Annotated in this window: 51 protein-coding genes and 1 pseudogene (1 of these 52 running past the window's edge); 32 read left to right on the top strand and 20 right to left on the bottom strand. The window is 76.1% G+C overall.

What is annotated here, in order from left to right; translation table 11 throughout:
- Window positions 1–1,020, top strand: a 1,020-nt coding sequence (locus IEY94_RS21515; protein WP_189172067.1) for a sulfate adenylyltransferase subunit 1, incomplete at its 5' end; no start/stop codon positions are given.
- 7 nt (window positions 1,021–1,027) lie between these two features.
- On the opposite strand, the gene IEY94_RS21520 is transcribed toward IEY94_RS21515, so the two are convergent.
- From IEY94_RS21520 to IEY94_RS21555, 8 genes are all read right to left on the bottom strand, one after another.
- On the bottom strand, window positions 1,028–4,639 hold the full coding sequence (locus tag IEY94_RS21520; RefSeq protein WP_189172068.1) for an nSTAND1 domain-containing NTPase: 3,612 nt from the start codon (window positions 4,637–4,639) through the stop codon (window positions 1,028–1,030).
- 36 nt (window positions 4,640–4,675) lie between these two features.
- Window positions 4,676–8,311 carry an nSTAND1 domain-containing NTPase gene (locus IEY94_RS21525; RefSeq protein WP_189172069.1) on the bottom strand — a complete coding sequence of 1,212 codons (3,636 nt, stop codon included), beginning with the start codon at window positions 8,309–8,311 and terminating at the stop codon, window positions 4,676–4,678.
- Window positions 8,312–8,387: 76 nt separating this feature from the next.
- Window positions 8,388–8,543: a hypothetical protein gene (locus IEY94_RS21530; protein ID WP_189172070.1), complete on the bottom strand. Its 156-nt coding sequence runs from the start codon at window positions 8,541–8,543 to the stop codon at window positions 8,388–8,390.
- Between the two features lie 203 nt (window positions 8,544–8,746).
- Window positions 8,747–9,661 carry a glycosyltransferase family 2 protein gene (locus tag IEY94_RS21535; RefSeq protein ID WP_306341618.1) on the bottom strand — a complete coding sequence of 305 codons (915 nt, stop codon included), beginning with the start codon at window positions 9,659–9,661 and terminating at the stop codon, window positions 8,747–8,749.
- Entirely contained in the window at window positions 9,658–10,596 is a 939-nt protein-coding gene (locus IEY94_RS21540; RefSeq protein ID WP_229784333.1) for a sulfotransferase, read from the bottom strand. Before IEY94_RS21540 ends, IEY94_RS21535 begins: the two co-directional genes overlap by 4 nt.
- Window positions 10,593–11,171 (bottom strand): glycosyltransferase, encoded by a 579-nt coding sequence (locus IEY94_RS21545; RefSeq protein ID WP_229784334.1) that lies wholly within the window; start codon window positions 11,169–11,171, stop codon window positions 10,593–10,595. Before IEY94_RS21545 ends, IEY94_RS21540 begins: the two co-directional genes overlap by 4 nt.
- Window positions 11,168–11,641: a glycosyltransferase family protein gene (locus tag IEY94_RS21550; RefSeq protein WP_189172071.1), complete on the bottom strand. Its 474-nt coding sequence runs from the start codon at window positions 11,639–11,641 to the stop codon at window positions 11,168–11,170. The genes IEY94_RS21545 and IEY94_RS21550 overlap by 4 nt, the downstream gene beginning before the upstream one ends.
- Window positions 11,642–11,757: 116 nt before the next feature.
- Window positions 11,758–12,648 (bottom strand): hypothetical protein, encoded by an 891-nt coding sequence (locus IEY94_RS21555; protein WP_189172072.1) that lies wholly within the window; start codon window positions 12,646–12,648, stop codon window positions 11,758–11,760.
- Between the two features lie 98 nt (window positions 12,649–12,746).
- Between IEY94_RS21555 and IEY94_RS24070 the strand changes: the two genes are divergently transcribed.
- From IEY94_RS24070 to IEY94_RS21585, 6 genes are all read left to right on the top strand, one after another.
- Window positions 12,747–14,486 carry a Wzz/FepE/Etk N-terminal domain-containing protein gene (locus IEY94_RS24070; RefSeq protein ID WP_189172073.1) on the top strand — a complete coding sequence of 580 codons (1,740 nt, stop codon included), beginning with the start codon at window positions 12,747–12,749 and terminating at the stop codon, window positions 14,484–14,486.
- 43 nt (window positions 14,487–14,529) lie between these two features.
- Window positions 14,530–15,897 (top strand): O-antigen ligase family protein, encoded by a 1,368-nt coding sequence (locus IEY94_RS21565; protein ID WP_189172074.1) that lies wholly within the window; start codon window positions 14,530–14,532, stop codon window positions 15,895–15,897.
- On the top strand, window positions 15,894–17,093 hold the full coding sequence (locus IEY94_RS21570; RefSeq protein WP_189172075.1) for a hypothetical protein: 1,200 nt from the start codon (window positions 15,894–15,896) through the stop codon (window positions 17,091–17,093). The genes IEY94_RS21565 and IEY94_RS21570 overlap by 4 nt, the downstream gene beginning before the upstream one ends.
- A complete protein-coding gene (locus tag IEY94_RS21575; protein ID WP_189172076.1) occupies window positions 17,090–17,944 on the top strand; it encodes a sulfotransferase family protein in 855 nt (284 codons plus the stop codon). Before IEY94_RS21570 ends, IEY94_RS21575 begins: the two co-directional genes overlap by 4 nt.
- Window positions 17,932–19,521 carry a lipopolysaccharide biosynthesis protein gene (locus tag IEY94_RS21580; RefSeq protein ID WP_229784335.1) on the top strand — a complete coding sequence of 530 codons (1,590 nt, stop codon included), beginning with the start codon at window positions 17,932–17,934 and terminating at the stop codon, window positions 19,519–19,521. The genes IEY94_RS21575 and IEY94_RS21580 overlap by 13 nt, the downstream gene beginning before the upstream one ends.
- Window positions 19,522–19,582: 61 nt before the next feature.
- Window positions 19,583–21,565, top strand: a complete 1,983-nt coding sequence (locus IEY94_RS21585) for a hypothetical protein (RefSeq protein ID WP_189172077.1) — start codon at window positions 19,583–19,585, stop codon at window positions 21,563–21,565.
- A gap of 82 nt (window positions 21,566–21,647) precedes the next feature.
- On the opposite strand, the gene IEY94_RS21590 is transcribed toward IEY94_RS21585, so the two are convergent.
- Window positions 21,648–22,040: a CBS domain-containing protein gene (locus tag IEY94_RS21590; protein WP_189172078.1), complete on the bottom strand. Its 393-nt coding sequence runs from the start codon at window positions 22,038–22,040 to the stop codon at window positions 21,648–21,650.
- Between the two features lie 173 nt (window positions 22,041–22,213).
- Here IEY94_RS21590 and IEY94_RS21595 point away from each other — a divergent pair, with 173 nt between their 5' ends.
- From IEY94_RS21595 to IEY94_RS21615, 5 genes are all read left to right on the top strand, one after another.
- The gene (locus tag IEY94_RS21595) at window positions 22,214–22,945 is read left to right on the top strand and encodes a phosphocholine cytidylyltransferase family protein (RefSeq protein ID WP_189172171.1); all 732 of its coding nucleotides are present in this window, start codon (window positions 22,214–22,216) and stop codon (window positions 22,943–22,945) included.
- Window positions 22,933–24,000 carry an iron-containing alcohol dehydrogenase family protein gene (locus IEY94_RS21600; protein WP_189172079.1) on the top strand — a complete coding sequence of 356 codons (1,068 nt, stop codon included), beginning with the start codon at window positions 22,933–22,935 and terminating at the stop codon, window positions 23,998–24,000. Before IEY94_RS21595 ends, IEY94_RS21600 begins: the two co-directional genes overlap by 13 nt.
- The gene (locus IEY94_RS21605) at window positions 23,975–24,718 is read left to right on the top strand and encodes a CDP-alcohol phosphatidyltransferase family protein (protein WP_189172080.1); all 744 of its coding nucleotides are present in this window, start codon (window positions 23,975–23,977) and stop codon (window positions 24,716–24,718) included. The genes IEY94_RS21600 and IEY94_RS21605 overlap by 26 nt, the downstream gene beginning before the upstream one ends.
- Before the next feature lie 129 nt (window positions 24,719–24,847).
- Window positions 24,848–26,122, top strand: coding sequence for an outer membrane protein assembly factor BamB family protein (locus IEY94_RS21610; protein ID WP_189172081.1), 1,275 nt, complete (start codon window positions 24,848–24,850; stop codon window positions 26,120–26,122).
- On the top strand, window positions 26,119–27,183 hold the full coding sequence (locus IEY94_RS21615) for an outer membrane protein assembly factor BamB family protein (protein ID WP_189172082.1): 1,065 nt from the start codon (window positions 26,119–26,121) through the stop codon (window positions 27,181–27,183). The genes IEY94_RS21610 and IEY94_RS21615 overlap by 4 nt, the downstream gene beginning before the upstream one ends.
- 12 nt (window positions 27,184–27,195) lie before the next feature.
- On the opposite strand, the gene IEY94_RS21620 is transcribed toward IEY94_RS21615, so the two are convergent.
- Window positions 27,196–28,407: a glycosyltransferase family 4 protein gene (locus IEY94_RS21620; protein ID WP_189172083.1), complete on the bottom strand. Its 1,212-nt coding sequence runs from the start codon at window positions 28,405–28,407 to the stop codon at window positions 27,196–27,198.
- Window positions 28,408–28,611: 204 nt separating this feature from the next.
- On the opposite strand from IEY94_RS21620, the gene IEY94_RS21625 reads away from it, so the two are divergent.
- From IEY94_RS21625 to IEY94_RS21670, 10 genes and pseudogenes are all read left to right on the top strand, one after another.
- The gene (locus IEY94_RS21625; protein WP_189172084.1) at window positions 28,612–29,469 is read left to right on the top strand and encodes an Fpg/Nei family DNA glycosylase; all 858 of its coding nucleotides are present in this window, start codon (window positions 28,612–28,614) and stop codon (window positions 29,467–29,469) included.
- 242 nt (window positions 29,470–29,711) lie between these two features.
- Entirely contained in the window at window positions 29,712–31,202 is a 1,491-nt protein-coding gene (locus tag IEY94_RS21630; protein ID WP_189172085.1) for a sugar transferase, read from the top strand.
- The gene (locus IEY94_RS21635) at window positions 31,085–31,729 is read left to right on the top strand and encodes a flavin reductase family protein (protein ID WP_189172172.1); all 645 of its coding nucleotides are present in this window, start codon (window positions 31,085–31,087) and stop codon (window positions 31,727–31,729) included. Before IEY94_RS21630 ends, IEY94_RS21635 begins: the two co-directional genes overlap by 118 nt.
- 143 nt (window positions 31,730–31,872) lie before the next feature.
- A complete protein-coding gene (locus IEY94_RS21640) occupies window positions 31,873–33,072 on the top strand; it encodes an LCP family protein (protein ID WP_189172086.1) in 1,200 nt (399 codons plus the stop codon).
- Between the two features lie 418 nt (window positions 33,073–33,490).
- Entirely contained in the window at window positions 33,491–34,741 is a 1,251-nt protein-coding gene (locus tag IEY94_RS21645; RefSeq protein WP_189172087.1) for an LCP family protein, read from the top strand.
- A 29-nt stretch (window positions 34,742–34,770) separates the two neighbouring features.
- Window positions 34,771–35,103, top strand: coding sequence for a rhodanese-like domain-containing protein (locus IEY94_RS21650; protein WP_229784336.1), 333 nt, complete (start codon window positions 34,771–34,773; stop codon window positions 35,101–35,103).
- 5 nt (window positions 35,104–35,108) lie between these two features.
- On the top strand, window positions 35,109–35,861 hold the full coding sequence (locus tag IEY94_RS21655) for a glycerophosphodiester phosphodiesterase (protein WP_189172088.1): 753 nt from the start codon (window positions 35,109–35,111) through the stop codon (window positions 35,859–35,861).
- Window positions 35,862–35,901: 40 nt separating this feature from the next.
- A pseudogene (locus tag IEY94_RS21660) lies at window positions 35,902–36,681 on the top strand (sensor histidine kinase); the annotation flags it as partial.
- Between the two features lie 98 nt (window positions 36,682–36,779).
- A complete protein-coding gene (locus IEY94_RS21665; RefSeq protein ID WP_189172174.1) occupies window positions 36,780–37,226 on the top strand; it encodes an ATP-binding protein in 447 nt (148 codons plus the stop codon).
- A 25-nt stretch (window positions 37,227–37,251) separates the two neighbouring features.
- Window positions 37,252–38,127, top strand: a complete 876-nt coding sequence (locus IEY94_RS21670) for a DUF5926 family protein (RefSeq protein WP_189172090.1) — start codon at window positions 37,252–37,254, stop codon at window positions 38,125–38,127.
- An 81-nt stretch (window positions 38,128–38,208) separates the two neighbouring features.
- On the opposite strand, the gene IEY94_RS21675 is transcribed toward IEY94_RS21670, so the two are convergent.
- Complete coding sequence (locus tag IEY94_RS21675; RefSeq protein ID WP_189172091.1) at window positions 38,209–39,417, bottom strand: arginine deiminase; 1,209 nt, start codon at window positions 39,415–39,417, stop codon at window positions 38,209–38,211.
- 332 nt (window positions 39,418–39,749) lie between these two features.
- Between IEY94_RS21675 and IEY94_RS21680 the strand changes: the two genes are divergently transcribed.
- From IEY94_RS21680 to pheA, 3 genes are all read left to right on the top strand, one after another.
- Window positions 39,750–40,451, top strand: coding sequence for a hypothetical protein (locus tag IEY94_RS21680; RefSeq protein WP_373291348.1), 702 nt, complete (start codon window positions 39,750–39,752; stop codon window positions 40,449–40,451).
- 104 nt (window positions 40,452–40,555) lie between these two features.
- On the top strand, window positions 40,556–41,032 hold the full coding sequence (locus IEY94_RS21685; RefSeq protein ID WP_189172093.1) for a PAS domain-containing protein: 477 nt from the start codon (window positions 40,556–40,558) through the stop codon (window positions 41,030–41,032).
- Window positions 41,033–41,053: 21 nt separating this feature from the next.
- Complete coding sequence (pheA, locus tag IEY94_RS21690) at window positions 41,054–42,010, top strand: prephenate dehydratase (protein WP_189172094.1); 957 nt, start codon at window positions 41,054–41,056, stop codon at window positions 42,008–42,010.
- A gap of 46 nt (window positions 42,011–42,056) precedes the next feature.
- On the opposite strand, the gene IEY94_RS21695 is transcribed toward pheA, so the two are convergent.
- The 3 genes from IEY94_RS21695 to IEY94_RS21705 form a co-directional block, all read right to left on the bottom strand.
- Window positions 42,057–42,782, bottom strand: coding sequence for an AIM24 family protein (locus IEY94_RS21695; RefSeq protein ID WP_189172095.1), 726 nt, complete (start codon window positions 42,780–42,782; stop codon window positions 42,057–42,059).
- Window positions 42,783–42,904: 122 nt separating this feature from the next.
- Window positions 42,905–43,258: a metallopeptidase family protein gene (locus IEY94_RS21700; RefSeq protein ID WP_189172096.1), complete on the bottom strand. Its 354-nt coding sequence runs from the start codon at window positions 43,256–43,258 to the stop codon at window positions 42,905–42,907.
- Between the two features lie 93 nt (window positions 43,259–43,351).
- The gene (locus tag IEY94_RS21705; protein ID WP_189172097.1) at window positions 43,352–43,786 is read right to left on the bottom strand and encodes an OsmC family protein; all 435 of its coding nucleotides are present in this window, start codon (window positions 43,784–43,786) and stop codon (window positions 43,352–43,354) included.
- 111 nt (window positions 43,787–43,897) lie between these two features.
- Between IEY94_RS21705 and IEY94_RS21710 the strand changes: the two genes are divergently transcribed.
- A complete protein-coding gene (locus IEY94_RS21710) occupies window positions 43,898–45,490 on the top strand; it encodes a phytoene desaturase family protein (protein ID WP_189172098.1) in 1,593 nt (530 codons plus the stop codon).
- 221 nt (window positions 45,491–45,711) lie between these two features.
- Here the strand turns inward: IEY94_RS21710 and IEY94_RS21715 are convergent, their stop codons facing one another.
- A complete protein-coding gene (locus IEY94_RS21715; RefSeq protein WP_189172099.1) occupies window positions 45,712–46,266 on the bottom strand; it encodes a Clp protease N-terminal domain-containing protein in 555 nt (184 codons plus the stop codon).
- Between the two features lie 4 nt (window positions 46,267–46,270).
- Window positions 46,271–46,507 (bottom strand): helix-turn-helix domain-containing protein, encoded by a 237-nt coding sequence (locus IEY94_RS21720; protein WP_189172100.1) that lies wholly within the window; start codon window positions 46,505–46,507, stop codon window positions 46,271–46,273.
- Between the two features lie 93 nt (window positions 46,508–46,600).
- Here IEY94_RS21720 and serS point away from each other — a divergent pair, with 93 nt between their 5' ends.
- Window positions 46,601–47,878, top strand: coding sequence for a serine--tRNA ligase (gene serS / locus IEY94_RS21725; RefSeq protein WP_189172101.1), 1,278 nt, complete (start codon window positions 46,601–46,603; stop codon window positions 47,876–47,878).
- Between the two features lie 118 nt (window positions 47,879–47,996).
- Window positions 47,997–48,833: an HAD family hydrolase gene (locus tag IEY94_RS21730; RefSeq protein WP_189172102.1), complete on the top strand. Its 837-nt coding sequence runs from the start codon at window positions 47,997–47,999 to the stop codon at window positions 48,831–48,833.
- Window positions 48,834–48,837: 4 nt separating this feature from the next.
- Here the strand turns inward: IEY94_RS21730 and IEY94_RS21735 are convergent, their stop codons facing one another.
- The 3 genes from IEY94_RS21735 to IEY94_RS21745 all read right to left on the bottom strand — a co-directional run bounded on the left by IEY94_RS21735 (window position 48,838) and on the right by IEY94_RS21745 (window position 51,946).
- Window positions 48,838–49,335, bottom strand: a complete 498-nt coding sequence (locus tag IEY94_RS21735) for a hypothetical protein (RefSeq protein WP_189172103.1) — start codon at window positions 49,333–49,335, stop codon at window positions 48,838–48,840.
- Between the two features lie 144 nt (window positions 49,336–49,479).
- Window positions 49,480–51,213: an RICIN domain-containing protein gene (locus IEY94_RS21740; RefSeq protein WP_189172104.1), complete on the bottom strand. Its 1,734-nt coding sequence runs from the start codon at window positions 51,211–51,213 to the stop codon at window positions 49,480–49,482.
- 136 nt (window positions 51,214–51,349) lie between these two features.
- Window positions 51,350–51,946, bottom strand: coding sequence for a bacterial proteasome activator family protein (locus tag IEY94_RS21745; protein ID WP_373291349.1), 597 nt, complete (start codon window positions 51,944–51,946; stop codon window positions 51,350–51,352).
- 485 nt (window positions 51,947–52,431) lie between these two features.
- Here IEY94_RS21745 and IEY94_RS21750 point away from each other — a divergent pair, with 485 nt between their 5' ends.
- The gene (locus IEY94_RS21750; protein ID WP_229784337.1) at window positions 52,432–53,577 is read left to right on the top strand and encodes an ABC transporter substrate-binding protein; all 1,146 of its coding nucleotides are present in this window, start codon (window positions 52,432–52,434) and stop codon (window positions 53,575–53,577) included.
- A 39-nt stretch (window positions 53,578–53,616) separates the two neighbouring features.
- On the opposite strand, the gene ddaH is transcribed toward IEY94_RS21750, so the two are convergent.
- The gene (ddaH, locus tag IEY94_RS21755; protein ID WP_189172107.1) at window positions 53,617–54,435 is read right to left on the bottom strand and encodes a dimethylargininase; all 819 of its coding nucleotides are present in this window, start codon (window positions 54,433–54,435) and stop codon (window positions 53,617–53,619) included.
- 147 nt (window positions 54,436–54,582) lie between these two features.
- On the opposite strand from ddaH, the gene IEY94_RS21760 reads away from it, so the two are divergent.
- The 3 genes from IEY94_RS21760 to IEY94_RS21770 all read left to right on the top strand — a co-directional run.
- Window positions 54,583–55,068: an Lrp/AsnC family transcriptional regulator gene (locus IEY94_RS21760; protein ID WP_189172175.1), complete on the top strand. Its 486-nt coding sequence runs from the start codon at window positions 54,583–54,585 to the stop codon at window positions 55,066–55,068.
- Window positions 55,069–55,104: 36 nt separating this feature from the next.
- The gene (locus IEY94_RS21765) at window positions 55,105–56,721 is read left to right on the top strand and encodes a methyl-accepting chemotaxis protein (RefSeq protein ID WP_189172108.1); all 1,617 of its coding nucleotides are present in this window, start codon (window positions 55,105–55,107) and stop codon (window positions 56,719–56,721) included.
- Between the two features lie 270 nt (window positions 56,722–56,991).
- On the top strand, window positions 56,992–57,671 hold the 5' portion of the coding sequence (locus IEY94_RS21770) for an aminotransferase class V-fold PLP-dependent enzyme (RefSeq protein ID WP_373291355.1). The gene runs 619 nt beyond the window's last position; only the first 680 of its 1,299 coding nucleotides appear in the window; it begins with the start codon at window positions 56,992–56,994; the stop codon falls past the right edge of the window.

Consider the following 57,671-nt stretch of genomic DNA (forward strand, 5'->3'; position numbering starts at 1 on the left):
ACCCCGCGACGCAAGTTCATCATCGCCGACACCCCCGGCCACATCCAATACACCCGCAACATGGTCACCGGGGCGTCCACGGCGGACCTCGCGCTCGTCCTGGTCGACGCCCGCAAGGGGCTGGTCGAGCAATCCCGCCGGCACGCGTTCCTGTGCTCGCTGCTGCGGGTGCCGCACCTGGTGCTGTGCGTGAACAAGATGGATCTGGTCGACTGGTCCGCCGACGTGTACGAGGAGATCGCGGCCGAGTTCACCGCGTTCGCCGCGAAGCTGGAGATCCCCGACCTGGCGATCATCCCGGTGTCCGCGCTCAACGGCGACAACGTCGCCAGCCGGTCGGCGAACATGCCCTGGTACGAGGGCCCGTCCCTGCTGCACCACCTGGAGCACGTGCACATCGCCAGCGACCGCAACCTGGTCGACGTCCGGTTCCCGGTGCAGTACGTGATCCGCCCGCAGTCCAGCGCCCACCCCGACTACCGCGGGTACGCCGGCCAGGTCGCGTCCGGCGTGCTCAAGCCCGGCGACGAGGTGATGGTCCTGCCCTCGGGCTTCACCTCCACGATCACCCACATCGACACCGCCGACGGCCCGGTCACCGAGGCGTACCCGCCGATGTCGGTCACGATCCGGCTCGCCGACGAGATCGACATCGCCCGCGGCGACCTGATCTGCCGCCCGCACAACGCCCCGACATCCACCCAGGACATCGAGGCGATGATCTGCTGGATGGACGAGACCCGCACGCTGACGCCGGGCTCCCGGTACACGATCAAGCACACGACCCGCACGGCCCGGACGATGGTCAAGCAGCTCCACTACCGGCTGGACATCAACTCGCTGCACCGGGACGAGGCGGCGGTGGAGCTGGGGCTGAACGAGATCGGGCGGATCCGGCTGCGCACGACGCAGCCGCTGCTGGCCGACGAGTACCGGCGCAACCGCACGACGGGCGGCTTCATCCTCATCGACGAGTCGACGAACCGCACGGTCGCCGCCGGCATGATCGTCGAAACCTGACCCGCCGCTACGGCCCCGCGGCGCAGCCGGTCCGGGCGGAGTCCGGGAACCGCCGCGCCGCCAGGACGCACACCCGGTCCAGTGCCGCGGCCGGGTCGGTCACCCAGGCGGCGATGGTGCCGTCGGTGTCCCCGGAGTAGACGGTCCGGCCGGCCCGGTCGAAGGCGATCGCCGTGACCGAGGCCGCGTGGCCGCGCAGCGCGGCCAGCAACTCCCCGGTGGCCGCGTCGTGCAGCAGGACCACGTGGTCGTGCCCGCCGGTGGCCAGCAGCCGCCCGTCCGGGCTGTACGCGAGCGCCTCGACCCGGGCGGTGTGTTCGGCGTGGCGGGCGGTCTCCCGGCCGTCGGCCACCCGGCGGACGCTGATCCCGCCGGCCTCGTCGTTCAGGGAGAGGGCGACCTCGTTCCCGCCCGGCCGGATTGCCGCGTCGAGGACGGGCAGGTCGGTCCGGGCCTCGCCGCGCAGCGCACGCCGGGCGACGTCCACGACCGCGATGCCGCCGGCGGCATCCACCGCGACCAGCGTCCGGCCGCGGTCGGCGAACCGCACCGCCAGCAGTGCCGCCGGGCGGGCGATCCGCCCGACCGGGCTGCCGCTGCGCACGTCGACCAGCTCCACCTCGCCGCCCGGCCGGTCGACGGCCCGGGTGCCCACCGCCAGCAGTCCGCTCGCCCGGTCCAGGTCGACGCCGGTGATGTCGCCCGAGGCGGCGCGGACGCGCTGTACCGGCACCCCGCGGTCGGCGTCCCAGACCGTCGCCGCCCACCGGCTGTACGTGGCCAGCGGGGTGGGCGGAACGGCGGCCGGGCCGCCGCGGTACGGCGAGCCGGGCGCGCGATCCTCGAACACCCGGGTGTCGCGCGAGCCGACGTCCAGCAGCGCGGCGCCCTGCATCGTCCGGCCGCCCTCCAGCCGGGCGTTGGCCACCGCGGCGAGGGTGCGATCGTCGCCGCTCACCGCCAGGTCGGCCACCTCGGTGGGCGGGCCGACGTACGGCAGGTCGTCGCGCTGCCAGAGCAGGACCGACTGGCCGCGCCCGGCGGACGCGACGGTGCGGCCGTCGGGGCTCACGGCGATGCCGTAGATGTCGGCCGCGTTGCCGGTCAGGTCGGCCAGGCGGCGACCGGTCCGACCGTCCCGGACCGTCAGCGTGCCGTCCTGCGCGCCGGACAGGACGGTCCCGTCCCGCGGGTTGACCGCGAGCGCCCGGACCGGCGTGAGGTGGCCGCGCAGCGCGAGCCGCGACCGGTCGCCGCGGGTGTCCCGTACCTCGATCGCGCCGTCCGCGCCGGCGGTGACCAAGCCGGTGCCGTCGGCGGTGAAGCGCACGGCGTACCGGGGGCCGGCGGTGGCCGGGTTCCGGAGCAGCCGCCCGCGCCGGACGTCCCACAGCCGCACGGCGCCTGCGCCGTCGGCCACGGCGAGCAGGCCGCCGTCCGGCCGGAACGCCAGGTCCGAGCGGGGGCCGCGGGCGGTCCGGAACTCGCCGGCCGGGGTCAGGTCGGGGACGCGGCGCAGCCGTACCCGGCCGTCGGCGCCGAGGCTGGCGAGCAGGCGGCCGTCCGGGCTGAACGCCACCGAGTCGAGCCGCCCGCCGTCGTCGTGCACCAGCGGACCGGCCGTACCGGCGCCGGCGTGCCAGAGCCGGACGGTCCCGTCGAGGCCGCCCGTGGCGAGGAGGTCGCCGCCCGGGTGGAAGGCCACCGCCCGGGCCGCGCCCACGTGTCCGGTGAGCCGGTGCACCTCCCGGCGGGCGGCGACGTCCCACACGGTCACCGCGCCGTCCTGACCGGCGGTCGCCAGGCGGGTGCCGTCGGGGCTGAACGCCACCTCCTTGACCGCGTCGCGGTGGGGGAGGCGGCCGCTGTACGGGCGGTGCCCCGCGAGGCTGAGCAGGGCACCGCGCGCCTCGGTCGTCGGCGCGGCCCGGTACGACCGGACGGCCAGCCGCAGCGCCCGCGGCAGGTCCGACCGGGAGGCCGCGAGCGCCTCGGCGGCGAGCTGCCGGGAGCGGGCGAGTTCGCGCTCCGTCACCGCCCCGCGCCACTGCCGCAGCGCGACGCCGGCGCCGGCCAGGACCAGCACGAGCAGCACCGCCAGCGCGGTGTTGAGCCGGCGCACCTGGCGCGCCCGCCGGGCCGCCGCCGCGCGCTCGGCCCGCTCGGCCCGGTCGGCGGCCGCGAGGAACGCGCGCTCGACCGCGTTGAGGGCGGCAGTGTCGGCCGGCCGGTCCGCCCACTCCCGGGCCAGGGCCAGGCGGGGGCCCCGGTACAGGTCGCCGTCCTCCCGGCCCTGGGCGTCCCAGGCCGTCGCCGCGTCGGTGAGCCGGCGGTGCAGGCGCAGCGCGTCCCGGTCGCCGGTCAGCCACTCCTTCAGGCGGGGCCAGGTGCCGATCAGGGCCTCGTGCGCGATCTCCACCGTGTCCCCGCCGACGACGAGCAGCCGGGCCCGGGCGAACCGGTCGATCACCTCCGCCAGACCCGGCCGGTCCAGCTCGGCGGTGTACACCCGGCGGCGGGTGTCGGCGGTGCCCTCGCCGAGCGCGGTCAGCCGGATGAGCAGGTCCCGCGCCGCGTCCCGCCGCGCCGGTTCCAGCGCGGCGTACTCCGTCTCCGCGGTCCGGGCGATCGCGCCGGTCAGCCCGCCGGTCGACCCGTACGCCGCGAGGGTGAGCTGGCCGCCCCGGCACAGCCGCCAGGTCTCCAGCAGTGCGTGCGAGATGAGCGGCAGGGCGCCGGCCTGCCCGGCCGCGTCGGCGAGGACCTTCGTCACCAGCGCCCGTTCGACGGTCAGCCCGGTCAGCCGGGCCGGCGCCGTGATGGCCCGGGTCAGCTCCCCGTCGGTCATCGGTCCGATCGGGACGGTGGCGCCGGCCAGCGCCGCCGCGAGCCGCGGATAGCGGGCGCAGTGGCCGTAGAAGTCCGGCCGCAGGGCGATCAACAGCACCCGGCCGGGCAGTGCGGCCGCGTCGACCAGCGCGGCGATGAAGTCCGCCCGCTGGCCCTCGTCGCGGCACAGGGTGAACAGCTCCTCGAACTGGTCCACGGCCAGCAGGGCCGGCGGCGCGACCAGGCGGGCCCGGTGCTCGTCCATCGGGCGCTCGCCCGGCGTGATGACCAGCATGTCCCCGTCCGGCGCGCGCAGGGCGGGGAGCAGCCCGGCGCGCAGCACCGACGACTTCCCGCTGCCGGAGTCGCCCACGATCGCCAGGAAGCCGTGCGCCCGGGCGCGTTCGGTGAGCGTCGCCACCAGCGCCTCCCGGCCGAAGAACCGGCCGGCGTCGGCGACGTCGAAGCTGGTCAGCCCCCGGTACGGCGGCTCCTCCCGGCCGGCCGGGAGGGACGGCCCGGCGGGCTGCTGCCGCACCGCCGCGCGCCACCGCCGCTCCCACTCCGCGGTGTCGCCGGCACACGCGTCCACGAACGCGCGGACCACCGCCAGGCCGGGCAGGCGGCGCCCGCCGGCCGCGTCGGAGAGGGTCGACGGCGAGTACCCGGTGCGCTCGGCCAGCTCGCGGTAGCCGGGGTTGCCGGCCGCGCGCCGGACCTCGCGCAGCCCCGCGGCGAACTCCTGGACCGGCCCCGCGGTCGGGTCGAGCATCCGTTCCGGCCGTGCCATGCCACCCCCGATCGCCGGCGCGCCGCGGCGACCACCCTATCGACGGGCGTCCACCCGGTCCGACCGGCGGCAGTCGTCGGCCGGGTGGTCCGGGAAGTTGCGCAGCAGCGTCGCGCACACCCGCCGGCTCGCCGCGGCCACGTCGGTCAGCCACGGGATGACCACGGCATCGGCGCCACCGGTGTAGAGCGTGCGGCCGTCCGGGCTCCACACCGCCGTGGTCACCGCCGCGCGGTGCCCGCGCAGCGTGGCCAGCCGGGCGCCGCTGCGCAGGTCCCACAGGCCGAGGGTCATGTCGTGGCTGCCGCTGGCCAGCGTCCGGCCGTCCGGGCTGTATGCCAGCGCGTCGATCGGCCCGGCGTGGCCGGTGAGCCGGCGGACCCGCTCGCCGGTGCGCACGCTCCAGATCGAGATGTCGCCCGAGTCCTCGCCGATCGCCACTTCGGCGCCGTCGGCGCGGATGGCCACGTCCACGGCGCGGGCGCCGTTGGCGATCGTCCGGACGACCGCGTCCGCGCGCGGGTCCAGCACGGTGATCACGCCGTTGGCCGCGACGCTCACCAGCCGCCGCCCGTCGGCGGTGAAGCGCAGGCCGAACACCGTGTCGGGCTGCGCCGAGGTGGTGGCCACCAGTGCGCCGGTGCCGATGTCGAACAGGCGGATCTGCCGGTCCGCCCCGCCGATCGCGAGCAGGCCCGCCGCGGCGTCTAGGGTGCCGGTGAACTGGCGGTCGGGGAAGCCGCCGAACGTGCGCACGCGCTTGCCGCTGCCGCCGTCCCAGACGTGCGCCTGCCGCTGGTACCAGGTCAGCACCGGCTGCGGCGGTACGGCGATCGGCGCCGGCCGGGCCGGCGCGCGCGGCGGCCGGCTGACGTCGGCGTGGTCGGTGGCCCGCACGGCCCGGGTGGCCGTGTCCCACAGCAGGGTCTCCTGGACGGTGACCGGCCCGGACACCTGCGGCGGGTCGGTCGCCGCCAGCGTCCGGCCGTCGGGGCTCAGCGTGAGGTTGCCGATTTCGCCCTCCGGGCCCTGCATCGGCAGCTCGCCGCGGTGCCAGAGCAGCGCGCTGCGGTCCCGGCCGCCGGAGGCGATGGTCCCGCCGTCCGCACTGATCGTCAGCCCGTACGGGATGGCCGTGTTGCCGACCAGCTCGTGCATCCGGTTGCCGGTGTGCACGTTCCAGACGTACACCACGCCCGTGGCGTCGCCGCTGATCAGCTCCTCGGGGGAGCGCGGGTTGAAGACGATCGCGCGGACCAGGGAGACGTGCCCGCGGATCGTCCGCCGGACCGCGCCCGTCGCGGCATCCCGCAGGGTGATCGTGCCGAGCCCGCCGGAGCTGGCCAGCAGCGTGCCGGTGGGGTCGAACCGCACCCGCTCCTGCGCGTCCTCCGGCGGCGGCGCCGACCACACCGCCCGGCCCGTCCGCAGGTCCCGGACCGCGACCCGGCCGTTCCCCTCGGCCACGGCGAGGCGGTCGCCGCGGGGGTGGAAGTGGACGTCGGACCGGTCGCCCGCCGCCACCCGGAACCCCGCCGCCGGGGCGCCGTCGGCCACCCGCCACACCAGCGCCGCGCCGTCGGTGGTGATGCCGGCGAGGCGGCTGCCGTCCGGGCTGAACTCGACCGCGTTCAGCGGCGCCCCGCCGGGCCGCAGCAGCCGGGCGGGCGCCGCGGGGTCGGCGGCGTCCCAGATCCGGACGGTGCCGTCGGCGCCGCCGGACGCGACGTACCGGCCGGCGGGGTGGAAGTCGAGCGTCCGGATCGCCTTGTGGTGCCCGGTCAGCCGGGCGATCTCCCGGCGCTCGGGGACGTGCCACAGGCCGAGGATGCCGTCCTGCCCGGCGACGGCCAGCAGGTTGCCGTCCGGGCTGAGCGCCACATCCTTGATCACTTCGTGGTGGTCCAGCTTGCCGCTGTACGGCCGGTACCCGGCGAGGCTGAGCAGCGCGCCGCGCGCCTCGGGGGTGTCGGCCGCGCGGTGCGCGGCCGCCGCCAGCCGCAGCGCCTCGGGCGCGTCGGCCCGGACCAGCGCCATCGCCTCGGCCGCGAGCTGCCGGGAGAGCGCGTCCTGGCGCTCGCGGATGGCCCGCCGCCACTGCCAGATCGCGGCGACGGTACCGAGCAGCGCGAGCACGAGCAGGGCGGCCAGGCCGACATTCAGCCGCCGGACCTGCCGCGCCCGCCGGGTCGCCGCCGCCGCCTCGGCCGCCGCCGCAGCGGCGGACGCGCGTAGGAACTCGCGCTCGACGGCGTTCAGGGCGGCCCCGCCGGCTCGGTCGACCCACTCCAGCGCCTCGGTCAGCCGGGTGCCCCGGTACAGGTCGCCCGGCTCGCGGCCGAGCCCGTCCCACACCGTCGCGGCGTCGGTGAGCCGGCGGTGCAGCCGCAGGGCGTCCCGGTCCTCGGTGAGCCAGGTGCGCAGCCGCGGCCAGGTGCCGATCAGCGCCTCGTGCGCCACCTCCACGGTGTCCTCGCCGACCACCAGCAGCCGGGCCCTGGCGAACCGCTCGACGACCGCGGCGGTGCCCGGCCGGTCGAGTTCGCCGACGTACACCCGGCGGCGGGTGTCGGCGGTGCCCTCGCCGAGCGCGGTCAGCCGGATGAGCAGGTCCCGGGCGGCGAGCCGCTCGGTGTCGTCGAGGGCGGCGTACTCCTGTTCGGCCGTCCGGGCGACCGCCCCGGTCAGGCCGCCGGTCGCCTCGTACGCGGCCAGCGTCAACTGGCTGCCCTGCCGGTGCCGCCAGGTCTCCAGCATCGCGTGCGAGATCAGCGGCAGCGCCCCGGCCTGGCCGGCGGCGTCGGCGAGCAGGGTGGCGATCAGTGCCCGCTCGACGGCCACGCCGGCCCGGCGGGCGGGCGCGGTGATCGCCCGGGCCAGCTCCTCGTCGGACATCGGCCCGAGCGGGGCGGTCGCGCCGGCCAGCGCGGCGGCGAGCCGCTCGTGCGCCGCGCAGTGGCCGTAGAAGTCCGGCCGCAGCGCCAGCAGGACGACCACGTCCGGCCGGTCGGCCGCGGCCAGCAGGGCGTCGATGAAGTCGCGGCGCTGGCTGCCGTCCCGGCAGACGGTGAAGACCTCCTCGAACTGGTCCACCGCCACCACCCGCGGCGGGTCGGCGAGCCGGGCCCGGTGCTCGTCCATCGGCCGCTCGCCGGGGGTGATCACCAGGGCGGGCGGGTCGGCCGGGCCGCTGAGCGCGGGGACCAGGCCTGCCCGGACCAGCGACGACTTGCCGCTGCCGGAGTCGCCGACGACGGCGAGCAGGCCGTTGTCGGCGGCCCGCCGGGCGAGCGCGGCGACCAGCGCCTCCCGGCCGAAGTAGCGGTCGGCGTCGGCCACCTGGAAGCTGGCCAGCCCGAGGTACGGCGGCCGGTCGCCGTCGTCGGCGCCGGTCGCCGACTGCGCCGCCACGGTCGCGGCCGTCCGCCGCCACCGCTGCTCCCACTCGCCGGCGTCGCCGGCGCACGCCTCGACGAGGCTGCGCACGACGGCCAGGCCGGGGAGCCGGCGGCCGCCGGCGGCGTCGGACAGGGTGGACGGGGAGTAGCCGGTGCGCGCGGCGAGCGCGCGGTAGCCGGGGTTGCCGGCGGCCCGCCGGAGCTCGCGCAGTGCTGCGGCGAACTCCTGGACGGGGCCGGCGGTCGGATCGAGTACTCGTTCGGGGCGTGCCACGGCGACCCTCCCGGGCCGCCGCGCGGGGCGGGGGATGGCGGCGGCACCGCCGCAAACCCTATCGATGCGGGGCGGCTCAACCGATCCCGGCCCAACCCCGGCCGGCGCCGGCCCGGGCCCGGCCCATGCCGGCCCAGCCGCGGCCGATCCCGGCCCAGCCGCGACCGGTACGGGCGCCGGCGCGGTCGGCGGGAGCGGCGGTGATCGGGCGGCGGGCGGCGGGCTTCTGCATGGCGTTCATCTGATCCCCCAGGGCTGCTCGGGCGGTCGGAACTGCGATGCCGATGAGCCAATCCGGGGCGGCGATTGTTCGATAGCGGCGGTCGCGCCGAACAACCCGGGACGCCCGTCGGGACGGCCATCCGTGCAGCTCAGAGCCGTTGTCCGACCCGTTCCCGAGGGGTGAGACGCCGGTCACTGCGGCAGCCCGCGGGGCTAGATGCCGCGGCCCCGGCGGTGCAGCGCGCGCAGGACCCGGTCCGGGCCGACCGCCCCGGCGGCGACGGCGAGGGCCAGGTACGCCCGCGGCTCGCGCGGCGCCGACCGCAGCGTCCGCCCGACCCACCGCAGCGCGTGCCGGCGCCGCCCCGCGGCCGCCTCGGCGAACGCGATCTGGCCGCGGATGCGCCCCGCCCCGCGCGGCACGTCGGCGAACTCGGGGTACCGGTCCAGCAGCCAGCGCAGCGCCTCCGCGATGGTCGCCCAGCGGCGGGCGAAGAACGACTGCTCGTGCCAGCGCACCTCGACCAGCGGGTCGGCGACCGCCCGCACATCCGTGCGCCGCGCGGCGCGCAGCAGCAGCTCGTAGTCCTCGGCGTAGCTGCCGGGCAGCGCCTCGTCCACCAGCCCGATGCCGTCGACCAGCGCGGCGCGGCGGAACAGGAACGTGGACGGGTGCAGCTCGGTGCGCCGGTCGCGCAGCAGCTCGGCGAAGCCGACCCGGTCGGCGCCGACGCCGCGGTCGACGGCGTGCTCGGCGTACCGCACCCGGATGCCGCAGCAGACCAGCTCCGCCGCCGGGTCGGCGGTCAGCGCGGCGACCTGCGCCGCGAGCTTGCCCGGCAGCCAGCGGTCGTCGTCGTCGCAGAAGGCGAGTAGCTCGCCGGTGGCGGCGAGGATGCCGGTGTTGCGCGCGCCGGCCAGGCCGGGCACGCGGTCGTTGGCGACCACCCGTACCCGCCGGTGGTCGTCGCCGCCGGCCAGCGTCGTGTCCGGCGCGGACCGGTCGTACACGACGATCGTCTCGACCGGGCCGGGGTACGCCTGCTCGCGGATCGCCGCGAGTGCGCTGCGCAGCAGCCCCGGCCGGTCCCGGGTGGGCACGACGACGCTGACGGTGGGTGCGCTCACGGCTGCTCCTCGGGGGTCGGGCGGACCGGATAGCCGTACCGCAGCCGCAGCGGCCAGGTGGTGCCGGCGACGATCCACCGGCGCCGGCCGGTGTGGCCCGCCCGCCAGGCGTCGTCCCGGCGTACGGTCACCGGCCCCGCGGCGAAGCGCAGCGGGTTGCCGGCGATGCTGTGCACCGGCCCGGCCGGCGGCGCGGCGCCCGCCGGCGCGGGCCCGGGCAGCCCGGCGAACCGGTGGACCTCGGCCAGCGCGCCCGCCGGGTCGGCGGTGAAGTCCTCGTACCGCAGCCGGTGCACCGGGGCCCGCCGGGCGAGCGCGTCGAACGCCGCGTTCTGCGCCAGCCACCGCCCGCTCGCCCGGCCGGGCGAGAGGACCGGCATGTACTCGACCCGGTCGGCGACCTCGGGCCGGCGCACCCGCTTGGCCCACGAGTGGGCGACCGCGGGCGCGTCCCGGACCAGGTGCAGCACGCGCAGGTCGACGCCCTGGGCGAAGCGCAGCGCGAAAGCCAGCGAGGCGTGCTTGCTGGAGTCCACCACCAGCGCCGCGCCGGACACCCCCGCGGCGGCGGCGTGCAGGCGCCCGTACAGGTCGGTGTAGTCGGCGACCGCGCCCCGCCGGGCGGCCGGCGGGGTCCGCCGGGCCAGCCAGGGCAGGTGCCGGGTGCGGTCGACCCGGGCCTTCAGCGCCAGTACCGCGGCGGGGTCGAGCCGGTCCCAACCGCCGTACGCCCGCTCGCCGACCGCCGCCCAGAAGGCGCAGTCCCGGAACGGCGTACCGCAGCCGCAGCGCTCGTTGGCGCCGAGCCCGCGCTCCCACAGGTGGACGGTCTCGCCGACCGCGCACACGTCGGGACGGGCGGCGAGCAGCCGCTCGATCAGGGTCGAGCCGCTGCGCCCGAGCCCGCCGATGAACAGCACCCGCACGCGGCTCACCGGCGCCGCCGCGGCGCCGGGCGGTCGGCGATCAGCGCGTCGATGATCTCGCCGACCCGGGCGACGCCGGGCGGGACCCCGCCGGTGCCGGCCGGGGTGGCGAGCGAGTCGGGGTCGGCCAGCCCGGCGTCCAGCTCGGCGGCCAGGGCGGCCGCGTCCGGGCAGAGGCGGATCATGCCGGCGTCGGCCAGCCGGCGGGCGAAGAGCTGTTGGTGGTCGTCGACGTGCTCGCCGAGAGCCGGGTCGCGGGGGACGACCAGCGGTACCCGCCCGTGCCGGCGGGCCTCGGTGATGGTGGCGGGGCCGCCGTGGCTGACCACGACGGTCGCCGCCGCGAACGCCCGCTGGAGCGCGGCGTGGTCGAGGAACGGCACGGCGCCGGGCAGGTCGGGGCGGGCGCTGCTGCCGTACTGCACGACCAGCGGGGGCCGGTCGGCGCGGCTGCGGTACCAGTCGGCCAGCCAGCGCAGCGGCCGGTCGAACGGGTGCACGTCGGTACCGACGACGGTGACCACCGCGCCGGCGGGCCCGCGCCGCTGCTGGGGGATGTCCGGGCGCCCGGCGTCCCGGCTCACAGGAGCTGGCCCACGACGGTCGCGCGTGGGTACGAGCGGCGCTGCTCCTCCCACTGCACCAGCATCGCGGAGAGGAACGGCCGGCAGAGCCGGGCGGTCAGCGTCGGGGTGTCGATCCGGTCGTACACCTCGATGTAGATGGTGGGGATGCCGCGCAGCCGGGCGAGCGCGACGAACGGCAGGGCCACGCCGGCGCCGGTGGTGACGACGGCGGCGACCTCGTGCCGGCGCAGGAACCGGGCGGCCAGCCGCAGGTTGCGCAGCAGGTTGGGCACGTTGCGGGTGGTCGGGTGGTGGGCCCAGGTGACCGGCTCGTCGGCGAGCAGCGAGCGGGCGTCGGGGGTGTCGAAGGTGACCCAGTGCCGGGGCCGGTCGCGGTACCACGGGCGCAGGGCCACCAGTTGGGCCAGGTGCCCGCCGCTGGACCCGACGAGCAGGACCGGTGCGTCCGGTGTGGTGGTGGCGGCCATGCGACCCCTTCCGTCGGAGCGGCCGGATGGACGGTACCGCAAACCCGCGCCGCCGGGGCACCCCGGCGGCGTCGACCGGAGCGGCCAGCAGTACAAATTGGATATATCGGCCGCGGTCAGTCCGCGAGCTGCGCCAGGTGCGCGTCCAGCCGGTCCAGCGTCGCCGCGTCCCGGCCGGAGTCGAGCGGGCCCGCGAAGTGGGCGCCCGACGCGACCGCCAGCGCCACCGGGTCGGCGGCGCCCGGCGGCAGCACGAACCGCTTGCTGTCGTTGAGCACCGCGAAGCCGCCGCCGCGGACCAGCGTCGGCAGCACCGCCCGCTCCGGGGCGAGGCAGCCGCGGAAGTACCCGGCCACGTCCGGCCGGTCCCGCAGCACGTCCCGGACGTGGAGCGCCGCCCGCCAGCTCAGCGCCGCCGCGAACTCGCCGCCGTACAGCCGCAGGTCGGCCGGCGGCCGGACCGGCGTGCCCAGGGTCAGGCCGTACTCGGCGTGCAACTGCACCGGCGGGTGCAGCCGGTTCAGCCAGCGCAGCGGCCGGCGGACCAGCGCCGCCCCGCGCCCCGGCCCGGCCAGCCGGCGGTGCCGGGTCAGGTAGTGGCTGCGGGTGCGGTACCGCGACCACGGCGCCCCGGCGCCCGGCTCCCAGTGGGTGAACGCCGCGTCGACGCCGGCGGCGACCCATTCGTCCTCGGCGTGCCGCAGCGGGCGGATCGGGTATTCGTCGTCGCGCAGGTTGACGTACCAGTCGACCGGCCCGGCGTGCTGCTCGACCCAGTCGATCCCGCTGAGGTACCGGTCGACCGCGCTGAAGTCGCCCACGCCGCCGAGGTGGTGGGCGAGGCCCACGCCGGGCAGGGCCCGCAGCGCCGCGGCGTCGACCGGCTCGGCGTGGATGTCACGGCTGACGTGGACCACGCAGCCCGGGCTGTAGCGCTTGACAACCGTGACGAGTCTGGTCAGATGCTCTGCGGAGCCGTTGCTCTGCACGTGGTAGCAGAAGCGCATGGCGCTATTATCGACCTCCGTCGAGTCGAGTGGCGCCCGATGTGGATAGCGCGAAGCCCGGACGCACCGGTTGTGCGACGAAAGCGAGCGAAACACCCATGAATTCGTCCCACCCCGCGGAGCCGCCCGAGCCGGAGGGTCCCGACCTGGCGGCCTACCTGCGGTGGCTGCGGCGGCATTGGTGGGTGATCGCGCTCGGCGCGGTCGCGGGCGTCGCCGGCGCGTACGGGCTGATCCTCGTCCAGACCCCCGTCTACCGCTCGACGACGCAGGTCGTCGTCCGCGCCGTCGAGATCGGCGACAAGGGCAACAACAACCAGAACAAGGTCAATCTGGACACCGAGGCGCAGGTCGTCCGGTCGCTCGTCGTGGCGGAGAAGGCCCGCGCCGCGATGGGCTCGGCCATCCCCGCCGACGCGCTGGTCAAGGTCGTCAGCGTCGGCGTCCCGCCGAACAGCCAGGTCCTCAACGTCACCTTCGCCGCGCCCGACCCGCGGGCCGCCCGCGCCGGCGCCGCGGCGTTCGCCACCGCGTATCTCGACCTGCGCGGCGCCGAGGCGCGCAAGCGGGTCGACGACGAGCGCCGGGCGCTGGACAGCCAGATCAGCACGGTGACCAAGCGGCTCGACAGGATCGCCGACGAGATCGCCGCCGCCGGCCGGGACTCGTCCGAGCGGGAGCGGGCGATCGCCGACCGCAACGTCCTCACCGACCAGCTCCGCGCGCTGAACGAGCAGCGCAACCCGCTGATCGCCGCCGCCGTCCACCCCGGTGAGGTCATCTCCGAGGCCCGGCTGCCGGCCGACCCCAGCTCGCCCGACACCACGCTGTACCTGGCCAGCGGCCTCGCCGCCGGGCTGCTGCTCGGGCTGCTCGCCGCGCTGGCCGCCGACCGGTTCGACGGCCGGGTGCGCCGGCCGCGGGACCTGGCCGAGCGGTTCGACGTGCCGGTGCTGATGGAGGCGCCCGGCCAGGTCAGCGCCCTCGGCATCGTCGCCCCGAACCATCCCCTCGCCCGGGAGATCGGCCGGCTGCGCAACGTTCTGCTCGCCACCGGGCAGCCCCGCCCGGGCCGCGGCCGGCTGGTCCTGGTCACCGCGGCCTCGACCGGGCCGTCGGCGGCGTTCCTCGTGGCCAACCTCGCCGCCGCGTACGCCCGCACCGGGCAGCAGGTCGCCGTCGTCTGCGCCGTACCCCGATCCGCCCTCGCCGCCATCACCGGCACCCCCGCCGCCGGTCCGGGCCTGGCCGGCGTGCTGCGCCGCGACCTGCCGGTGCTCCAGGCCCTCACCCCGCTGGGCGACCTGCCGGCCCTGCGACTGCTGCCGCCGGGTGACCTCGACGCCGCGGCCGAGCTGCCGCTGGCGGTACTGCGCGAGGCGCTCGACGCGCTGCTCGACCGGTTCGACCACGTACTCATCGAGGCCGCCTCGCCGCACGTCAGCGTGGAGGCGCAGGCGCTGGCCGGGGACGCCGACGCGGTCCTGGTCGTGGCCGAGGCCCGGCGCACCCGGCGGACCGAGGTGGCCGCGGCCATCACCCGCTTCGCCCAGGTGGGCGCCCGGGTCACCGGCACCGTCCTCGCCCCCCGCATGCCGGAGGTCCCGCCGCCGCCGGCCGGCCCCGCGGCGGCCCCGCCGCCCGTCGACCGGACGGTCGCGCTGCCGCCGGGCCCCGCCGTCAGCCCGCCGCCGCCGGCCGACGACTCGACAATGATCCTGCCGCGGATGGTCGACGTGAAGCCGACACCGCCCGCGACGGAGAGCGGCGTGGCCGCCGCCAACGGGCGCCCCGCGCCGCGCCAGCTCGCCCCGGAGGCCGGCGAGGACGCGCGGTGAGCCCCGCGGGCCGCCCGCCGACCGCACCGGCGGCAGCGCGGCGATGACACTGGTCGTCCCGGCCGCCGCCGGGGCCGTCGTCCCCGCCGCGGTCGCCCGCGGTTGGCGGCTGCCGTACGCGTGGCCGCTGTTCGCGCTGCTGCCGCTGTACCCGCTGTGGTGGCTGCTCGGATTGGGCCCGTTCATCTTCATCCTGCTCGCCGTCCCGATGGTGCTCCAGCTCGCGCGGCGACCCCGGATCGCCGTACCGGCCGGCTTCTGGATCTGGCTGATCCTGGTGGGCTGGGTCGTGCTCTCGGCCGTCATGCTCGACCTGACCGCACCCGGCACGATGCCGCCCGGCGGCTCCGGCCGGTACGTCGCCTGGGCCATCCGCGTGCTCAGCTACCTGTCGGCGACCGTCGTGCTGCTGTACGTGCACAACCTCAGCGAGCAGCAGCTTCCGCGGCGCCGGCTCGTCCGCTGGCTCGCCGCCACCGCCGTCTGGGTCGTCGTCGGCGGGTACCTCGGCCTGCTGCTGCCGCGGGTGCGGTTCCCCGCCCCGCTGTCCCACCTGCTGCCCCACGGCATCGCCGCCGACCCGTTCGTCAAGCGGCTCATGCACATCGAGTTCGCCCAGGTCCAGCAGATCCTCGGCGCGGCCGCCTCGGCCAGGCCGGCGGCGCCGTACGACTTCACCAACACCTGGGGCGAGAACCTCGCCGTCCTGCTGGTCTGGTTCGTCGTCGGCTGGGTGGTCCTGGCCCGCGGCTGGCGCCGGCTGGCCGGGGTCGCCGTGCTGGGCGCCGCGCTGGTCCCGATCATCGGCTCGCTGAACCGCGGGATGTGGCTCGGGCTCGGCCTGGCCGCCGCGTACGTCGCCGTGCGGCTCGGCGCGCGCGGCCGGCTCCGCGCGCTCGTCGCCCTCGGCGGCACGACCCTGCTCGTCGGCGCGGTGATCGCACTGTCGCCGCTGGGCGAGACCATCGGCGGCCGGCTCGCGCACGGCCACAGCGACCGGATCCGGACCACGCTGACCAGCAGCGCGTACCGGGCGGCGAACGCCTCGCCCGTCCTCGGGTTCGGCGGCAACCGCGCGCTGGTCGGCAGCAACAAGTCGATCGCCATCGGCAAGACCGCCAACTGCGGCCAGTGCGGCAACCGGGAGATCGGCTCGGACGGCCAGTTCGGCAACCTGCTCGTCGGCCAGGGCTGGGTGGGGCTGATCTGCTACAACGCGTTCTTCCTGTGGGCGCTGTGGGCGTACCGCCGGCGGCGCGACGCGATCGGGATCGCCGCCAGCACCGGGATCGTGCTGCTGCTGTGGTTCCAGTTCGCCTACAACTCGGTCCCGATGACCCTGATCTACGCGATGGTCGGCCTCGGGCTGCTCGCCCGGCCCGCCCCCGCCCGCCCGGCGGTGGCGGCGTGATCGGCCCGGACCGCGGCGGGTACCTGCCCACCCTCGCCGACCAGCTTTGGCCGGCCCCCGCCGCGCCCGTCCTCGGCCGCGGCGGCCCGGGCTACGTCGTCGTCCCCGCCGCGGCCCGCCCGCGGCTGGTCGTGCCGGCCGGGCCCGGCCGGGTCGTCGCCGCGGCCGTCCGCGCCGCCGTGGTTCCCGCCGACGCCGCCGCCCGGCGCCGGCAGTGGGCCGTCGCCGCCCTGTTCCGCGCCGGCCTCGGCCGGCTGGTGTTCCGGGACCGGCTGCGGCCCGGCGACCCCGCCGGCGTCGGCCTGGACCGCCACCTCGCGGCCGTGCTCGGCGCGCCCGTGCTCGCCAGCGTGCACATCGGACCGGCCCGGGCCAACCGCAAGCCCGTCCTCCAGCTCCGCCGGCCCGACGGCGCCGCGGCCGGGTACGCCAAGCTCGGCGTCGACCCGCTGACCCGCCGTTTGGTCGCCGCCGAGGCCGGCACGCTCGCCGTGCTGGCCGGCCTGCCGCTCGGGCCGGTCGCCGTACCGCGGGTGCTGCACCACGGACGGTGGCGCGAGCACGAGCTGCTCGTCCAGAGCCCGCTGCCGGTCCGGCTGCCCCGGGCCTCCCCGGCCGCCGCCCGCGCCGCCGAACTGCGTGCGATGGTCGCCGTCGCCGGCTGCCGGGGGATCGCGGCGGCGCCGCTGGCCGACAGCCCGTACCGGCGCGGCCTGGCCGACCGGATCGCCGCGCTGGGCCCGGCGCCCGAGCGGGGCCGGCTCGCCGCCCTGCTGGCCGCCGCCGCCGACCCGGACCCGCGGGTGCCGTTCGGCGCCTGGCACGGCGACTGGAACGGCGGCAACAGCGCCGCCCTCGCCGACGGCCGGGTGCTGGTCTGGGACTGGGAGCGGTTCGCCACCGGCGTCCCGGTGGGCTACGACGCGCTGCACCACCGCCTCCAGCGGGCGCTGTCGGCCGGCGTACCGCCGCGGGCCGCCGCGGCCGACCTGCTCGCCGCCGCGCCGGCGGCGCTGCTGCCGTTCGGGCCGGGGGTGCCGGCCGCCGCGGTCGCGCTGCTGTACCTGGTCGAGCTGGCGACCCGGTACCTCGCCGACGGGCAGCGCGCGGCCGGGGCGGCGATCGGGGACGTGGCGAGCTGGCTGCTGCCGGCCGCCGAGGAGTACGCGAACGGGGAGAGGAACGGGCGACGGTGACGGTGCGGGAGTGGGCGTACGAGGCGGCCCGGCGGACCAGCCGTACGTACGGGCGGTGGACGGCCGACGCGCGGCTGGCGCCCGGCTTCCTCATCGTCGGCGCGCAGCGCTGCGGCACCACGTCGCTGTACAAGACCCTCGCCCAGCACCCCGCCGTCCTCCCGGCCGTGCGGCACAAGGGCGTGCACTACTTCGACACCGGCTACCACCATCCCCGCGACTGGTACCTCGGCCACTTCCCCACCCGCCGCCGCGCCGAGGCCGTCCGCGCCCGCTGCGGCGCCGCCATCACCGGCGAGTCCAGCCCGTACTACATGTTCCACCCGCTGGCCGCCGCGCGGATCGCCGTCGACCTGCCCGGCGTACGGCTGCTCGTGCTCCTGCGCGATCCGGTCGAGCGGGCGTACTCGGCGCACGCGCACGAGCTGGCCCGCGGGTTCGAGACGCTGCCGTTCGCCGGGGCGCTCGCCGCCGAGCCCGGCCGGACCGCCGGCGCCGCCGACGCCATCCGCGCCGACCCGCTGCTGCGCCACGACAGCCTCCAGCACCACGCCTACCTCGCCCGCGGCCGGTACGTCGAGCAGGTGGAGCGGCTCGCCGCGGCGGTCGGGCGGGAGCGGGTGCACCTGGTCGACTCCGACGACTTCTTCGCCGAGCCGCGGCCGGCGTTCGACGCCGTGTGCGACTTCCTGGGCCTGCCGCGGCACGCCGGGATCGCGTTCGGGCGGCACAACGCGCGCGACCGGGCGCCGATGCCGGACGAGCTGCGGGCGCGGCTGGCCGCGCACTTCCGGCCGTACGACGAGCGCCTCGCCGCCTGGTGGGGGCGCGTGCCGTCGTGGCGACGCTGACCCGGCCGCCGGGCGCCGGGCCGGGGCTCGGCGGCGCGGCCCGGCACAGCGTGGCCAACCTCGCCGGGGTGGGGCTGACCGCGCTGGCCGCGTTCGGCCTGAACGTCGTCGTCACCCGGGTCTGGTCGCCCGCCGCGGCGGGGCTGTTCTTCGTCGTGACCAGCCTGTTCCTGCTGCTGCTGGCCGTGGTCGGGCTGGGCAGCGGGACGGGCGTCGTGTACTTCGTCAGCCGGTACGTCGCGCTGCACCGGCCGGAGCGGGTGCGGCCGGTCCTCGCGGTCGGGCTCGGGCCGGTCCTCGGGCTCGGCGCGGTCTGCTGCGCCGCCGGCTGGGTGCTCGCGCCCCGGCTGGTCGGGCTGCTGCCGGGGCTGCCCGCCGGGGTCGCCGCCGGCGACGTCGTGCTCGCCGTCCGGGTGCTGCTGCCGTTCCTGCCGCTGGCCGCCGCCGCCGACTTCGCGCTGGCCGCCTGCCGCGGGCTCGGGGCGATGCGGCCGCTGCTGCTGGTCGAGCGGCTCGGGCGGTCCGCGCTCCAGGTCGCGGCGGTGCTGCTGGTCGCCGCGGGCGGCTGGGCGGCCACCGCCGCGCTGCCGCTGGCCTGGGTGGCGCCGTACCTGCCGGCCGCCGCGGCGGCGCTGCTGTGGCTGCGGGCGCTGGTCGCCCGGCTGGGCCGGGCCACCGCGGGCGGCGGCGGGGACTGGCGGGCCGAGTGGCGGCCGTTCTGGGCGTACACCGGGCCGCGGGCGCTCGCCACCGTCCTCCAGGTGGCGCTCCAGCGGATCGACATCGTCCTGCTCGGCGCGCTGCGCGGCCTCGGCGACGCCGCCGTCTACACCGCCGCCACCCGGTTCCTCGTGCTGGGCCAGCTCGCCGGGCAGGCGCTGTCCACGTCCGTCCAGCACCGGCTGGCCGCACACCTCGCCCGGGGCGAGCGGGCCGCCGCCGGCGAGCTGTACCGGGTGGCGACCGGGTGGCTGGTCCTGCTGGCCTGGCCGGTGTACCTCGGCTGCGCCTGGCTGGCCGGGCCGATGCTGCGGCTGTTCGGGCCGGGGTACGGCGACGGGCGGGCGGTCACGGTCCTGCTCGCGCTGGCGATGCTCGTCGCCACCGGCTGCGGCATGGTCGACGCCGTGCTCATGATGGCCGGGCGGACGTCGTGGACGCTGTACAACGCGCTCGCCGCCGGCGCCGTCAACGTCTCGGGGAACCTGCTGTGGATCCCGCCGTACGGGCTGCTCGGCGCCGCCGTCGCCTGGGTGCTCGCCATCCTGATCAACAACCTGGTGCCGCTGGTGCAGCTCCGGGCGGCGCTCGGGCTGCACCCGTTCGGGCGGGAGACGCTGGCCGCGGCGGGGCTCGCGCTGGCCTGCTTCGGGGTGCCGCCGCTGCTGGCCACGCTGGCCGGCGCCGGCGGCCCGGCGGGGGTGGCCGCGGCGCTGGCGGCGGGCGCCGCGCTGTACGGTGCCGGGGTGTGGCGGCTGCGCCGGGTGCTGCGACTGGACGCGCTGCGGGCGCTGCGCCGCGGCGGCCGGCAGTCGGATACCGGACAGTCGGTGGAGTCCCCGGCCGCCGATCGGTGACGATGCCCCCAGCACCCCGATCCCCGCGCCCGCCGGGGCCCGCCCTCACCCGGGAGACTCCGTGATCCGCGCGATCCGCCGCCGCGCCGCGTCCGCCGCCGCCGTCCTGCTCGGCGCCGCCGTCCTGGCCGTACCCGCGCCCGCGCCCGCCGACCCCGGCCCGCCGCCGGACACCCACGCGCTGGCGACCGTACCGAGCACGCTGACCCCGAACGTCAAGGACGGCGCGGTCAACGCGATCGCCGAGGTGGGCGACGCGGTCGTCGCCGGCGGCACGTTCGGCACCGTCCGGGACCCCGGCGGCGCGGACGTCGCGCGGCCGTACCTGTTCGCCTTCGCCCGCAAGACCGGCCGGCTGCTCGCCGGCTTCGCCCCGAAGCTCGACGGCGAGGTGCGCGCGGTGCTCGCCGGCCCGGTCGCCGGCACGGTGTACGTGGCCGGGCGGTTCGGCACCGTCAACGGCACCGCCCGCGGGCGGGTGGCGCTGCTGCGGGTCAGCGACGGCGCGCTCGTCGCGGAGTTCGCCCCGCCCGCGTTCGACGCGCAGGTCAAGGACCTGGCGCTGGCCGGCGGCCGGCTGCTCGTCGGCGGCGGGTTCGCGTCCGCCGGCTCGGCCGCCCGGCCCGGCCTGGCCTCGCTGCACGCCCGGACCGGGGCGCTGGACGGGTACCTGACCACCGCGCTGACCGAGCGGCACGGCACCGGCGACCACCCCGCCCCGATCGGCGCCGAGAACCTCGCGGTCTCGCCCGACGGCGGCCAGCTCGTCGTCATCGGCAACTTCCGCCGGGCCGGCGGCGCCGCCCACGACCAGATCGTCCGGCTGGACCTCGGGCCGAAGGCCGCGACGATCCGCGACTGGCACACCGCCGACTTCACCCCGCAGTGCGCGGTGGCGTTCGACCACTACGTCCGGGACGTGGCGTTCGCGCCGGACGGCGCGTACTTCGTCGTGGTGACCACCGGCGCCGCGTTCCCCGGCACGCTGTGCGACACGGTCTCCCGCTGGGAGACCGCGGCGACCGGCGCCGACCGCAAGCCCACCTGGGTGGACGCCTCCGGCGGCGACACCTTCCTGTCCGTCGCCGTCGGCCGGTCCTCGGTCTTCGTCGGCGGGCACTTCCGCTGGCTGAACAACCCGAACGGGCGCGACGACGCGCGGTCGGGCGCCGTCGGCCGGGCCGGCATCGCCGCGCTGGACCCGGCCAGCGGGCTGCCGCAGGCGTGGAACGGCGGGCGCAACCCGCGCGGGTACGGCGCCGACGAGCTGCTGCTCACCCGCGACGGCCTGTGGGTCGGCAGCGACACCGAGTACTTCGGCGACCGCGAGCACTACCGCGGCCGGATCGGCTTCCTCCCGTTCGGCGCGACCGCCCCGCACCCGCGGACCGTGGCCGGGCTGCCCGGCCGGGTGTACCAGTTCGGGGCGGCGAGCCAGGTGCGCGCGTACGACGGGAACAAGGCCGTCGGCAAGCCGGCCGCGATCCCCGGGATCACCGTGGACTGGCGCAGGGCGCGCGGCGCGTTCTGGGTCGGCGGCACGCTGTTCCACGGCGAGGGCGGCAAGCTGTACCGGCGCACGTTCGACGGCTCCAAGCTCGGCGCCGCCGTGCCCGTGGACCCGTACCACGACCCGAAGTGGGACAAGGTGCTGACCGGCTCGAAGCCGGACGAGCAGCAGACGTACGCCGGCGTCACCACGACCTTCCACACCCAGCTCGCGTTCGTGACCGGCGCGTTCTACGCCGGCGGCCGGCTGTACTACACGCTGGCCGGCAAGGCGGGCCTGTACTGGCGCTGGTTCGACCCCGACAGCGGGACCGTCGGCGCGCAGGAGAGCGCCGTCGCCGGCGTCGGCGGGCTGACCGACAGCGCGGCGGTGTTCGTGGCCGGCGGGTCCTTCTACACGGTGAACGACACGACCGGCGACCTGGCCAGGCAGGGCTGGTCGGGCACCGCGCCGACCGGGCGCCCGGCGGTGGTCAGCGGCCCGGAGCTGGACAGGGTCGACTGGCGCTCCCCGCAGACCTTCGTCGGCCCCTGACCGCCGAACCGCGGTACGGGCCGGCGGGCGGCCGCGCGGCGGCGGCCGGACCCGGCGGCCCGGCCGCGGCGCGGCGGGAGGGTCAGGCGGCGGAGGAGTCGGTGGCGCGGGCCCAGACCCGCAGGATGTCGCGGACGGAGATCACGCCGAGCACCTCGGCGCCGTCCAGCACGACCAGGTGGCGGAAGCCCCCGCGGACCATCGCGGCCGCGGCGGCCTCCAGTGTCCAGTCGGGGCCGGCGTAGACGACGTCCCAGGTCAGGTGGGCGCCGGTGCGCTCGGTGTCCGGGTCGAGGCCGGTGCCGATCGCCTTGAGGACGTCCCGCTCGGTGATGATCCCGATGCCCTCGGAGTCCGGATCGAGCACCACCGCGGAGCCGACCCGGCGCTCCGTCATCAGCGTCGCCGTCTGCCGCAGCGTGTGCTCCGGCCCCACCGTCAGGACCAGGGCCGCCATCGCGTCGCGTACCTGCATTCACATCACCCCTTACGCACGGTACGGACATCGTCGCCCGCTCGGTGCCAAGTCTCAAGACTTGTACTTTCCCGCGCGCTATGACCGACAATCCCCGCCCCGGGCCCGGCGCCGGCGGGGCGCCCGCGGGCCGGGAGATAGGATCGGCGGACCGTAACGGCGAGGGGGAGTACATGATCGGGCTCGTGCTCGCGGCCGGCGCGGGGCGCCGACTGCGCCCGTACACGGACACGCTGCCGAAGGCGCTGGTCCCGGTGGACGGCACGACGACGATTCTCGATATCTCGCTGCGCAACCTGGCCGCCGTCGGGCTGACCGACGTGACCGTCGTCGTCGGGTACCGGGCCGAGGCCGTCGCGGAGCGTCAGGCGGCGCTCGAGGAGCGGTACGGCGTCACCCTCACCCTCGTGCACAACGACCGCGCCGAGGAGTGGAACAACGCGTACTCCCTCTGGCTGGCCCGGGAGCGCTTCGCCGGCGGCGCGCTGCTCGTCAACGGCGACACCGTCCACCCGGTGAGCGTCGAGCACACGCTGCTCGCGCAGCGCGGCCCGGGCATCCTGCTCGCCATCGACAACGTCAAGGCGCTCGCCGACGAGGAGATGAAGACGATCTTCTCCCCGGACGGCCGGCTCACCCGGATCACCAAGCAGATGCCGCCCGAGCGGGCGTTCGGCGAGTACATCGGCGCCACGCTGATCGAACCGCACGCCGCCGCCGGCCTGGCCGACGCGCTCCGGGTGACCTGGGAGCGCGACCCGAACCTGTACTACGAGGACGGGTACCAGGAGTACGCCGACCGCGGCGGCGAGGTCCGCGCCGCGACGATCGGCACGATCGACTGGGTCGAGGTGGACAACCACGACGACCTCGCCCGGGCGCGGGGGATCGCGTGCCACTACTAGCCCGCACGGTCAACACGCCGCTCGCCATCGAGGTACGGCGGGGGGCGATCGGCGAGTTGGGCCCGCTGCTGGCCGACCGGCGGATCTCCGCCGGCGGCGACGTGGCCATCGTGGTCGGGCCGGGCCAGGGGGAGCGGATCGCCGAGCTGTGCGGCCCCGGCCTCGGCCGGGCCGACCTGTTCCACGTCACCGGCGGGACGCTGGACGCCGCGCACGAGCTGGGCGAGCGGCTGCGCGCCCGCAGCTACGACGCGGTCGTCGGGATCGGCGGCGGCAAGACCATCGACACGGCCAAGTACGCCGCCTCCCGGTACGCCGTCCCGATGGTCAGCGTCGCCACCTCGCTGGCCAACGACGGCATCGCCTCGCCGGTGGCCTCGCTGGAGCACAACGGCCGCAAGGGCTCGTACGGCGTGCACATCCCGATCGCGCTGGTCGTCGACCTGGACTTCGTCGAGAACGGTCCGGACGCCCAGACCCGGGCCGGCATCGGCGACGCGGTCAGCAACCTCAACGCCGTCGCCGACTGGGAGCTGGCCCACCGGGTCCGCGGCGAGCCGCTGGACGGGCTCGCGGTCACCCTGGCCCGCACCGGCGCGGAGGCGCTGCTCAACCACCCCGGCACGATCGCCGACGACGACTTCCTGACCGTACTGGCCGAGGCGCTGATCCTCGGCGGCATCGCCATGTCGGTGTGCGGGTCGAGCCGGCCCGCGTCCGGCGGCTGCCACGAGATCTCGCACGCGCTCGACGAGCTGGCGCCCGGCGCGGCGTCGCACGGGGCGCAGGTGGGGGTCGGGGCGCTCATCTGCACGTACCTGCGCGGGGAGTCGGCCCGGTTCGCCCAGCTCGCCCGGTGCCTGCGCCGGCACGGGCTGCCGCGCTCGGCCGCCGACCTCGGCGTGACCGACGAGCTGCTGGCCGAGGCGCTCGTCCGGGCGCCGGCCACCCGCCCCGATCGGTACACCGTCCTCGAACACCTCGAACTCGATGCGCCGGCCGCCCGGGCGCGGCTGGCAGACTACTCCGATGCCCTTGCCGCACTCCACGTCTGACGCCGCCGCCGCACCGGGTGCGGCCCGCCCGCCCCGGTACGCCGACTTCTACGCCGCGAACCGCGGCGGCGGCCTGTACTCGGAGGCGGTCAGCCAGCGGCTCGGCGCGCTCGTCGCCGCCACCGCCGCGCGGCTGCGCCTCACCCCGACCGCGCTCACCCTGGTGAACCTCGTCGTCGGGCTGGCCACCTCGGCGTACGCCGTCGCCCGGGCCGACGCGGTCGCGGCCGGGCGGGCGTCGGCGTGGGTCGTCGGCCTGGTCGCGCTGCTGGGCTGGCAGGTCGCGTACGCGTTCGACTGCGCCGACGGCCAGCTCGCCCGGGTGACCGGCCGGAGCAGCCCGCGCGGCGCGCGGCTGGACATCCTGTGCGACGTGGCGGCGCAGATCGCGCTGGTCACCGCGCTGGCGACGACCGCGGCGGCGCAGCGGCCGGGCGCGCCGGTGTGGCTGCTGGCGGCGTTCGCCGGGACGTGGATGGTGAACCTCGTGACGTCGGTGCTCGCCGCCGGGCCGCAGGCGGCGAGCATGGTCACCTCGACCGGGCTGCCGGTGCGGCTGGTCAAGCTCGTCCGCGACTACGGGGCGATCATCGCGGCGGCCGGGCTGATCCTGCTGGTCGAGCCGCAGTGGACGATCTGGCTGGTCGCGGTGTTCACCACGATCAACGCGGCGTTCCTGCTGGCGAGCATCGCCTTCACCACCCGCCCGGCGGCCTGACCCGCGGCCCACCGGCCGGAATGGACCGTCCGGGGGTGGCGATCACGGTACGGGCTCGGCCAGGCTGCCCTCAGCGAGTGACGTCGATGCGTCGCGGCGGTGGCCGCCGCGCGGTACGGGGGAGCCGGCATGGGGGCAGTCGGGCGGGGGACCGCCGGAGCGTTCGGCGTACGGGCGGGGCGGATCGGGCGGCGGGCCCTGCTGGCCGTGCCGCTGGCCGCGTTGGCCGCCGCACCGGCCCGGGCCGCGCCGCCGGCCGGGGATGGCGCCGGGTCGCGCGCCGCCGCCGCCGCCGGGCGGGCCGGCGCGGCCGCCCGCCGCCGCGCGGGGCCGGTCGCCGAGCTGTGGGCGATCCCCCGGCCGGAGGTGGTGTACCGGATGGTGGCCGACGGGCGGCGGCTGTACGTCCTCGACCCGGCGGCCCTGACCTGCCACGACGTCGCCACCGGCGCCCCGGTCTGGTCCGTGCCGAGCGTGCCGAGCCAGTCCGAACGCCACCTCGCCATCGCCGCCGACGCGCTGGCCGTCAGCGTCACGCCGAACCCGCCCGGGGGCGGCGGCCAGGGCGACCTGGCGCTGCGCGACGCCGCGACCGGCGCGCAGCGCTGGCGGCTCCGCTTGGACCCGGACGTGAACAAGATCGTGGCCGACCCGGCCGGGCTGGTGGTCGGCCGTGGGTACAGCACCGGCAGCGCCACCGGGCACGCCCTCGCCGACGGGGCCGCGCGGTGGACCCACCCGCTCCCGCTGTGCGGCCCGGCCGCCGCCGGCGCGGTACCGGTCGGCGACCCCCGCAACACCCTGCTGCTGGACGTGGCGACCGGCGAGCGCCGCTGGCGCATCCGGCCGGGCCGGTTCGGCGTGCTCGCCACGTCGCCGGACGGCGCGTGGTGGACCGGTTACGGCGACGCCGACGGCACCCCGCCCGCCGCCCGCCGGGTCGACGGCGCGACCGGCCGGACCCGGTGGCGGCGGCCCGAGAAACTGTGGGCGGCGGCCGACGACGGCACCGTCGTGGTCGGGCTCGCGTTCGGCGAGGGCCTGTACGGCTTCGCGCCGGACGACGGCGCCACCCGCTGGCACCTGCCGGGGATCGGCGGGGCGAGCAACTCCGGCTCGCTGGCCCTCGCCGCCGGCCTGGTGTGGACGAGCACCGCCACCGGGTTCGCGCTCACCGACGCCGGCACGGGCGCCGCGCTGGACCCGCCGGCCACCGTCGCGTGGCCGGTCACCACCCTGCTCGACGCCGGCGGGGTCGCCGTACTCCTGGACCGCACCCACCTGCGCGCCTTCCGCCGGACCGACGCCCCGCCGGCCTCCGCCGACGCCCCGCCCGGGTCACCCGCCAGTGCCCCGCCGGGGGCACCCGCCGACGGCGGCGCACCCACCCGGCGGCCGGCGTGAGCGCGCCGCGCCGGTGGGCGGCCCTGCTGGCGGCGGCCCTGCTGGCCGCCCCGGCCGGCCCGGCCCGGGCGACCCCGCCGGCCGTCGCCTGGTCGGTGCCGATGCCGTACGCCGACGTGCTCAGCCCCGTGCGGGTGCGCGACGGCCGGGTGCACGTGGTGCGTCGCGGCGGCGTGCAGACGCTGGACGCCCGGACGGGCGCGCAACTCTGGTCGGCGCCGATCGCCCCGGTCGGCCAGGGTCCCGCGGTGCTGGCCGTGGCCGGCGGCCGGGTCTTCGTCGCCCACCACCCCGGCGGCAGCCGCCCGACTCCCCACCGGCTGACCGCGCTCGACGCCCGCACCGGCGAGCCGCTGTGGACGGCGGAGATCCACCGGATCGCCGGCCTCGCCGCGGAAGCCGACACCCTCGCTGTCGACGTCCGCGCCGCCTCGCCGCCCGGCGGGGGCCGGGTCCGCGTGCTCGGCGCCGCGGGCGGGCAGCCGCGCTGGACCGTCCGGATCAGCAATCGCGGCGTCGCGGTCGCCGGCTCGCGGCTGGTCGCCGACGGGGGCGGGTTCGACCTCGCCACCGGCGCGCCGGTCTGGCCGACCACCGCCGACGGCATGACGGTGCTCGCGGTCACCCCGGACGGCGGCCGCCTGCTCGGCGCCGTCGGGCCGTCCGACGCGCTCGTCCGGCTCGACGCCGCGACCGGCGCGCCCGACTGGCGGGTGGACGCCGACAGCATCGAGGCCGGCGTGGACGACGGCGCCGCGGTGTACACGCTGACCTCGGCCCACGCCCGCGAACCGGCCGTGACCGCCCGGGACGCCGCGACCGGCGCCGTGCGCTGGCGCCGGCCGAGCGAGGCGTTCGGACACGAATTCGGGTACGGCATGGCCGCCGCCCGCGGCGTGCTGTACGTACGCGACGACATGTTCTGCTACCCGCTCGCCGCCGCCACGGGCACGCCGCTGCCGCGGCCGGCGCTCGACGGCGCCTGCGAGGACCTGGCGCTCACCGACGACCTGGTGCTGTACCGCGACGCCGAACGGCTGACCGCCCACCCGCTGCACTGACGCGGGCGCGGCTCAGCGGCGGCGCACGCCCCGGTACGCGTCGAGCAACTGGCCGGTCACGACGTCCGGGTGGAACGTGCGCCGGTACCGCTCCCGCGCCGCCGCCCCCAGCCCCGCCGCCCCGGCCCGGGCCACCGGCAGCGCCGCGGCCAGGTCCGCGGCCGCCGCCGGCACCACCCAGCCGGCGTCCCCCGCGGTCAGCCCGGTCACCGGGCTCGCCGCGCCGGGCGCCACCGCGGCGCCGACCCCGACCAGGTACGGCACCCCGCCCAGCGCCGTCCCGAGCACCGGCCGCCCGGCCGCCAGCGCCTCGATCACCACGGTGGGCAGCACGTCGTGCCACGTCGGTACGGCCAGCACCACCGACGCCGCGGCGAGCGCCGCCCGGACGCCGGCGCGGTCCAGCGGCCCGAGGTACTCGACGTCGGCGCGCGCGGCCGCGGCGGCCTCGGCCAGCGCCCGCTGCTCGCCGTCGCCGGCCAGCCGCAGCGGGCCCAGCGACCCGTCGGGGTGCCGGCGCCAGGCGTCCAGCAGCAGGCCGAGCCCCTTCTCCGGGGCGAACCGCCCGTAGAACAGGAACCCCTCGCCCGGCGGCGGGGGCGGCCCGGGGTCCGGGATGGAGTTGGGCTTGACCAGGATCCGGTCGGCGGCGATGCCGTAGTCGCGCAGGTGGGCGGCCATGCCGGTGGTCAGCGCCAGATACCGGTCCACCGACCGCCAGGTCGGCCGGTGCGCGGCCAGCGTCAGCGCCATGACGGCGCTCTGCGCCCGCGAGCCGCGGTAGCAGGCGTGCCGGACGCCCGGCAGCCCGACGGACTTCCCGCGGCACAGGGTGCACACGGCGCCGTCCCGGAAGTACAGCCCCGGCGAGCAGACCTGCCGGTAGTTGTGCACGGTCTGCACCACCGGCACCCCGTGCCCGTGCGCGGTCCGGACGACCCAGGGGGAGAGCAGCGGGTACGGGTTGTGCAGGTGCAGCACGTCGGGCCGCTCGCGGTCGAGCAGCGCGGCGAGGTCCCGCTGCGCCGCCCGGTTGTACAGCGGGGACAGCGGCAGCAGCGCCTTGTCCCCGGCGGGCAGCGCGGGGATGTCGTCGGAGTCGCGCAGGAACGGCAGCACGGTCACCCCGGCGGTGCGGAGTTCGGCGATGTCCTGCTCGACGATGACGTTCTCGCCCGACGGCAGCACGCTCCGGTACCGATTGTGCGCGACAACCACCTTCACCCCGCCACGCTACCGCCGCCCCCGGCGGGCGTCGCACCCGCCGCCCGCCGCCCGCCGCCCGCCGACATGAGCCGGCGCACCTGTCTGCGACTTCATTCGGTGCCGCATCCCGTGACCGCGGCCGGCCGCGGATGTTTCGGGCGGGTGGGGCGGGAGTGCGGTTCGTGGTGATCTTCGGGCCCCCGCCCCCGCTACGCTGGACGGGTGCCGGAGTTGCCCGAGGTGGAGGCGCTGGCCGCCCACCTCCGGGAGCGGGCGGTCGGGCGCACCGTGCGCCGGGTCGATGTCGCCGCGATCAGCGCGCTCAAGACGTACGACCCGCCCGTCACCGACCTCGCCGGCCGCCGGGTGACCGACGCGGGCCGGCACGGCAAGTTCCTCGACGTGAGCGTGGAGGGCGGGCTGCACCTGATCGTCCACCTGGCCCGGGCCGGCTGGCTGCACCACCGGGAGGCGATCACCGCCGGCCCGCTCAAGCCGGGCAAGGGCCCGATCGCCCTGCGGGTGGTGCTGGACGACGACTCCGGCTTCGACCTCACCGAGGCCGGCACCAAGAAGGGCCTGGCCGTGTACGTCGTGCCCGAGCCCGGCCGGGTGCCCGGCATCGCGGCGCTCGGGCCGGACGCGCTCGCCGTCGACCCGGCGACGTTCGCCGCCCGGCTGCGCGCCCGCAAGGGGCAGATCAAGGGCGCGCTCACCGACCAGACCGTCGTGGCGGGGGTGGGCAACGCGTACTCGGACGAGATCCTGCACGCGGCGCGGCTGTCGCCCTTCGCGCTCAGCCACAAGCTCACCGACGAGCAGTACGCCGGGCTGCACGCCGCCACCCGGGCGACGCTCGCCGACGCGGTGGAGCGGTCGGTCGGGCAGCGGGCGGCGACGCTGAAGGCGGAGAAGCGGTCGGGGCTGCGGGTGCACGCCCGGGCGGGGCTGCCGTGCCCGGTCTGCGGGGACACCGTGCGGGACGTGTCGTTCGCCGACTCCAGCCTCCAGTACTGCCCCGGCTGCCAGACCGGCGGGAAGCCGCTGGCGGACCGGCGTACGTCGCGGTTCGTGCGCTGAGCGTCGGTAACGGTCGCGTATCCATTCCGGGTACCCCGCATTACGGTCCCTATCGCCGAGCCCGACAGGAAACGGGCGTCGGTATAGTTGCTCCGGTCCCGGGTGCGGGATGAAATGCCCGTCCGGCCCCTGCCGCCGAGCGCGGCGGGAGAAGACTGTTGCGAGGGCGGTTCCCCCGGGAGGACACGGGTGAGGTGACAGCGAGCCTCGAACGGCCGGCCTCGCCCGATCGGAGCGAGCCCGTGCGGCACAGTGATGACGTCGACGAGCCCACCACGAGTGGTGTGGTCCGGACGGCGTGGTCCCGCGCGCGCCGCGCGGCCCGGTGGCACCGCCCGTACACCGGTGCGCTGATCCTGCTCGACCTCGCCGCCACGATCGAGGCGAGCGCCATCGCGCACGCCACGCTCGACCAGGTGTCGTCGGGTCTGGCCAGCGGCGAGAACGAGCTGTGGTTCTACACGGTCGCGTACATCCTGCTGCCGCTCGGCTGGCTGGCCATGCTCTGGGCGAACGGCGCGTACGACCGGCGGCACCTCGGCCTCGGCACCGAGGAGTTCAAGCGGGTGATCCGGGCGGCGGTCGCGGTCGCCGCCTCGGTGTCGTTCCTGGCGTTCTCCACCAAGACCGCGCTGTCCCGGCTGTCGGTGGCCGTGGTGCTGGTGGCGTCGCTGGTGGCGATCCTGATCCTGCGCCGGTGCGCCCGCGAGGTGCTGCACTGGCTGCGCCGGCGCAACGGCGCGGCCACCCACCGGATGATCCTGCTGGGCACGCTGCCCGAGGTGATGGAGGTGCACGCGGCGGTCACCCGCAACCCCGACGCGGGCCTGGTCCCGGTGGGGATCAGCGTGACCGAGGGGTACGCCGCGACCCGCGGCATGCAGACGCCGGTCCCGGTGTTCCCGGCCCGCGACGTGCCCGGGCTGGTCAACCGGCTGGGCGCGGACACGATCGCGGTGTGCGGCTCGGCCAGCACCGAGCCGGGCGAGCTGCGCCGGCTGGCCTGGCAGTTGGAGGGCACCGGCGTCGACCTGATCGTCGCGCCGCAGCTCACCGACATCGCCGGCCCGCGGGTGCACATCCGGCCGATCGAGGGCCTGCCGCTGCTGCATGTCGAGGAGCCGACCCTCTCCGGCCTGGCCTGGCTGGCGAAGAACCTGCTGGACCGGGTCGCCGCCGCCCTCGGCCTGTTCCTGCTGTCGCCGCTGCTGCTGGCCATCGCGCTGAGCATCCGGCTCTCCGACCGCGGCCCGGTGTTCTTCCGGCAGCCGCGGGTCGGGCTGGAGGGCCGGACGTTCCGGGTCTGGAAGTTCCGGACGATGTACGTCGACGCCGAGGAGCGGCTGGCCTCGCTCCAGCACTACAACGAGAGCGACGGCATGTTCTTCAAGATGCGCGACGACCCGCGCGTCTTCGGGGCCGGCCGGTTCCTGCGGGCCACCTCGCTGGACGAGCTGCCCCAGTTGATCAACGTGCTGTGGGGCGAGATGTCGCTGGTCGGCCCCCGGCCGCTGCCGGCCGACAACGGCGACTTCCTCGGCGACGTGCGGCGGCGGCTGCTGGTCCGGCCCGGCATCACCGGGCTGTGGCAGGTGTCCGGGCGCTCGGACCTGTCCTGGGAGGAGGCGGTCCGGCTCGACCTGTACTACGTCGACAACTGGTCGCTCACCTACGACCTGGCGATCCTCTGGCGCACCGTCGGCGTGGTGCTGGCCCGCAAGGGCGCGTACTAGCCGTGGGCGGGGCGATCCACGCCGGCGACCCGTTCGCGACGCCGCCGGAGCAGCGGTCGCCGGTCCGCCGGCTGCGCGGCCGGATCGCCGCCGGGGTCACGCTGTGGACGGCCCGCGACGCCGCGGGCGCGCCGGCCGGGCTGACGGTCTCCTCGACGGTGGTCGCCGACGGCGAGCCGGCCCGGCTGCTCGGCCTGGTCGACGACGAGTCGGAGCTGTGGGCGGCGCTGGCCGCGACCGGGCGGTTCGCGGTCGCCGTGCTGACCGACGCCGACCGGCAGCTCGCCGACCGGTTCGCCGGGCTGCTGCCGGTACCCGGCGGGCCGTTCCGGGCGGGGGAGTGGGCCGCGACGCCGTACGGGCCGGTGCCGGCCGGGGCGAGCATGGCCGGCTGCCGGCTGGACGCGGCTCGGCCGTACGGGTGGGCGATGCTGGTCGAGGCGACGGTCGAGGAGGTCGACCTGGCCGACGGCGGGGCGCCGCTGGTGCACCACCGCGGCCGGTACCGCACCATCAGCGACCGTTAGCGCCCGTTCGGGCCTTTCGCGCATGCGTCGTGCGTCGATGCGGCCTCGGCCGGACGTTGCCCCGCCCCGGGCAACCGGCCGGTCCTGATCCACGCACGGCGTTGAATGCGCCGGATCTGGCGTGCGGTACGTAGTCTGGAGCCATGTCGACGCCGCGCCGTCCCGCCAGCAACCCCGGCGGCTCCAATCCCGGCGGCTCGCCGGGCCGGTCCGCCGCGCCCCGACCCGCCGGCCGGGCGACCGTCGGCGCCCCGGCCGCCCGCGCGGCCACCGGCACCCGCCCGGTCCGCACGGTCCGCGCCGCGCCGGGCGGCAGCAGCCGGGTGTACGGCGGCCCGCCGCGCCGCCCCGGCCGCAAGGTCAAGCCGCGCTGGGGCCGGATCGCGCTGGTCGTGCTCGTCGCGCTGCTCGTGCTGGGCCTGCTGTTCTTCGCCGGCCTGTCGATGTACGGCAACCGGCTCAACAAGAGCCTCAACCGGACCGACCCGTTCTCGGCGCTGACCGGCGGGCGCCCGGCGAAGACCGTCGACGGTGTGGTCAACATGCTGCTGGTCGGCTCGGACTCGCGCGACCCCGACGCGAACCTCGACCAGGCGAGCGAGTGGCGCGCCGACACGATGATGATCATGCACATCCCGGCCGACCACAAGACGGCGTACCTGATCTCGCTGCCGCGGGACCTGTTCATCCCGGTGGTCGAGGCCGGCAGCGCGAGCTGCCAGGGCGAGCGGCGAAAGATCAATTCCGCGTTCGCGTTCGGCGGCCTGCCGCAGCTCGTGCGGACCGTGGAGTGCTTCACCGACGTCCGGATGGACCACGTCGTCGCGATCGACTTCGCCGGGTTCAAGGAGGTCACCAACGCCCTCGGCGGCGTCGACATGACCGTGGACCAGACCATCACGTCCATTCACAAGCCGTTCAACACCTACAAGAAGGGGAAGCGCCACTTCACCGGCTTCGAGGCGCTGGACTACGTCCGGCAGCGCAAGCAGTTCGCCGACGGCGACTTCACCCGGGTCAAGCACCAGCAGATGTTCCTCAAGGCGCTGATGGACAAGGCCGCGAGCACCGGCACGATCACCAACCCGGCCAAGCTGAACGCGTTCCTCAAGGCGGCCACCAAGGCGATCACCGCGGACAAGGAGTTCTCGCTGGTCGACATGGCCCTCCAGTTCCGGAACCTGCGCAGCAGCAACCTGACCTTCATGACCAGCCCGCACCTGGGCAGCCAGGACGTCGACGGCGAGTCGGTCGTGGTCAACGACCGGGAGAAGGCGCTGTCGCTGTACGGGGCGGTGGCCCGGGACCGGGTCGGCGAGTGGAAGAAGGCCAACCCCCGCTAGCCCTCCGGTTTGCCCACGCCCGCGGCTTGCGCCCGAGTTGGCGGATGGTCAACAGGCGGGCACCGGGAGTGGCCGTTCGGACCGGGTGGCACGCCGGCGACACGCCCGGCCCGCCATCCGCCGTTCGGCCCGGGCAATACCGGACGAGGGACCACCTAACGGGGCGAAAGCACCCCCTCGCCCCGTGCTCCCGCGCCGGCCGGGCCCGCCGCCGTCACCCGCGCGGGGGATGGCGCCCGGGTGCCCCCGCCGCGGGCGGCCGGTTGGACCGGATAACCGGGTCGGGTAGCCTTCGACAACCACGCTGGCCAGCCGGAACCGGCCCGTCCGGCGTGGGCTCCCGCGGTCGCGCCCGCCCTCCGGCGGTGCGCTGCGACCGCGGCCCGAGCGCCGACATTCCCGGGAAGGAGTGCCGCCCATGCGGGTCCACACGCCGCTGGACGCCCCGCGCTCCGGTGGCGCCGCGGGCCCGGTGGCCCCCGCCCGCCCGGCGCCCGCCGGCGCGACGTACGGCGGCGGCGCCCCGCGCGGCGGCACCACCTACGGCGCCCCCGCCCCGCCCCCGCCGCCCGGCCGCGGCGGCAAGCGGCGGGCCCGCAGGTCGCCGCTCTGGGCCCGGCTGGTCACCACGTTCGGCGTGCTGCTGGTGGTGCTCAGCGGCGCCGCCCTGGCCGGCAAGTCGTTCCTGGTCAACCGGTACGCCGGCAGCGTCAACCAGGCCAGCCTGCTCAGCGGCGCGGCCACCGCCCGCGGCGGCAACGACCTGCGCGGCCCGATCAACATGCTCCTGCTCGGCGTGGACGAGCGGTCGAGCAACAAGGGCGACATGCGGTCCGACTCGATCATCATCCTGCACATCCCGGCCAGCCACGACCAGGCGTACCTGGTCTCGGTGCCGCGCGACTCGTACGTGCAGATCCCCGCCTCGCCGCAGTCCGGCTTCGGCGGCGGGATGGAGAAGATCACCGAGGCGTTCTACTTCGGCTCCCGCAACGGTCGCGGCCGGGAGGGCGGCGCCCAGCTCGTCGGCGAGACGCTGCACCAGCTCACCGGCATCAGGTTCAACGGTGCGGCGATCATCGACTTCGGCGGGTTCAAGCGGGTCATCGACGCCCTCGACGGCGTCAACATGTGCGTCGACCACGAGGTCGCCTCGATCCACATGCGGTACGTCAACGGCAAGCCCAAGTGGAACGGCGAGGCCAACGGCGCCGGCACGCCCGTCGTGCACAAGAAGGGCTGCAAGCGGATGGCCGGCTGGGAGGCGCTCGACTTCTCCCGCCAGCGGTACGGCCTGCCCAACGGCGACTACGACCGGCAGCGGCACCAGCAGCAGCTCGTCAAGAGCATGGCCAAGGAGGCCATGTCCCGCGGCGCGGCCACCGACATCCGCAAGCTGGACGCGCTGGTCCGGGCCGCCGGCAAGGCGCTGACCATGGACACCGGCGGGGTGCCGGTCGCCGACTTCGCGTACACGCTCAAGGGCATCGCCGCCAAGGACCTGGTGATGGTCCGGACCAACGCCGGCACCTTCAACTCCGGCAAGGTCGGCGACACCTCGGTGGAGAACCTCAGCGACGACAGCCTGGCGATGATGCACGCGATCCGGGACGGCAAGCTCGCCGACTGGCTGATCGGGCACCCGCACTTCATCTCCCCCGGCAAGTGAGCCGGGCCCGGCGCGGATAGGGTGGTCCGGTGAGCCAGGAGATCGCCGCCGTGGCGGCCACCGCCGTCGACGACACCGTGTACCTCGTCGATGTCCGCGAGCCCGACGAGTGGGCCGCCGGCCACGCCCCGGCCGCCCGGCACCTGCCGATGATGGAGATCCCGGCCCGGATCGACGAGGTGCCGCGGGACCGCCCGGTCGCCGTCGTCTGCCGGTCCGGCACCCGGTCGGCGCAGGTCATCGCGTACCTCCAGGGCCACGGGTACGGCAACCTCAGCAACCTCGACGGCGGCATGCAGGCGTGGGCCGGCAGCGGCCGGCCGATGGTCAGCGAGGACGGCCAGCCGGCCCGGGTGATCTGACCCCCGTGGCCGCGCCGCGCGTCTTCGCCCACCGCGGCGCCTCGGCCGCCCACCCCGAGAACACCCTGGCCGCGTACCAGCGGGCGCTGGCCGACGGCGCCGACGGCCTGGAGTGCGACGTCCGGCTGACCCGCGACGGGCACCTCGTCTGCGTGCACGACCGGAAGGTCGACCGGACCAGCGACGGGCGCGGCCGGGTGTCGGCGAAGACGCTGGCCGAGCTGCGCGCGCTGGACTTCGGCTCCTGGCACGGCGCCGGCGCCCCGGCCCGGGTGGTGGCGCTGGCCGAGCTGCTCGACGTGGCCGGCGACGCCGGCCGCCCGGTCGAGCTGCTGGTCGAGACCAAGCACCCGAGCCGGTACGGCGCGGCCGTCGAGCGGGCCCTGCGCGACCTGCTGGTCCGGCACGGCCTCGACGGGGGAGCGGACCGGCCCGTACGGGTGACGGCGATGTCGTTCGCACCCATGGCCGTCCGCCGGGTGCGACAGTGGCTGCCGGCAATCCCGACCGTCCAGCTTCTCGACCTCCTCCCGCCGGGGATGCGCACCGGGCGACTCCCGTTCGCCGCCCCGATCGCCGGTCCGAGCGTCGCGCTGCTGCGCTCCCGCCCCGGCCTGGCCGGGGCGCTGCGGGCGGCCGGCAAGCGGATCTACCTGTGGACGGTCAACACCGACGATGAGATCGAGCTGGCCCGCACCCACGCCGTCGACGGCGTCATCACCGATCGCCCGGACCGGGTCCGGGATCGACTGGGGTAACTATCCGGAGCGAGGCACACTTGTCGGCATGGTCGAGCACACCGACGCGGTACCCGGGCCCACCGTCGCCGCCCGCCAGCAGGCCCGGCAGCGCCTCGACCGCGACCGGGACCTGTTCATCGCCGCCACCAGCCACGAGCTGCGCACGCCGGTCACGGTCATCAAGGGGTACGCCGACACGCTGGCCAACCACTGGGAGCACCTGCCCGAGGCCGACCGGCGCGAGGCGGCCCGGGTGATCAGCGAGCGGGCCGGCGACCTGGCCCGGCTGGTCGACCGGCTGCTCGCCGCCGCGAGCGAGGCGGACCCGGCCAGCGGCGCCCCGCCGGTCGCGTTCGACCTGGTCGACGGGCTGCGCACGGCCGTCGCGGCGCTGCCCGCGGACCTGGCCCGCCGGCTGGTGGTCCAGTTGCCGGCCGGGCTGCCGGGGGCGATCGGGGACCCGGCCAGCCTCTCCACGGTCCTCACCGAACTCGCCACGAACGCGGACAAGTACTCCCCGGTCGGCTCGCCGATCTGGCTGACCGCCGGGGCGACCGGCGGGGCGGTCTACTTCCGGGTCAGCGACCAGGGCATCGGGGTCCGCCCCGAGTACGCCGAGCGGGTGTTCGACCGGTTCTGGCAGGGCGAGCAGGCCCCGGTACCGGCGCCGCGCGGGCCCCGCTCGCTGGGCCGGGCCGACGACGACGGGTACCGCCGGCGGCGGGGTGGCGCGGGTCTCGGCCTCTATCTGGTCCGCCGGATCGTTGAACGGCAAAACGGATGGGTGTCCTTACGCCCCCGCGAGGGCGGCGGTACGGTCGCAGAGGTGCGCCTGCCGTGCGCGAGAGCCAACCCGTCCGTGGGCGGTGCGATACCCGGCCCTGCACCGGCGCAGGAGCCGTGAGCGATGCGGTATCGGGAGGCGGGAGCGTGACGATGATGGCCGTCGCTGAACGGGCCTGGTGCCTGGTCGTGCCACACCACGCCCGCGGCGCCCGGGTCGCCCGGCACCGACTGACGGCGGAGCTGACCGGCGCGGTCGACACCCCGCTGCTGATGGACGTGGTCGCGGTCGTCGCCGAGCTGGTCGGCAACGCGATCCGGCACGCCGAGCCGCTGCCCGGCGGCGTCGTCCGGGTGGCCTGGCGGCTGGCGCCGGCCGACGGCGACGCGGTGGTGGAGATCCGGGTGACCGACGGCGGGTCCGGGGCGGCCGTACCGCGGGCCCGGGCCGCCGAGCCGGAGGCCACCGGCGGGCGCGGCCTCGGCATCGTGGCGGCGCTGGCCGACCGCTGGGGCGTGGACCGCGACGGCCTCGGCCAGAGCGTCTGGGCCGAGCTGTCCGCCCTGACGGCGACGAACCGCGCGACGCCCGCGGGCTGACCCGCGGGTGCATTAGGGTGTGCCCGTGAGCAAGCGGCGGAAGAACCCGGTCGGCGCGCCGAAGCGCGAGAAGGTACGCGACATTTTCGTCGTCCGCCCCTTCGAGGGGCTGGCCGACGAGGCGGAGTGGATCGCGCTGCGCGAGCTGGTCCCCGCGGCCACCGTGCCGCTGACGCTGTCGGCCGAATTGTCCGACAAGTACGGCGACAAGGACATCCTCCTGGTCAGCGTCCTGCCGGGCGCCATCCCGGTGCAGGTCCGGCCCGAGGGGCAGATCGTGCTGGCGTTGCAGCGGCACCAGCAGTCCGGCGACGTCAACCGCGACCTGGCCTGCTCGCTGCTCGCCGCGCTGGAGACCGAGCCGGGCAAGCCGGTCGCCGTACCGCCGCTGCCGGGCGAGGGCCCGCGGCTGGCCGACGTCCTCACCGACGGGCCGCTGGACATCACCGTGCACAGCGGATTCGAGTTCTGGGCCGGGCCCGAGGGCGCCGACTCGCCGCAGTGGCAGGCCGTGCTCGAGCAGGCCAACGCGGCGGCGTACCCCACGCAGAAGCTGACCGCGGCGCCCGGCGCGTACTGGTGCAAGGCCACCGAGCGGGCGCACGTGCGCTGGGTGCTCACCGACGACGAGGACCGGGCGCTGGCCGCGCTGGCCCGGCTGTCCGCCGCGGGCGAGCTGCTGCTCGGCGAGGGCACGAAGTTCGCCGGGATGTTCCGGGTGCACGGCCGGCTGGCCCCCGTGTGGGACCTGCCGGTGGGCACGCCGGCCGGCGACTGGGACGCGCCGCTGGCCGCGCTGGTCGAGCGGTACCGCGCCGCGCTGGCCGACGGGGCGCCGCTCACCGCCGACCAGCGCCGGGCCCGGCAGGGCCTGCTGGGCCGTCAGCTCAGCCTGCGCTGACCCGCCGCCGGCCCGGGTCGGGGGTCGCCTCGGGCCGCGCAGCCGACCGGGCCGCGCGGTCGCGCCGGGCGACGCCGCCGGCTAGTCGGTGACCAGCGGGGCGCGGGTGATCGGGCAGGACATGCAGCGCGGCCCGCCGCGCCCCGAGCCCAGCTCCGATCCGGCGATCCGGATCACCTCGATGCCGGCCCGCTCCAGGTGGGCGTTGGTCTCGACGTTGCGCTCGTACGCCACGCACACCCGCGGGGCGATGGCCAGCGTGTTGTTGCCGTCGTCCCACTGCTCGCGCTCGGCCGTGACCGGGTCCAGGCCGGTGTCGATGATCCGCAGCCGGTCGATCCCCATCGCGCCGGCCGCGGCGACCACGAACGGCGCCGGCTTGCCCACGACGGGCTCGCCGTCGGGGCTTCGCTGGACCGGGTACGCGACCAGGTCGTCGGCGAGGTTCGGGTACATCACCACGGCGTCGACGTCGACCATCGTGCAGACGGTGTCCAGGTGCATGGTGGCCCGCTGCTGGGCGATCGGCACGACCAGGACGGTGTGCGCCAGCTCCCGGACGAACACCCGCCGGGCCAGCCGCTCGGCGCCGGCCGGGGTGGTCCGCTCGCCGACCCCGACCGCGAGCACGCCGGGGGCGAGCAGCAGGACGTCGCCGCCCTCCAGCAGCTCCAGCCCCGGCTCGTACAGCAGCGGGGTCCCGACGAACCGCGGGTGGTGCCGGTAGATGGCCCGGGTGATCGTGGTCTCCCGCCGCCGGGCGGGCATGGCCAGGCTGGTGACCGCCACGTGCCCGCGCACCCAGGCGGAGGAGTCCCGGGTGAAGAGCAGGTTCGGCAGCGGGTCGATGACGAACGAGTGCCGGTCCAGCAGGCTGTACACCAGGCCGCGGCCGCCCCCGGCGGCCAGCAGCTCCTCCCGGGCGAGCCCGGCGGTGAGCACGCCGGCCAGCTCGGGCGGGGGGAGGTCGTCGAGGTACTCGGCGACCTCGTCGCGCAGGGTGTCGCCGAGCCGGGGGTCGCCCAGGACCGCGCCGATCAGCTCGGCCCGGGCCCGGCCGACGGTGAGTACCTCGGCCAGGAGCTGACCCAGGTACAGCACCTCGACGCCGCGCTGGCGCAGCGCGTCGGCGAACGCGTCGTGCTCCTCCTGGGCCCGGCCGACCCAGGGGATGCCGTCGAAGAGGAGGGAGTCGTTGTTGCGGGGGGTGAGGCGGGCCAGCTCGGCCCCGGGGCGGTGCAGCAGCACGGTGTGGAGCTGCCCCACCTCGCTGTCGACATAGTGGGTCACAAGCCGCAGCGTAGATCAGATCACAGCGCTGCGCGCCGCGGACGAATAGCCTGGCACCGTTCCGCGCCCGCGTGCGGGGCCGGAGGCGAATGAGATACGCATTCACTTCCCTCATTCATCAATCGTTCGACGCAAGAACCTTGCCTGAAACGGGGGTTGGCGACTTACGGTGATGGAGTCACAACTCAATGCCTACACAACTGACGTAGCTGCCCGCCGGACGGTTCCGGCGTCCGCGGCCGATCGCTGAGAAGGACCATGACCGCCCGAACGACACCGACCGCCGCAGTCACCACGATCGCCACAGCCACGATCAGCGCCGGAGGTAAGCGATGACAGGGATCCCGAAGCAGCGCCGCGGAGACAACAGTGAGGAGGGGGCACCGACCTTGCCGACCGCTCAGGCCCGCCCCGCCACCCCGCTCGACTGGCTCCGCCGCCGCCGCGCCCGCCGCGACGTGCGCCGGACCGAGGCCGCCGGCAACCGCGCCGCCGACCGCCTCGGCGAGCTGGGCCCCGGCTGGCACGTCGTCGACTGGCCGCGGACCGACGACCTGCCCCACCTCGGCGAGCAGGCCGGGTTCCTCGTGATCGGACCCGGCGGCGTCTTCGCCGTCACGGTCGCCGACCACGGGCGCAGCACCGTGCTCATCGCCGGCGACGTGGTGCAGATCAACGGCCGCCGCCCCCCGTACATCCCGCACGCCCGCAAGGACGCCGCGGCGGCCAGCCGGGTGCTGTCCAAGGCGGTCGGGATGGACGTACCGGTGTTCGCCGTCCTCGCCTTCGTCGGCACCGGGCGGATCAGCATGCACGGCCTGCCCCGCGACTGCATGCTCACCAGCTACCGCGTGCTGGACCGGCTGCTGCTGGCCGGCGGCGACCGGATCAGCCCGCACACCGCGGAGAAGCTCGCCCACGTCGCCGGCGACCCGGCGACGTGGATCAACCCGCCGTACCGCTCGTCCGACGACGACGACCGGGACCGGCAGGACCGGGCCCCGAACTCCGCCCCGGAGCCCAGCCAGAGCTGAGCCCGCGGCGGTCCGCCGACAATTTCGCACCCACGGCGCTCGTCGGTGGCGTTCGGACCGGCTAGCGTGGCGCGTATGCCGCCGGAGTACCCGTGGGAGGTGCAGTGGCGCACGTCGAACTCTCGCTATCCGAATCCACCGGCCCGCCCCGGCACCGGGCCGGGGGGGCCGGGCCGTCCGGGGCGGACGGCAACCCGCCGGCGGGCAGCCTCGCCCGGTGGAGCGCCGCGGTCTCCGCGGCCGACGAACCCTGCCTGGTACTGGACGTCGACGGCGGCATCGTCGCCGCCTCGGCCGCCTGCCACACCCTGCTCGGCCTGGGGGCGCCGGGCAGCGTGGTGGGCCGATACCTGCTCGACGGGGTGCTGCACCTCGTCGATTTCACCGCCGAGCGCCGGCTCCTGCCCGACGCCGACATCGACGCGATCCCGCCGCTGCTCGCCCTCTCCTCGGGGCGCCAGACGCGCGGGCTCATGCGGGTGCACGACGGCGCGTACGACGTGACCGTCGACGGCATCGCCGTCCCGCTGCGCGACGCCGACCGGGTGGTCGGGTCGCTCACCTTCTTCAGCGCGATCTGACCTCCGCGTAGGCTGGCCGGCATGCCCGGCGTACCCCCGACCCGCTTCGTCTTCCTCGGCCCCGAGGGCACGTTCGCCGAGCAGGCGCTGCGCTCGCTGCCCGCCGCCGAGCGCGGCACCCGCACCCCGGTGCCGAGCGTGCCCGAGGCGCTGGACGCCGTCCGGGCCGGCGACGCCGACGCGGCCCTGGTCCCGCTGGAGAACTCCGTCGGCGGCGCCGTCGGCGTGACCCTGGACGAGCTGGCCGTCGGCGATCCGCTGATGATCATCCGGGAGGTCGTGCTCCCGGTGAACTTCGTCCTCGCCACCCGCGCCGACGGCCCGGCGGCCGCCGCCGCGCTGCGCACGGTCGCCGCGCACCCGCAGGCCGCCGCGCAGTGCCGGCGCTGGCTGCGGGCGTACGCGCCGGACGCCGAGGTCGCCGAGGCGCTGTCCAACGCGGCCGCCGCGGCCGCCGCGGCCGCGGGCGAGGTGGACGCCGCGATCTGCGCGCCGGTGGGCCTGCGCCGGTACCGGCTGCGCGCCCTCGCCGAGCGGATCGCCGACCGGCCCGACGCGCTGACCCGGTTCGCCCTGGTCGGGCGCCCCGCCGCGCCGTCCCCGCCGTCCGGCGACGACATCACCACGATGGCCGTCTTCCTGGACCGGGACCGGGTCGGCGGGCTCGCCGCCGTGCTGACCGAGCTGGCCGTCCGCGGGGTGAACCTGACCCGGATCGAGTCCCGGCCGACCGGCGAGTCGCTGGGCAGCTATGTGTTCTTCATCGACTGCGTCGGGCACCTGGCCCACGCCCGGCTGGGCGAGGCCCTGATGGGGCTGCGCCGGGTCTGCTCCGACGTGCGCTTCCTCGGCTCGTACCCGCGGCACCGGCTCACCGCGGCGCCGCCGTCACCCCGGCCGCCGGCCGGGCAGGCCGACGAGGACTTCGCCGACGCCGCCGCCTGGCTGGGGCGGGTGCGGGCCGGGCGCCCGTACTGACATCGGCCGCGGGACCGCCGCGCCGGCGGCCCCGCGACGCGGCCGGTCAGTTGCCGAGCAGGCCGCCGAGGCCGCTGCTCGAATTGCTCTGGTTGCCGGCCAGCCCGGCCGGCGGCTCCTCCGACGGCTGGACGACGACGAAGCCCTGGCCGGCGAAGCTCATCGTGAACGCCTCGCCGGTGGTCCGGCCGAACAGCGTGCCGATGCCGAGCTGGTCGGCCCGGTGGTACCCGGTCTGCAGCGTGGACGACCAGCAGATCGCCGCCTGCGGGTCCGCGTACGTCGGCTGGTCCACGTTCAGCACCACGGGCGTGCCCTTGCTGGTGATGGCGATCCGGCCGCGCCCGCTGAACACGCAGTTGAACATGCCCGCGGACGACAGCATCCCCATGCCCTGCACCATCTGGATGTCGTACTGGAGGCTCGGCTCGAACGCGAGCACGTTCTTGCCGTTGATCGACAGCGAGTCGCCCTGCTCCAGGTCGATCAGGTGGACGTCCGCGGCGGCGTCGGCGAGGAACACGTCCCCGTGGCCGGACAGCTTCATCAGCGGCACGCCCTCGCCGGTCATCTTCTGCTTGAGCCACTTGGTGACGCCGCCGGAGCCGAGCGCCTGGAACTGCACCTGGCCCTGGTAGGCGACCATCGAACCGGTCCGGGCCATGACCTCGCCCCGGAGTTCGATCTTCAGCATCTTGGAGTTCTGCAGCCGCAGGCCGGGCTGGTCCGACTCCTTCTCGAGGTTCTCGGCGGCGAAGATCGCGCTGCGCATGTGCTGCTCCTCCTGGCGGAACTATCGCGGTGACGGTGCCGTGGCCGCCACGCTACCGCCCCCGCGCACGCCCGCCCCGCGCGTCGCCCGCCCGGCGCGCCGGGGCGCTCGGCGCCGGCCGGTCAGCCCCAGCCCAGCTCGTGCAGGCGGGCGTCGTCGATGCCGAAGTGGTGGGCGATCTCGTGCACCACGGTGATGGCCACCTCCTCGACGACGTCGTCCTCGGTGTCGCAGACGGCCAGGGTGGGGTTGCGGTACACGGTGATCCGGTCCGGCAGCACACCGGCGTAGTCCCAGCCGCGCTCGGTGAGGGCGTGCCCCTCGTACAGCCCGAGCAGCTCCTCCTCGCCCGGCGGCGGGTCGTCCTCGACCAGCACGACGACGTTGTCCATCAGCGCCATCAGCGCCACCGGTACGTCGTCGAGCGCCTCGGCGACCAGTTCCTCGAACCGGGCCCTGCTCATCTCGACGGCCATGCGCCCCATTCTGCGCGCCGCGGGCGCGCCGGCGCCGCACGGCCGCGCGGCGATCCGTGCGCCGGGGGCGCGGCGCGCCCCCGGCCGCGCGGCTCAGCCCTGGCTCAGCGTCGCCGTCAGGGTGATCTCGGTACCCGCGGCGAGCAGGTGCGAGATCGGGCAGTTCTGCTTGGCGTCCTCGGCCCACTTGGCGAAGTCCGCGCCGTCGATGCCCGCAACGGTGCCCGTGGTCTCCAGCCCGATGCGGGTGACCCGCGGGCCGGCGTCGGTCTTGTCGAGCTGCACCGAGGCGACCGTCTCGATGCTGGTCGGCGGGTGCCCGGCGTCGGTCAGCAGCTTGGCCAGGAACATCGAGAAACAGCCCGCGTGCGCGGCGCCGATCAGCTCCTCGGGGTTGGTGCCCTCGCCCTCCTCGAACCGGGACCGGAACGAGTAGTCGCCGCTGATCCCGCCCTTCCCGGTCCGGATCGTCCCGGCACCCTCGACGAGGGTGCCCTCCCAGCGCGCTTGCGCAGTACGAATCGACATGCCCCCAACGCTAGCCGCTCGCCCGCCCGCCGCCGCGGGGTGACCACGTGATTTCCGGCGGGCCGGCCGGAAATCCCGCTGGACGGGGGCCCGACCGGGGAGGCTGGGGGGATGGGGTATGACGTCGTCATCGTCGGGGGCGGGCACAACGGGCTCGTCGCGGCCGGCTACCTCGCCCGGGCCGGCTGGCGGGTGCTGGTCTGCGAGCGCCGGCCGGTGGTCGGCGGGGCGGCGGTGAGCGAGCGGCCGTTCGGCCCGGACTTCACCGTGACCTCGCTGTCGTACGTGGTGTCGCTGCTGCCCGACGCGCTCGTCCGGGACCTGCGGCTGCGCGAGCACGGCTACCACGTGTACCCGCAGGGGCCGTACTTCGCGCCGCACGCCGACGGCCGGGCGCTGCGGCTGGCCGACGACCCGCGGCGCCGGCACGCGTACCTGAGCGAGTGGAGCCCGGCGGACGCCGACGCGTACGAGGAGTGGGACGCGTGGCTCGCCCGGCTGGGCGGCCTGGTCGCCCCGCTGCTGCACCGGGTCCCGCCGAAGCTGGGCAGCAAGCGCCCGGCCGACCTGCTGGACCAGGCGGGCCTGCTCGGCGTCCTGCGGAAGGTGGACGTCCGGGCCGCGGTGGACCTGACCCGGCTGTTCACCGAGAGCATCGCCGACCTGGTCGAGCCGCGGTTCGCCACCGCGGCGGTGCGCGGCATGCTGAGCGTGTCCGGCGTGATCGGCACCTGGGCGGGGCCGCGCAGCGCCGGCACGGGGTACGTCATGCTGCACCACCACGTCGGCGAGGTGGACGGCCGCGCGGCGGCCTGGGGCTTCCCGCGCGGCGGGATGGGCGGGGTGAGCAACGCGCTGGCCGCGGCGGCCCGCTCGTTCGGCGCGGAGATCCGCTGCGGCGCGGGCGTCGCCCGGATCCTGACCGCGGGCGGGCGGGTGCGCGGGGTGGCGCTCGCCGACGGCACCGAGATCGCCGCGCCGACGGTGGTCACGACGGCCCACCCGCGGGTGTCCTTCCTGGAGCTGCTGGACCCGGCCGAGCTGCCGGCCGACTTCGTCGCCGACATCCGCGGCTGGCACAGCCGGTCCGGCACAGTCAAGATCAATTTCGCGGTGGACCGGCTGCCGGCCCTCGCCGCCCACCCCGAGCCGGACCCCGAGGTGTACGGCGGGACGATCGTGCTGGCCGAGTCCCTGGACGACCTGGAGGGCGCGTACCAGGAGGCCGTGGCCGGCCGCCCGGCCACCGCGCCGTTCGCCGACATCTGCATCCCGTCGGTGCTCGACCCGACGCTGGCGCCGGACGGCAAGCACGTGGTCAGCGCGTTCACCCAGTGGGTGCCGCACGGGTACGCCGCCGCGCCGCACGAGGCCGAGCTGACCGCGTACGCCGACCGCCTCACCGCCCGGATCGAGGCCGTCGCGCCCGGCTTCACCGACTCGGTCATCGGCCGCCAGGTCATCGGCCCGCACCTGATGGAGACCGAGTACGGCCTGGTCGGCGGCAACATCTTCCACGGCGAGCTGACCCCGGCGCAGATGTTCCACGCCCGCCCGGCCGCGGGGTACGCGGACCTGCGCACGCCGATCCGCGGGCTGTACCAGGCCGGCAGCGCCACCCACGGGGGCGGCGGGGTCACCGGCATCCCCGGCCGCAACGTCGTGCGCCGGATCCTTGCCGACCGGCGACCCCGCCGCCGTTGACGCGCCCGCCGGCGGGACCCCGTGACCGGATTGCGGACCCCGGCGGCCCGCGCCGGGGGCGGGGACGCCGGTACCCCGATCCTCCATCCCGCCGCCGCGCGGAGCATCGGGGAAATCCCGCAATCGGAGCACCCGCCGCCGGCCGGGCGGCAACGGCGGGTCAGGCGGCGGTGGGCCGGGCGGCTGCGGGTTCAGGCCCCCGGTGGACAGGCGGCCGCGGGTCAGGCGGCGGCGGCGAGGCGGACGCGTTCGCGCAGGTCGGCCAGCGTCACCCCCGGCGCCACCCGGGCCGCCAGCGCCGGGTCCGCGTGCACCACCCCCAGCAGCAGGTGCTCGGCCCCGATCGCCCGGTGCCCCAGCCGGATCGCTTCGCGCAGCGACAGCTCCAGCGCCTTGCGCGCCGCCGGGTCCAGCGGCAGGTGCCCGCGGCGGAACCAGCCGCGCGGCGCCGGCGCCGGCTCGTCCAGCGCGCCCGGCCCGAACGTCGCCTCCGCCGACGCCCGGACCGCCGCCACGTCGATGCCGAGCCCGGCCAGCGCGTCCTCCTCGGCCGGCGACAGCCGGCCCCCGGCCGCGGCGAGCGCCGCCCGGGCCGCCGCCGCGGCGGCCGCCGGGTCGGCCCCGGCCGCGCGCAGCAGCGCCGCGGCCGGGCCGTCGGCCACGAGCAGCGCGGCCCACAGGCTCGGCGTACCGGCGGCGGACAGGTGCTCCGCCCGGGCCCGGTCGGTCGCCGTGACGACCACCTCGCGGGCGGTCTCGGTGAAGCGTTCGAACATGCGCTCATCCCTCCCGGTTCGGCGGCACGGCCGGGCGCCCGGCGTGCTTCTTGTGCACGGCCTGCTTGCTGACCTCCAGCACCGCGGCGATCTCCTGCCAGGACCAGCCCCGGCGCCGCGCGTTGTCGACCTGGAGTACCTCCAGGCGTTCGAGGAGCCGGCGCAGGGCGCGGACGGCGGTCAGGCCCGCCCGCGGGTCCGCGCCGCTGGCGGCCCCGACGAGGGTCGTGGTCTCGGTCATGTCGTCAACTTTAGTTGACAGTCGGGGCAGCGTCAACCTTGGTTGACGAAACCGGATGAGCGCGGCCCGCGGCTGCGGGTACGCTCGGACGTCGTGATTGACCTACGCCTGCTCCGTGACGACCCCGACGCGGTCCGCGCCAGCCAGCGCCTGCGCGGCGAGCCGGAAGCGGCCGTCGACACCCTGCTCGCCGCCGACGAGAAGCGCCGGCTGGCCGTCCAGGCGTTCGAGATCCTGCGGGCCGAGCAGAAGACGCTCGGCAAGCAGGTACCGAGGGCCACCGGCGACGAACGGGCCGCGCTGCTGGCCAAGACCAAGGACCTCGCCGCCGAGGTCAAGCGCACCGAGGGCGTCGTGGCCGAGCAGGACGAGGCGCTGCGCGCCGCCGCGCTCGCCCTGCCCAACGTCGTCCTCGACGGCGTGCCGGCCGGCGGCGAGGACGACTACGTCGTGCTCCGCGAGGTCGGCGAGCGCCCCGCGCTGGACGCCCCCCGCGACCACCTGGAGCTGGGCGAGCTGCTCGGCGCCATCGACACCGAGCGCGGCGCCAAGGTCTCCGGCTCGCGGTTCTACTTCCTGCGCGGCCCCGGCGCGCAGCTCCAGCTCGCGCTGTTCCAGCTCGCCGTCGGGCGGGCCGCCGCGCGCGGGTTCGTCCCGATGATCACCCCCGCGCTGGTCAAGCCGGCCGCGATGGAGGGCACCGGCTTCCTGGGCGCGCACGCCAGCGAGGTGTACCGGCTGGAGGCCGACGACCTGTACCTGGTCGGCACGTCCGAGGTGCCGCTGGCGGCGTACCACAGCGACGAGATCCTCGACCTGAGCGCGCCGGTGCGGTACGCCGGCTGGTCCTCCTGCTTCCGCCGCGAGGCCGGCTCGTACGGCAAGGACACCCGCGGGATCATCCGGGTGCACCAGTTCGACAAGGTCGAGATGTTCTCGTACTGCCGGCCGGAGGAGGCCGCGGCCGAGCACGCGGCGCTGCTCGCGATGGAGGAGGAGCTGCTGGCCGCCGTCGAGGTCCCGTACCGGGTGATCGACGTCGCCGCGGGCGACCTCGGGTCCAGCGCCGCCCGCAAGTACGACTGCGAGGCGTGGGTGCCCAGCCAGGGCCGGTACCGGGAGGTCACCTCGACCTCGAACTGCACCACCTTCCAGGCCCGCCGGCTGAACGTCCGGTACCGGGACGCCGACGGCCGCACCCGGACCGCCGCCACCCTCAACGGCACCCTGGCCACGACCCGCTGGCTGGTCCCGCTGCTGGAGAACCACCAGCAGCCGGACGGGTCGGTCCGGGTGCCCGCGGCGCTGCGCCCGTACCTGGGCGGCCGGGAGGTCATCGAACCGGTCGGCGTCACCCGGGCTTCGGGTTGAGTTCCGGCGTCGGTCGGCCGATAAGGGTGGTCCACTGCCGGTGACAGCGGTACGGTTGCTCCCCCGCTCGGCGCGGCGGACGCGCCGCCGGCGCCGGGCGGAGGGGTGAGGAGTCGCCATGCGCCGGCCCGGACTGCCGAAGCTCGTCGCCACCGACCTCGACGGCACGCTCGTCCGCAGCGATGACACCGTGTCCGCCTACACCCACGCGGTGCTCGACCGCGTGCGCGCGGCGGGCATCCCCATCGTGGGCGCGACCGGCCGCGGGCCGCGGCTGGCGGAGCTGACCCGCAACGACATCCGCGCCGCCGACTACCTGGTGATGGCCGGCGGCGGGTGGGTCGTGGACCAGAGCGACCCGGCGGGGCCGGTCAGCCTGAGCGAGCACCGGATCCCGGCGGGCGTGCTCTCGGCGTTCATCCTCGACCTGGAGGAGGCGGTCGGGCCGCTGACGTTCATGGTCGAGGCGCTGGAGGACCCCGGCGCGTCGCTGTGGGGCGACTACGACCCGGCGTGGCGGTACCCGGAGCGGTTCGAGGCCCGGCCCCGGCACGAGTGCGTGGCCGGCGATGTGATCAAGGCGTTCGCCCGGCACCCGGAGCGGCACGTCGACGACCTGCTCGCCGTCGCCCGCCGGGTGGCCGGCGACCGGGCCACGGTCACCCAGGCGGGCCTCGGCTTCATCGAGATCACCCCGGCGGGGGTGGACAAGGCGACCGGGCTGGCGCTGATCACCGAGGTGCTCGGGCTCGGCCCGGAGGACGTGCTGGTCTTCGGCGACCAGCCGATCGACCTGCCGATGTTCGACTGGGCCCGGTGGGGGCGGGTGGCGGTGGCCAACGCCCACGACGCGGTCCGGGCGGCGGCGGACCACATCGCGCCGAGCAACGACGCCGACGGCGTGGCCCGGTACCTGGACGAGCTGATCGCCCCGGCCGCCCGGGCCGCCGCCTGACGCCTCAGTCGACCCGGGCGAAGGCGGTGTCGGGCGCGCGGTCCGAGCCCGGTCCCCCCTCGGGGGTGTCGTCCGCGCGGGACACCGAGCTGCGGTAGTCGATGTCGGCGGGGTTCTCGATGCAGGACAGCGGGAAGCTGATGACGATGGTCCCGTCGCGGTAGGCGTCCGTGCCGTCGCAGACGGGCTCCACCCCGCCCCACTCCTTGTCCACCTTGTAGACAATGCTCCGGAATTCCTCATCGGCCGAGCCGTTGGCGATCACCTCGTACTCGTTCCAGTACGCGCCGCGGTCCGTATCGAGGTCGGCCCGCCGCCCACCCACGGCCACGATGTCGCCCGCGGGCCGGTCGATGATCTTGCCCGTCCGCATGTCGCGGACGTCGCCGGCGGGGTCGGGGACGGGGGCGGCGGGGCCGGCGAGGGCCGGTGCGGCGGGTCCGACGCCGATGCCGGGTACGGCCAGGGCGGCGATCAGCATGCGGCTGGTCAGCGATTTCACGGTGCTCTCCTTCGGGGGCGGGCGTCGATGACTATCCGCGCCCGGACCGAAGGGTGAACAATCCCAGAACACATAGCGCCACTCGATGTGCTCGAGCGGTGAATTCACGTTCCGATCAATTCCGGGTAATTGCGGGAAGGCGCATCACTGGTCGCCGGTGAGGTTGCGCAGCGGGGCCGTCGGCACCGGCTCGGGCGCCGGTGCCGGGGTCTCGTCCCGGCCGCCCCGGCGGATCTCGCCCGGCGTGTTCCACTTCTGCATCCGGACCAGCGACGGCCCGGCGAAGTCCTCGTCGTCGTAGCTGGGGTTGGCGCTGGTCCGGCACGGCTGGGTGGCGAGCTTCCAGGTATAGACATACCCGGTCCGGTAGATCTGCAGGGACTCCTGGCTCGGGTCGCTGTCCTGCTCCTCGGTGGTCAGCGCGGCCAGGCACTTGCGGTTGCCCGCATTGACGATCCGGTAGCTGGTGTCGTAGTCGCCGGTGTCGCCGTACCGGATCCACTTCTGGGTGGCCGCGCCGGTGCAGGACATCGGCCGGACCAGGCGGCCGGCGACGTCCATGCAGTACTCGGTGTTGCCGCTGCGGGTGTAGATCGGGCCGGGCGCGCTGCCGGCGCCGTTGGTGGGCGTGGCCGGGATGCGCATGAGCTGGGACCACGGGATCGCCGTCAGGTCGGGGTTCTGGTAGCACTCGGCCGGCGCGGCGAACGTCGGGTCCTCGACCTGCTCGGCGAAGTTGTCGTTGCTGCTGTCGATGGCCGTCAGGCAGAAGCTGTTGAGCGCGGCGTTGCGGAGCTGGGTCAGCTCGCAGGCGTAGCCGCGGTCCTCCGGGCAGGCGGTCGAGCGCAGGCCGGACTCGCCGGGCCCGAGGTACGGGAACGGGTCGAACTGCTGCCCCCGCTCGCGCGCGGCGAGGCTGCACCGGGCCTCGAGGTGGACGCCCGAGCCGGGCGAGTCCGGCTGGTTGATGGTCAGGCACAGGCCGGACAGGGTGCCCGCGGCGGTGCCCAGCTCCCACGTGTGGCCGCCGTTGTAGTACCAGCGCTGCCGCGGCGGCACCGGGGTCACGCAGGCGCGCATCCGGGGTACCGCGCCGACCGCGGGGGTGTCCGAGCCGGCGTCCAGGCACATCGCGTCGGCGGCGTCCGGCGCGGACCGGATCGAGCCGACGGTGGCCAGCGTCAGGTCGGTCCGGTAGTACCAGTACTGCTTGTAGGTGATCCCGAGGTCGCGCCGGAAGTCCTTCGGGCAGGACTGCATGGTGACCGCGGCCCCCTCGCCGGGCACCGACTGGCCGGGGTCCAGGCAGACCGCCTCGTAGTCGCCGTACGTGGACAGCGCGGCGAACGCCGCGATCAGCCGGGGCTGGGTGTACATGTCGTCGGCCGGCGTGAACGGCGAGGGCAGGTCGCCGCTGCGCAGCGGGTAGTAGCCGCTGAGCCGGCGGGTCGCGCTGCCGGCGGTCGCGGTGGCGGTGAGCTTGGCCCAGTTGCTGCCCCGGCAGGGGGTCGGCTCGGCGTCGGTCGCGGGCGGCTCGTCCTGGCCGACGGCGGTGAGGAACTGCGCGGCCACCCGGTACGACGGCCGCCCGCCGGTGACGGCCAGCGTCACGGGGTCGGTGCCGGTCTGGTCGCCGCACAGCTCGTCGAGCGTGGTCATGCTGCGGATCCGGGCCAGCGCGACCTCCAGCCCGGTCTGCGCGCCGCGCAGCGCGTTCGCCCGGTCGACGGTCTGCCGGGTGTGGCCGAGCTGGCCCATCGCCGCGGGCACGGCGGCCGTCCCCAGGGCGACCGCGAGCAGCACGAGCAGCATCGCCAGCGGCAGGGAGCCCCGCTCCCCGCCGCCGGGCAGCGCGTCCCGGTCATTCTCGCTGCGCACGTTTTCCCCCTCGGTCCCCACGATCGGCGGCCGGGGTCGATACCTGAAGCCGTCCCGCCGGGGCAAAATCAGACCCGACGGGACGAACGTCGCATCCGGGGGCAGTCGCCGCCGCGCGCGGGCGGCGGCGGAAAGGTCAGAGGTACTGGCCGGTACCCGAGCCGGGGTGCTCGCCGGGCGCGCCGGCGATGGGGCCCAGCGGGCCCGGCGGCAGGGCCGGGCGGCCGCGCATCTGCTCGAGCTGCATCCGGGCCGCCATCTGCTGCGCGACCAGCGTCGCCTGGATCCCGTGGAACAGGCCCTCCAGCCAGCCGACGAGCTGGGCCTGGGCGATCCGCAGCTCCGGCTCGCTGGGCGTGCTGCCCTGCTCGAACGGCAGCGAGAGCCGCTCCAGCTCGTCGCGCAGCTCGGGCGCGAGGCCGTCCTCCAGCTCGGTGATCGAGCGGCGGTGGATGTCCGCCAGCCGCTGCCGCCCGGCCTCGTCCAGCGGCGCCGCCCGGACCTCCTCCAGGAGTTGCTTGATCATGCTGCCGACGCGCATCACCTTCGCCGGCTGTTCGACCAGCCGGCTCGGGTCCTCGTCCTCGGCGTCGCCGGTGTCGACCGTCCCGACCGGGCGGCCGTCGGGGCCCACCACCACGACGGTCGGGCGGAGCTCGCTCGGTGCGGCCAGGGTCGCGGCGTCGTCGTCCTCGGCGGGTACGGCATGCTGTGCGTCGGTCATGTGGTCCATCTTGGCGTACCGCTCGGTCGACTGCCACCGGCCCGTCCGGTGCGATGACCGGGGGACGAATGCCACCTTTCCGGGTCGTGCCGTGAAGGGGACTCGCCTGTGGCACGGGTGTTCGGCTAGCGTCCGGGTGGTCAACCGGATCCGCACCGTACGCGGACCGGGTCCGACGTGCCGCGCCCGGCCGAACGCAGGGCGCGGACGCCGCGGTCAGCGCCGAGCCGCGGCGGCGTCGGGTCCGGCTGTACCCGGGCGGCCGTGCGGGGGTGGGGCCCCGTCGGCCGGGCCGTCGCGCCGAAGTCCGTCCCCGCGTCGTCCGCCAGTGGCGCCGTGGTCGGACCGCCGCCGACGTGCCGCCCGCCGGGGCCTGTTGACGACGGGTCGCGGGCGCGCACATGCGGGCGCCCCGGGGCGGGAACGGGCACGGAGACTGGGAGGACCCCGTGGCGCAGAACAACCGTCGGCGAGCCCTGCGGCTGCTTGTCGGCGTGGCCGTGATCGGTGCGCTCGCCGGCTGTGCCGGCACGCCCGAGGACGGCGACGACGACGCCGCCGTCAGCGACCGGGTGGTCCCGATCGGCCTGCTGCTGCCGGCCGGCGGCGCGAACAAGGCCATCGGCGACGACATGCGGCGCGGCTTCGACCTGTACCTGAACCAGCACGGCAACACCCTCGGCGGCCACCGGGTCCGGGTGGAGACCGCCGACGAGGGGGACACACCGGACAGCGGCCGGGCCGGGCTGGCGGCGCTGCTGGACAAGAAGGTGTCCGCGGTGGCCGGCGTCGCCGCGCCCGAGGTGCTGAGCGCGCTGCGCGATCCGATCCGGACCGCGCGGGTGCCGCTGATCGGCGTCAACGGCTCGCCGGCGAGCCTCCAGGGCGAGATCTTCATCTGGCGTACGTCCTATGTCGGCACCGACCCCGGCATCGCGATGGGCCGGTACATGGCCGAGAACGTCCCCGGCCGGGTCGCCATGGTCCTGCCCGACCTGCCCGCCGGGCAGGACGTCCTGGACGGCTTCCGGGACGGCTTCGGCACCGACGGGCGGCTGGACCGCGAGCCGGTGTTCGCCGGCACGGCGACCAACCCGCGCCGCGGCGCGTACGCGGAGCTGGTCGAGCGGCTGCGCGACCGCCGCCCGGCGGCGGTGTTCTGCGCGCTGACCGGGCCGGCGGCGGTGGAGTTCGTCCGCGCCTTCCGGGCCGCCGGGCTCGGCGCCGGCCTGTACGGCCCGGGCTTCCTCACCGAGGGCACCGGGATCGCCGAGTCCGGCCAGGCCGGGCTGGGCATCGCGACCGCGCTGAACTACTCCGCCGACCTGCCGCACGCGGCCAACCGGATCTTCGCCTCGGCGTACCGGAAGGCGCACGGCGCCTCGCCCACGACGTACGCGATGGCGGCCTACGACGCCGCGGCGGTGCTGGACCGGGCGATCCTGCTGGCCCGCGACGACCTGAGCGCGCAGAACATCAACCTGAACCTGGGCCGGGTCGGCCAGGTGGACAGCCCGCGCGGGGTGTGGCAGTTCAACCAGTCCCGGACGCCGCAGCAGAAGTGGTACCTGCGCGAGGTCCGGGCCGACGGCCAGGTCACGTCCAACGTGGTCACCCGCGAGCTGGCCACCCTGGGCTGAGCCCGCCGCGCGCCCGGGCCGGCCGGGCGCGCGGCGGCGTCAGCGGCGCAGCTCGGCGACGCAGCACTTGACGCTGCCGCCGCCCTTCTTCAGCTCGCCGAGGTCGACCGGCACTGGCGTGTACCCGGCCGCGGCCAGCGTGTCGGCCAGCCCGCCGCACTCGGTGTTGAGCACGACGTTGCGGCCGTCGCTGACCAGGTTGAGGCCGAACGCCATCGCGTCCTCCCGGCGGGCCACGACGCCGTCCGGGAAGAGCTGGCGGAGCACCTTCTGCGACGGCCCGGAGAAGGCGTCGGGGTAGTAGACGATGTTGCCGTCGTCCAGCGAGGCCAGCGCGGTGTCCAGGTGGTAGAAGTGCGGGTCGACCAGCTTGAGGCTGATCACCGGGCGGCCGAGCGCCTCCTGGGCCTCGCCGTGGGCGTCGGTCTCGGTGCGGAAGCCGAAGGCGGCGAGGATCAGCCCGCCGTGGGCGTCCGGCAGGTACGCGAAGTCGCCCTCGCCCTCGTTCACCACGGTCGGGGCGACGAACCGCCAGCCGCTGTTCTCGTAGAAGGTCTGGTGCGACTTGGCCTCGGCGGCCCGCTGCGGGTACTTGAACTGCGCGCCGTACGCCACGCCGTCGACGACGAAGGCGCCGTTGGCGGCGAACACCATGTCCGGCAGGCCCGGCTCCGGGGCCAGCTCGGCGACCTCGTGGCCCAGCCCGGCCAGGGTGTCGCGGAGCACGGTCCACTCGGCGACGGCGCGGGCGGTATCGACCGCGACCGCCGGGTCCATCCAGGGATTGATCACGTACTCGACCGTGAAGAACGTCGGTGGGCACAGCAGGTAGCTCCGTTGCCGCGCGACTCGTTCCATTCCGTCCTCCGCCCCGGGGCGACCCCGCTCTGACCTGCGCCGATACCACCCGTCGTCGGTTCGTGTCCCTTGACGGTACGGTCACCAAGCGTATGGATCCGGGGGCTGTACAAACAGCGGGTAATCTTGCTTCCTGTGAGCGAATCGTTGCGTCTTGACAGCATTGACCAGCGGATCATTGCGGCTCTCATGGCGAACGGGCGCGCTTCGTACGCCGACGTCGGGAGCCGGGTGGCCCTGTCCGCGCCGGCCGTGAAGCGCCGGGTCGACCGGCTCCGGGCGGCCGGCGTGCTGCGCGGCTTCACCGCTGTCGTCGACCCCGACGCCGTGGGCTGGGGGACCGAGGCGTTCGTGGAGCTGTACTGCTCCGGCCGGACCACCCGGGGGCAGATCGCCGCCGCCGTCGGCCGGCACCCGGAGGTCGTGCACGCCTACACCGTCTCCGGCGAGGCGGACGCCCTGGTCCACCTGCGGGCGGCCGACATCACCCACCTGGAGCAGGTGCTCCAGCGGCTGCGCGGGGAGCCGTTCGTCACCTCCACCCGCAGCGCGATCGTGCTGTCCCGGCTGGTCGAGGGCGCCCCGCCGGCCGGCTCCGACAGCCTGATTCCCGCCCCGCCTACCCGCCGGTAGCCTCAACTCGCCCGCCGTACTGCCGAACCAGCCGGCATGGGACGGATCCGGAACCTGCACATCGCGACCAAGCTCGTGCTCAACGCCTGCGCGACGCTGTCACTGCTGCTGATCGTGACCGCGATCGGCCTCCTGGTCTCCCTCAGCGGCCGCGACTCGGCCGACGACGTGGCGGACAAGTTCCGCGCGGCCGCCGCCGTCGACGACCTCAAGTACGACGCCGCCGACCTCAACGGCTGGCAGACCGCGTACGCCTTCGACGTGGCCCGGACCGGCCCCGCCGCCGCGGCCGACACCACCGACTCCCGGCGCAACTTCCTCGCCGTCGCCGACCGGATGCGGGCCAGCCTGGCCGACATCGCCGGGCAGGTGCACGCCGCCGACATCCGGGCGAAGCTGGACGCCCTGGCCGCCGCGTACGACGCCTTCATGGCCACCGACGTCCGGGTGGTCGCCGGCTACCGCGCCGGCACCCCGGCCGCCGCCGCGGAGGCCGACCGGCTCGTGCTGACCACGGCCATCGAGCAGTACCGCGGCATGGCCACCGCCGCCGACGGCGCCGCGACCCTGACCCAGCGGCACGCCACCGACGCCCGGGACGCCGCGGACCGGGACGGCCGGACCAGCCGGGTGCTGATCGTGGTCGTCTCCGCGCTCGCCGTCCTGCTCGCCGCGGCCGGGGCCGTCCTGCTCCAGCGCAGCATCGTGCCGCCGCTGCGCCGGGTCTCCGGCGTGCTGTCCGCGATGGCCGAGGGCGACCTGACCCGCTCGGCCGGGCTGACCAGCCGGGACGAGATCGGCGAGATGGCCGCCGCGCTGGACCGGGCCAACGCCCGCACCCGGGACACGCTGACCGAGGTCGGCGAGCACGCCCGGACCGTGTCCGCCAGCGCGGGCGACCTGTCCTCGACCAGCGAGCAGATCGCCGGCGCGGCCGCCGAGTCGGCCACCCAGTCCGACCTCGTGGCCGCCTCCACCGAGGAGGTCTCGGCCACCGTGCAGACGCTCGCCGCCGGCGCGGAGGAGATGACCGCGTCGATCCGGGAGATCGCCGAGAACGCCAGCCTGGCCGCCGGCGTGGCCGGCGAGGCCGTCGCCGAGGCGCACCGGGCCGGCGAGATCATCCAGCAGCTCGACGTCGCCTCGGCCGAGATCGGCGCGGTCCTGAAGGTGATCACCACGATCGCCGAGCAGACGAATCTGCTCGCCCTGAACGCGACCATCGAGGCCGCCCGGGCGGGCGCCGCCGGCAAGGGCTTCGCCGTCGTCGCCGCCGAGGTCAAGGACCTGGCGCAGGAGACCGCGCGGGCGACCGGCGACATCGCCGCCCGGATCGACGCCGTCCGCGGCGGGGCCGGCAACGCCAGCGCCGCCATCGCCGCGATCGCGGCCGTGATCGACCGGGTCAACACGTTCCAGCAGACGATCGCCGCGGCGGTCGAGGAGCAGACCGCCACGACCAACGAGATCAGCCGCAGCGTCGCCGACGCGGCCACCGGCGCCTCGGCCATCGCCGAGAACGTCACGAACATCGCCGGCGCGGCCCGGGACACCAGCGACGGCATCGGCGGCACCCGCCGGGCCGCGACCGAGCTGGCCGAGCGGGCCGCCCGGGTCACCGACCTGATCGGGACATTCCGGGTCGGGCACTGAATGGACCCCGCGCGCGGACGCCCCCTCGTCCGCGCGCGGACGGCGGCCGCGGGCGCGGCGGGGTAGGGATCGACGGCTCCCTCCCCGCCGCCCCGCGGCCGGCTTGCCGTTTCCCGGCGGCCGATTCCCGGTTCACGGCGGCGTCGGTATGGTGTGTGGATGGCTGTCGATATGGAGGATCCCGCCGCGATGAAGAATTCGGTCGCGATGGAGGATCCCGTGGTCCCGGACGGGGTCGGCGCGCCGCTGCTGCCGGTCGTCGGCGGCGGGATGCCGGTGCCCGTGGTCACCGGCGGCACGGTGCCGTACGCGAACCTGGACTACGCCGCCAGCGCCCCCGCGCTGCAGTCGGTGGCCGACCGGCTCAACACGGTGCTGCCGTACTACGCGAGCGTGCACCGCGGGGCCGGGTACGCGTCCCAGGTCACCACGTCGCTGTTCGAGGCGGCCCGCACGGCGGTCGCCGGGTTCGTCGGCGCCCGGCCGGACGACGCGGTGATCTTCACCCGCTGTACCACCGACGCCCTCAACCTGGCCGCCCGCGCGGTCCCGGCCGACGGCGAGGTGGTGTTCCTCGACGTCGAGCACCACGCCAACCTGCTGCCCTGGCGCACCCGCGCGCACCGCTGCGTCGAGGGGGCCGACACGCTCGCCGAGACCCTCGAGCGGCTCGCCGCCGCGCTGGCCGAGCGCCCGGCCGCCCTGGTGGCGATCACCGGCGCGTCCAACGTCTCCGGCGAGGTCACCCCGCTGCGCGACGTGGTCGCGCTGGCCCACGGCCACGGCGCCCGGGTGCTGGTCGACGCCGCCCAGCTCGCCCCGCACCGGCCGATCGACCTGGCCGCCACCGGCGTCGACTACCTGGCGTTCGCCGGCCACAAGCTGTACGCGCCGTTCGGCGCCGGGGCGCTGGTCGGCCGCCGGGACTGGCTGGACGCGGCCGAGCCGTT

The organism is Pilimelia anulata, assembly GCF_014647895.1.
In the GTDB taxonomy this organism is placed as follows: Bacteria; Actinomycetota; Actinomycetes; order Mycobacteriales; family Micromonosporaceae; genus Pilimelia; species Pilimelia anulata.

Coding starts and splice junctions, on each gene's coding strand:
- IEY94_RS24070 (WP_189172073.1), top strand. CDS start 12,747: ATGAATTCGTCCCACCCCGCGGAGCCGCCCGAGCCGGAGGGTCCCGAC.
- IEY94_RS21710 (WP_189172098.1), top strand. CDS start 43,898: ATGGGGTATGACGTCGTCATCGTCGGGGGCGGGCACAACGGGCTCGTC.
- IEY94_RS21745 (WP_373291349.1), bottom strand. CDS start 51,946: ATGGACCACATGACCGACGCACAGCATGCCGTACCCGCCGAGGACGAC.
- IEY94_RS21695 (WP_189172095.1), bottom strand. CDS start 42,782: ATGCGCAGCGCGATCTTCGCCGCCGAGAACCTCGAGAAGGAGTCGGAC.
- pheA (WP_189172094.1), top strand. CDS start 41,054: ATGCCCGGCGTACCCCCGACCCGCTTCGTCTTCCTCGGCCCCGAGGGC.
- IEY94_RS21555 (WP_189172072.1), bottom strand. CDS start 12,648: ATGCGCTTCTGCTACCACGTGCAGAGCAACGGCTCCGCAGAGCATCTG.
- IEY94_RS21605 (WP_189172080.1), top strand. CDS start 23,975: ATGCCCTTGCCGCACTCCACGTCTGACGCCGCCGCCGCACCGGGTGCG.
- IEY94_RS21680 (WP_373291348.1), top strand. CDS start 39,750: ATGACAGGGATCCCGAAGCAGCGCCGCGGAGACAACAGTGAGGAGGGG.
- IEY94_RS21705 (WP_189172097.1), bottom strand. CDS start 43,786: ATGTCGATTCGTACTGCGCAAGCGCGCTGGGAGGGCACCCTCGTCGAG.
- IEY94_RS21665 (WP_189172174.1), top strand. CDS start 36,780: ATGATGGCCGTCGCTGAACGGGCCTGGTGCCTGGTCGTGCCACACCAC.
- IEY94_RS21720 (WP_189172100.1), bottom strand. CDS start 46,507: ATGACCGAGACCACGACCCTCGTCGGGGCCGCCAGCGGCGCGGACCCG.
- ddaH (WP_189172107.1), bottom strand. CDS start 54,435: ATGGAACGAGTCGCGCGGCAACGGAGCTACCTGCTGTGCCCACCGACG.
- IEY94_RS21520 (WP_189172068.1), bottom strand. CDS start 4,639: ATGGCACGGCCGGAACGGATGCTCGACCCGACCGCGGGGCCGGTCCAG.
- IEY94_RS21565 (WP_189172074.1), top strand. CDS start 14,530: ATGACACTGGTCGTCCCGGCCGCCGCCGGGGCCGTCGTCCCCGCCGCG.
- IEY94_RS21765 (WP_189172108.1), top strand. CDS start 55,105: ATGGGACGGATCCGGAACCTGCACATCGCGACCAAGCTCGTGCTCAAC.
- IEY94_RS21550 (WP_189172071.1), bottom strand. CDS start 11,641: ATGGCCGCCACCACCACACCGGACGCACCGGTCCTGCTCGTCGGGTCC.
- IEY94_RS21730 (WP_189172102.1), top strand. CDS start 47,997: ATGCGCCGGCCCGGACTGCCGAAGCTCGTCGCCACCGACCTCGACGGC.
- IEY94_RS21645 (WP_189172087.1), top strand. CDS start 33,491: ATGCGGGTCCACACGCCGCTGGACGCCCCGCGCTCCGGTGGCGCCGCG.
- IEY94_RS21530 (WP_189172070.1), bottom strand. CDS start 8,543: ATGCAGAAGCCCGCCGCCCGCCGCCCGATCACCGCCGCTCCCGCCGAC.
- IEY94_RS21715 (WP_189172099.1), bottom strand. CDS start 46,266: ATGTTCGAACGCTTCACCGAGACCGCCCGCGAGGTGGTCGTCACGGCG.
- IEY94_RS21590 (WP_189172078.1), bottom strand. CDS start 22,040: ATGCAGGTACGCGACGCGATGGCGGCCCTGGTCCTGACGGTGGGGCCG.
- IEY94_RS21610 (WP_189172081.1), top strand. CDS start 24,848: ATGGGGGCAGTCGGGCGGGGGACCGCCGGAGCGTTCGGCGTACGGGCG.
- IEY94_RS21595 (WP_189172171.1), top strand. CDS start 22,214: ATGATCGGGCTCGTGCTCGCGGCCGGCGCGGGGCGCCGACTGCGCCCG.
- IEY94_RS21700 (WP_189172096.1), bottom strand. CDS start 43,258: ATGGCCGTCGAGATGAGCAGGGCCCGGTTCGAGGAACTGGTCGCCGAG.
- IEY94_RS21640 (WP_189172086.1), top strand. CDS start 31,873: ATGTCGACGCCGCGCCGTCCCGCCAGCAACCCCGGCGGCTCCAATCCC.